At 73.3% G+C, this 57,671-nt stretch carries 47 protein-coding genes (2 of these 47 cut by a window edge); 27 read left to right on the plus strand and 20 right to left on the minus strand.

All coding sequences use genetic code 11. The features are described 5' to 3' along the window. Positions 1–349: the 5' portion of an adenosylcobinamide amidohydrolase gene (locus tag AC0693_RS14845; RefSeq protein WP_478802004.1), read on the minus strand. It extends 326 nt beyond the left edge of the window; only the first 349 of its 675 coding nucleotides appear in the window; its start codon is at positions 347–349; its stop codon lies beyond the left edge, outside the window. A 401-nt stretch (positions 350–750) separates the two neighbouring features. Between AC0693_RS14845 and AC0693_RS14850 the strand changes: the two genes are divergently transcribed. Continuing rightward, a complete protein-coding gene (locus tag AC0693_RS14850; protein ID WP_356413539.1) occupies positions 751–1,533 on the plus strand; it encodes a polysaccharide deacetylase family protein in 783 nt (260 codons plus the stop codon). Positions 1,534–1,556: 23 nt separating this feature from the next. Here the strand turns inward: AC0693_RS14850 and AC0693_RS14855 are convergent, their stop codons facing one another. The 4 genes from AC0693_RS14855 to AC0693_RS14870 form a co-directional block, all read right to left on the minus strand. Then, positions 1,557–2,672, minus strand: coding sequence for a glycoside hydrolase family 26 protein (locus tag AC0693_RS14855; RefSeq protein ID WP_469333523.1), 1,116 nt, complete (start codon positions 2,670–2,672; stop codon positions 1,557–1,559). A gap of 168 nt (positions 2,673–2,840) precedes the next feature. Further along, a complete protein-coding gene (locus AC0693_RS14860) occupies positions 2,841–3,824 on the minus strand; it encodes a deaminase domain-containing protein (protein ID WP_356413535.1) in 984 nt (327 codons plus the stop codon). Positions 3,825–3,985: 161 nt separating this feature from the next. Beyond that, complete coding sequence (locus tag AC0693_RS14865) at positions 3,986–5,188, minus strand: aromatic amino acid transaminase (RefSeq protein ID WP_478802005.1); 1,203 nt, start codon at positions 5,186–5,188, stop codon at positions 3,986–3,988. Continuing rightward, positions 5,181–6,161, minus strand: a complete 981-nt coding sequence (locus AC0693_RS14870; RefSeq protein WP_478802006.1) for a DMT family transporter — start codon at positions 6,159–6,161, stop codon at positions 5,181–5,183. The genes AC0693_RS14865 and AC0693_RS14870 overlap by 8 nt, the downstream gene beginning before the upstream one ends. 217 nt (positions 6,162–6,378) lie before the next feature. Between AC0693_RS14870 and AC0693_RS14875 the strand changes: the two genes are divergently transcribed. The 3 genes from AC0693_RS14875 (at position 6,379) to AC0693_RS14885 (ending at position 9,828) form a co-directional block, all read left to right on the plus strand. Continuing rightward, positions 6,379–6,861, plus strand: a complete 483-nt coding sequence (locus AC0693_RS14875) for an Lrp/AsnC family transcriptional regulator (RefSeq protein ID WP_469317188.1) — start codon at positions 6,379–6,381, stop codon at positions 6,859–6,861. 119 nt (positions 6,862–6,980) lie between these two features. Then, a complete protein-coding gene (locus AC0693_RS14880) occupies positions 6,981–9,350 on the plus strand; it encodes a macro domain-containing protein (protein WP_478802007.1) in 2,370 nt (789 codons plus the stop codon). A gap of 58 nt (positions 9,351–9,408) precedes the next feature. Next, on the plus strand, positions 9,409–9,828 hold the full coding sequence (locus AC0693_RS14885; RefSeq protein ID WP_478802008.1) for a hypothetical protein: 420 nt from the start codon (positions 9,409–9,411) through the stop codon (positions 9,826–9,828). Between the two features lie 10 nt (positions 9,829–9,838). Here AC0693_RS14885 and AC0693_RS14890 read toward each other — a convergent pair whose 3' ends face one another. Then, complete coding sequence (locus tag AC0693_RS14890; protein ID WP_478802009.1) at positions 9,839–10,624, minus strand: MerR family transcriptional regulator; 786 nt, start codon at positions 10,622–10,624, stop codon at positions 9,839–9,841. A 58-nt stretch (positions 10,625–10,682) separates the two neighbouring features. Between AC0693_RS14890 and AC0693_RS14895 the strand changes: the two genes are divergently transcribed. Next, complete coding sequence (locus tag AC0693_RS14895; RefSeq protein ID WP_478802010.1) at positions 10,683–11,900, plus strand: erythromycin esterase family protein; 1,218 nt, start codon at positions 10,683–10,685, stop codon at positions 11,898–11,900. Between the two features lie 28 nt (positions 11,901–11,928). Here the strand turns inward: AC0693_RS14895 and AC0693_RS14900 are convergent, their stop codons facing one another. After that, positions 11,929–12,465, minus strand: coding sequence for a hypothetical protein (locus AC0693_RS14900; RefSeq protein WP_469333531.1), 537 nt, complete (start codon positions 12,463–12,465; stop codon positions 11,929–11,931). 393 nt (positions 12,466–12,858) lie between these two features. Further along, the gene (locus AC0693_RS14905) at positions 12,859–13,794 is read right to left on the minus strand and encodes a LysR family transcriptional regulator (protein ID WP_478802011.1); all 936 of its coding nucleotides are present in this window, start codon (positions 13,792–13,794) and stop codon (positions 12,859–12,861) included. 137 nt (positions 13,795–13,931) lie between these two features. Between AC0693_RS14905 and AC0693_RS14910 the strand changes: the two genes are divergently transcribed. Continuing rightward, positions 13,932–15,182: an MFS transporter gene (locus tag AC0693_RS14910; RefSeq protein WP_478802012.1), complete on the plus strand. Its 1,251-nt coding sequence runs from the start codon at positions 13,932–13,934 to the stop codon at positions 15,180–15,182. A gap of 54 nt (positions 15,183–15,236) precedes the next feature. Here AC0693_RS14910 and AC0693_RS14915 read toward each other — a convergent pair whose 3' ends face one another. Continuing rightward, positions 15,237–15,911: a GbsR/MarR family transcriptional regulator gene (locus tag AC0693_RS14915; RefSeq protein ID WP_478802013.1), complete on the minus strand. Its 675-nt coding sequence runs from the start codon at positions 15,909–15,911 to the stop codon at positions 15,237–15,239. Positions 15,912–16,094: 183 nt separating this feature from the next. Between AC0693_RS14915 and AC0693_RS14920 the strand changes: the two genes are divergently transcribed. The 5 genes from AC0693_RS14920 (at position 16,095) to AC0693_RS14940 (ending at position 22,313) form a co-directional block, all read left to right on the plus strand. Further along, positions 16,095–17,294, plus strand: a complete 1,200-nt coding sequence (locus AC0693_RS14920) for a cytochrome P450 (RefSeq protein WP_478802014.1) — start codon at positions 16,095–16,097, stop codon at positions 17,292–17,294. A 176-nt stretch (positions 17,295–17,470) separates the two neighbouring features. Then, entirely contained in the window at positions 17,471–17,689 is a 219-nt protein-coding gene (locus AC0693_RS14925) for a hypothetical protein (RefSeq protein ID WP_356413511.1), read from the plus strand. A gap of 451 nt (positions 17,690–18,140) precedes the next feature. Beyond that, on the plus strand, positions 18,141–18,968 hold the full coding sequence (locus tag AC0693_RS14930; RefSeq protein WP_478802015.1) for a hypothetical protein: 828 nt from the start codon (positions 18,141–18,143) through the stop codon (positions 18,966–18,968). Between the two features lie 253 nt (positions 18,969–19,221). Beyond that, on the plus strand, positions 19,222–20,796 hold the full coding sequence (locus tag AC0693_RS14935) for an alpha/beta hydrolase (protein ID WP_478802016.1): 1,575 nt from the start codon (positions 19,222–19,224) through the stop codon (positions 20,794–20,796). A gap of 140 nt (positions 20,797–20,936) precedes the next feature. After that, positions 20,937–22,313, plus strand: coding sequence for an erythromycin esterase family protein (locus tag AC0693_RS14940; RefSeq protein WP_478802017.1), 1,377 nt, complete (start codon positions 20,937–20,939; stop codon positions 22,311–22,313). A 6-nt stretch (positions 22,314–22,319) separates the two neighbouring features. Here the strand turns inward: AC0693_RS14940 and AC0693_RS14945 are convergent, their stop codons facing one another. Further along, complete coding sequence (locus AC0693_RS14945) at positions 22,320–23,516, minus strand: serine hydrolase domain-containing protein (protein WP_478802018.1); 1,197 nt, start codon at positions 23,514–23,516, stop codon at positions 22,320–22,322. A gap of 125 nt (positions 23,517–23,641) precedes the next feature. On the opposite strand from AC0693_RS14945, the gene AC0693_RS14950 reads away from it, so the two are divergent. Continuing rightward, positions 23,642–24,361, plus strand: coding sequence for an ASCH domain-containing protein (locus AC0693_RS14950; RefSeq protein ID WP_478802019.1), 720 nt, complete (start codon positions 23,642–23,644; stop codon positions 24,359–24,361). A 42-nt stretch (positions 24,362–24,403) separates the two neighbouring features. Here AC0693_RS14950 and AC0693_RS14955 read toward each other — a convergent pair whose 3' ends face one another. Continuing rightward, a complete protein-coding gene (locus tag AC0693_RS14955) occupies positions 24,404–25,132 on the minus strand; it encodes a hypothetical protein (protein WP_478802239.1) in 729 nt (242 codons plus the stop codon). Positions 25,133–25,236: 104 nt separating this feature from the next. On the opposite strand from AC0693_RS14955, the gene AC0693_RS14960 reads away from it, so the two are divergent. Beyond that, positions 25,237–25,869, plus strand: a complete 633-nt coding sequence (locus AC0693_RS14960) for a TetR/AcrR family transcriptional regulator (RefSeq protein ID WP_469333542.1) — start codon at positions 25,237–25,239, stop codon at positions 25,867–25,869. Between the two features lie 87 nt (positions 25,870–25,956). Here AC0693_RS14960 and AC0693_RS14965 read toward each other — a convergent pair whose 3' ends face one another. From AC0693_RS14965 to AC0693_RS14975, 3 genes are all read right to left on the minus strand, one after another. Next, complete coding sequence (locus tag AC0693_RS14965) at positions 25,957–26,226, minus strand: hypothetical protein (RefSeq protein ID WP_356413499.1); 270 nt, start codon at positions 26,224–26,226, stop codon at positions 25,957–25,959. Positions 26,227–26,341: 115 nt separating this feature from the next. After that, positions 26,342–28,048, minus strand: a complete 1,707-nt coding sequence (locus AC0693_RS14970; protein WP_478802020.1) for a PP2C family protein-serine/threonine phosphatase — start codon at positions 28,046–28,048, stop codon at positions 26,342–26,344. A gap of 145 nt (positions 28,049–28,193) precedes the next feature. Continuing rightward, entirely contained in the window at positions 28,194–28,562 is a 369-nt protein-coding gene (locus AC0693_RS14975) for a PRC-barrel domain containing protein (RefSeq protein WP_468465475.1), read from the minus strand. Positions 28,563–28,806: 244 nt separating this feature from the next. On the opposite strand from AC0693_RS14975, the gene AC0693_RS14980 reads away from it, so the two are divergent. Continuing rightward, a complete protein-coding gene (locus tag AC0693_RS14980) occupies positions 28,807–28,980 on the plus strand; it encodes a CsbD family protein (protein WP_356413494.1) in 174 nt (57 codons plus the stop codon). Between the two features lie 189 nt (positions 28,981–29,169). Further along, positions 29,170–30,534 carry an NAD(P)/FAD-dependent oxidoreductase gene (locus AC0693_RS14985; RefSeq protein WP_469317205.1) on the plus strand — a complete coding sequence of 455 codons (1,365 nt, stop codon included), beginning with the start codon at positions 29,170–29,172 and terminating at the stop codon, positions 30,532–30,534. A 161-nt stretch (positions 30,535–30,695) separates the two neighbouring features. Here the strand turns inward: AC0693_RS14985 and AC0693_RS14990 are convergent, their stop codons facing one another. Continuing rightward, a complete protein-coding gene (locus AC0693_RS14990) occupies positions 30,696–30,941 on the minus strand; it encodes a protealysin inhibitor emfourin (RefSeq protein ID WP_356413491.1) in 246 nt (81 codons plus the stop codon). A gap of 791 nt (positions 30,942–31,732) precedes the next feature. Between AC0693_RS14990 and AC0693_RS14995 the strand changes: the two genes are divergently transcribed. The 4 genes from AC0693_RS14995 (at position 31,733) to AC0693_RS15010 (ending at position 39,121) form a co-directional block, all read left to right on the plus strand. Then, the gene (locus AC0693_RS14995; protein ID WP_478802021.1) at positions 31,733–33,226 is read left to right on the plus strand and encodes a DUF11 domain-containing protein; all 1,494 of its coding nucleotides are present in this window, start codon (positions 31,733–31,735) and stop codon (positions 33,224–33,226) included. A gap of 137 nt (positions 33,227–33,363) precedes the next feature. Next, complete coding sequence (locus tag AC0693_RS15000; protein WP_478802022.1) at positions 33,364–35,511, plus strand: hypothetical protein; 2,148 nt, start codon at positions 33,364–33,366, stop codon at positions 35,509–35,511. 107 nt (positions 35,512–35,618) lie between these two features. Then, positions 35,619–37,709: a DUF11 domain-containing protein gene (locus tag AC0693_RS15005; protein WP_478802023.1), complete on the plus strand. Its 2,091-nt coding sequence runs from the start codon at positions 35,619–35,621 to the stop codon at positions 37,707–37,709. A 158-nt stretch (positions 37,710–37,867) separates the two neighbouring features. Beyond that, on the plus strand, positions 37,868–39,121 hold the full coding sequence (locus tag AC0693_RS15010) for a serine hydrolase domain-containing protein (protein ID WP_478802024.1): 1,254 nt from the start codon (positions 37,868–37,870) through the stop codon (positions 39,119–39,121). Between the two features lie 35 nt (positions 39,122–39,156). Here the strand turns inward: AC0693_RS15010 and AC0693_RS15015 are convergent, their stop codons facing one another. From AC0693_RS15015 to AC0693_RS15025, 3 genes are all read right to left on the minus strand, one after another. Then, on the minus strand, positions 39,157–40,161 hold the full coding sequence (locus tag AC0693_RS15015) for a BtrH N-terminal domain-containing protein (RefSeq protein ID WP_478802025.1): 1,005 nt from the start codon (positions 40,159–40,161) through the stop codon (positions 39,157–39,159). Positions 40,162–40,236: 75 nt separating this feature from the next. Then, entirely contained in the window at positions 40,237–41,367 is a 1,131-nt protein-coding gene (locus AC0693_RS15020; protein ID WP_478802026.1) for a glycoside hydrolase family 12 protein, read from the minus strand. 116 nt (positions 41,368–41,483) lie between these two features. After that, complete coding sequence (locus tag AC0693_RS15025) at positions 41,484–44,411, minus strand: glycoside hydrolase family 48 protein (RefSeq protein ID WP_478802027.1); 2,928 nt, start codon at positions 44,409–44,411, stop codon at positions 41,484–41,486. A gap of 628 nt (positions 44,412–45,039) precedes the next feature. On the opposite strand from AC0693_RS15025, the gene AC0693_RS15030 reads away from it, so the two are divergent. Next, positions 45,040–46,776, plus strand: a complete 1,737-nt coding sequence (locus AC0693_RS15030; RefSeq protein ID WP_478802028.1) for a glycoside hydrolase family 6 protein — start codon at positions 45,040–45,042, stop codon at positions 46,774–46,776. A 155-nt stretch (positions 46,777–46,931) separates the two neighbouring features. On the opposite strand, the gene AC0693_RS15035 is transcribed toward AC0693_RS15030, so the two are convergent. Further along, positions 46,932–47,975: a LacI family DNA-binding transcriptional regulator gene (locus AC0693_RS15035; protein WP_469317214.1), complete on the minus strand. Its 1,044-nt coding sequence runs from the start codon at positions 47,973–47,975 to the stop codon at positions 46,932–46,934. A 382-nt stretch (positions 47,976–48,357) separates the two neighbouring features. Between AC0693_RS15035 and AC0693_RS15040 the strand changes: the two genes are divergently transcribed. From AC0693_RS15040 to AC0693_RS15070, 7 genes are all read left to right on the plus strand, one after another. Beyond that, positions 48,358–49,707 (plus strand): ABC transporter substrate-binding protein, encoded by a 1,350-nt coding sequence (locus AC0693_RS15040; protein WP_478802029.1) that lies wholly within the window; start codon positions 48,358–48,360, stop codon positions 49,705–49,707. A 169-nt stretch (positions 49,708–49,876) separates the two neighbouring features. After that, entirely contained in the window at positions 49,877–50,941 is a 1,065-nt protein-coding gene (locus AC0693_RS15045; protein ID WP_356413470.1) for a carbohydrate ABC transporter permease, read from the plus strand. 4 nt (positions 50,942–50,945) lie between these two features. Beyond that, on the plus strand, positions 50,946–51,839 hold the full coding sequence (locus AC0693_RS15050; RefSeq protein ID WP_478802030.1) for a carbohydrate ABC transporter permease: 894 nt from the start codon (positions 50,946–50,948) through the stop codon (positions 51,837–51,839). Between the two features lie 67 nt (positions 51,840–51,906). Next, positions 51,907–53,349 carry a GH1 family beta-glucosidase gene (locus AC0693_RS15055; protein WP_356413466.1) on the plus strand — a complete coding sequence of 481 codons (1,443 nt, stop codon included), beginning with the start codon at positions 51,907–51,909 and terminating at the stop codon, positions 53,347–53,349. 166 nt (positions 53,350–53,515) lie between these two features. Next, positions 53,516–55,651, plus strand: coding sequence for an FUSC family protein (locus AC0693_RS15060; protein WP_478802031.1), 2,136 nt, complete (start codon positions 53,516–53,518; stop codon positions 55,649–55,651). A gap of 119 nt (positions 55,652–55,770) precedes the next feature. Further along, positions 55,771–56,598, plus strand: a complete 828-nt coding sequence (locus AC0693_RS15065; RefSeq protein ID WP_478802032.1) for a S1 family peptidase — start codon at positions 55,771–55,773, stop codon at positions 56,596–56,598. A gap of 176 nt (positions 56,599–56,774) precedes the next feature. Then, complete coding sequence (locus AC0693_RS15070; protein ID WP_478802033.1) at positions 56,775–57,164, plus strand: hypothetical protein; 390 nt, start codon at positions 56,775–56,777, stop codon at positions 57,162–57,164. A 28-nt stretch (positions 57,165–57,192) separates the two neighbouring features. Here AC0693_RS15070 and AC0693_RS15075 read toward each other — a convergent pair whose 3' ends face one another. Continuing rightward, positions 57,193–57,671, minus strand: partial view of a phosphatase PAP2 family protein gene (locus AC0693_RS15075; RefSeq protein ID WP_478802034.1) — the 3' portion only. 208 nt of this gene lie beyond the right edge of the window; only the last 479 of its 687 coding nucleotides appear in the window; the start codon falls outside the window, past its right edge; the stop codon is at positions 57,193–57,195.

A 57,671-nucleotide genomic window follows, 5' to 3' on the forward strand; every position in this document is an offset into this window, starting at 1 on the left:
CGAGCCCCGCCGTCACGACGGCCTCGCTGCCGCCGTCCTCGGCCCGGCCGTGCGCCCGCACGTCGGCGGCCGTCATCAGCCCCACTCCCCCGCCCGTGGCGCCCGCCGCCCCGGCGAGCGCGGCCAGGTGCCGGGCCGGGTCCGTGCGCGCGTAACCGTGGGCGACCTGGGCGTTGAGCACCCAGGCCCGCTCTCCGATGCCGCCGCCGAGCACCGCGCTGCTGATCATGCGCCAGCCGGGGCCCGCGGACCACAGCAGGGCGTGCAGCCGTTCGCCGTCCTCGGTACGGCTGAACTCCCGTACGCGGAGCAGGCCCGCCGTCCGGGGTGCGGGAAGGGCGGCGGTCACGGGAAGTCGACTCCTCGGGGCGGGGGCACGGCCCGGCTGATGGTACGCAGGCGGTCCACGGACGCGCGCCGCCGGTCCCGTGCGGCTTGCGCCCCCGGGGCGGCGAGGCCGCCGAGGCCCCCGGAAGCGCCGACCGTGACACATTTCACTCGCAGCCCCCTCCTCGTCCGCACGCGCCGCGACTGCGCCCCGCCCAGCGCCCGTTCGGGGCCCTACCGGGCCGTTCGGCCCGTCCGAACGGCCCCCTTCCCCGGCCGCTCGGAGGAGGAAGGGGCCGAGGGCGATGACCTAGCCTGGACCGGCAGCCGCGCGAGCCGGGCACGGGACCGGAGGGCCGGACGGCCGGGCCCCCGGAGGGGCCGAACGCGCGGCACCACGCACGCACAGGGAAAGGCGGGTCCATGGGCACCACCAGCAGTTCCGTACGTCGTCGGTGGGCCGGGTCCGCCCTGGCGGCAGCCGTCGCCGGACTCCTGGGCGCGGCGGTCGCACCGGCCGTCGCGGCCCCGGACGCCTCCGCCGACCGGCCTCCGCGCGCCCCTCGGACTCAGCCGCAGCACGGCGCACCGCGGATCCCGCTGGGCATCTCCCGGCTGGCCCAGGGCCCGGGCCGGGGCGTCGCCATCACCATCGACGACGGGCCGGATCCGCGGTGGACGCCCCAGGTGCTCCGGGTGCTGCGGGAGAACCACGTCAAGGCCACCTTCTGCATGATCGGCGCGCAGGCGCAGAAGTATCCGGCGCTCGTGCGTGCGGTCGCCTCGGACGGCCACCGGCTGTGCGACCACTCCGTCGACCACGACGTGGCGATGGACCACAAGCCCGTCGACTACCAGGAGCGGCAGATACTCGACGGCAAGGCCATGATCGAGGCGGCCGCCCCGGGCGTCGCCGTCGACTACTACCGGGCGCCGGGCGGCGCCTTCACCCCCGACAGCCGCGCGATCGCCGCGGCGAACGGCATGCGGCCCCTCGGCTGGAGCGTCGACCCCAAGGACTGGAGCCGTCCGGGTCTGCCGGCCATCGTCGCCGCCGTGGAGGGTCCGCTTCCGCAGCAGCCGACGGTCCTCTTCCACGACGGGGGCGGCGACCGCAGCCAGACCGTGGCGGCGCTGGAGCAGTACCTGCCCTGGCTCACCGCACGGGGGTACTCCTTCACCTTCCCGGCGGTCACCACCCCGTAGGGCCGCTCACCGGCGGGATCTTCTCACCTCCGCGGAGGGAAGGCCGACCCGCCGCGGACCGCGGGAAGCCACCACGGGCGCGCCCGCGCCGTGCTCCCGGGGCCGCCGGCGCCGGTCCTGTCCCCTGCTCCGGCCCAGCGCTCGCCGTCTGCGCCGCCGCTGGACAGGATTTCCTGGAACACGCGTGCCGAGCGCGGGTTCTCGCCGCACTGCCACACGCCGTGCGGGCAGTAGTCCGTGATGCTGTGGTAGAGCGGCCTGTGCTCGCCGATCCATCCCAGCATGTCCCGCACGTACTCCGGGTTGTCGCCGTTGCGGAACAGCCCCCATTCGGGATAGGAGATCCGCTTGCGGTGCGCCCTGGCGAAATCGACCTGCTGCCGCAGTCCGTACGGCTGCTCGACGTGTTCGCGGAAGCTGTTGCCGGGCGGCTGGTCGTAGGAGTCCATCCCGATGATGTCGACCACGTCGTCGCCGGGGTAGCACCTGGTCCAGGCGATCGCGTCACCGCCGCGGTTGGGCGCGAAGTCGAAGCGGAAGTGCTGCCCGCGCACGGAGCGCATGGCCGTCACGATGTGGCGCCAGTACTTCTTCCAGCTCGCGGGGTCGGGCCGGCACCGGTGGGTGTAGTTGAAGCCGTTCATCTCCCAGCCGAGCACGATCACCGTGTCCGGCACCCGGAGCCCCACCAGCCGCTTGGCCAGCCGCTGGAAGTGCTGGTCGTACGCGCCCCTCGCGCCCGAGCGCAGCAGTGCCGCGACCCGGCCGTCGGGCACCCCCGATTCGTTGCCCGCCAGCATCGGGACGTTCAGCACGAACAGCCGGTCGGCCTTCTCCTGGCGCCAGCGCGCCCAGCTGCGCAGGGAATCGGGCGCTCCCTCGATGTTCGCCCAGGTGTCTCCGGGCAGGTACGTGTGGCCGGCCCGCAGCTCGGTGCCGCCGAGCCAGTCGGAGAGTTCCTCCATCCGGTCGACGCCGGGCGAGCCGTAGTGGAGGTAGGCGCCCACCGCGACCTCGTTCCCCGCGTCGCGCGCGGGCCCCTCCCGCTGCGGCAGGGCGCGTGCTCCTCCGGTGAGGAGCAGGCCGACAGCGACCGTACTGAGACAGGCACCCGCCAGCAGGCGGCGTCGACGGGACATCACGGCCGGCATCTCCTCGGGCTCGGTGTCCGATGGGTGTGCCAGCGACGTTAGACACCTCCTCCGGCTTCGGCCCGTCCGGTCACCCCGCGGCTGGGCCATTCGCCGCAGTGCCCCGCGCCGACGCGGAGGTCCGTGCCGGGCGCGGGGCCCCGCCCGGGGCGGTGGTCAGCGGGCGGCCGGGAAGACCTTCAGCCAGGTGCCGTCCGGGCGCGCGGTGGCGTCGGCGTACCCGAGGCCCGCGGCCTGGGCGGCCGCGGCCCGGTAGGACACCTCGGTCCGCACCTTCGGGAAGTCCGCGACGAAGGCCGCCACCGCCGTACGGCCGGCCTGGCTCGGGCCCCGTTCGCAGACGAGCCGGACGGTCCCCTGGTCGATGCCGCGGATCCACTGCCGGAAGGACTGCGGGCGCATCTGCTGCCCGGGGGCCATCGTGTCGCGGATGTCGGCGGCGACCCGGTCCAGGACGGCGGCCACCTCGTCCAGCGGCGCCGCGGTCGCCCGGGGCGCGGGGTACAGGAACGAGGCGTGGGGCTGCTGGTCGATCGCCGTGAACGTGCCCTGGAAGCGGTAGCCCTCGGGCCCGGCCACCTTCGCATCGTAGGTCGCGGTGGCCGCGTTGAGCGGGTCGCCGGGGTACGTCTTGACCCACAGGCCGCCGTCGCCCTCCTCCGCGTCGCCGACGCCGTAGCTCCCGTAGAGGCCGTCACCGGCCTCCAGCAGCTTCGCGGTGCCGCCGGTGAAGAGGGTGTTGCGGTAGCGGATCCGGAAGTCGAGGGCCGGGAAGTCCGTCCGGAAGTCCTTGATCACCGACCGGCAGGAGTGGCAGGGGCCCATGTCGGAGAACAGGTCGACCGTGCCCCTGCGGACCTCGGCGATCCGCGTCTTGTACTCCTTGGTGCTCCGGCAGCCCAGGTGGCGGTAGACCGCGTCGGCGAGGAGGTTCACGACCTGCCGCTCGGCGTCCTTGCCGTGCTGGTTGCCCTGGAGGGCGCCTTTCCAGTCGGAGGGTTCGGGCAGGTCCTTGTAGTAGTTGTCCCCGCGCAGCTGCTGGTGCGAGAGGCTTTCGAACTCGCCTTCCAGGTCCGCGCGGCCGATGAAGGCGATCGAGTACGTCAGTCGGGCCTTGTTCCGGAATGCCGCCGTGCTCATGGAACCCCCACTCGATGGCGTACGCCGCGACCCGGCCGGCCGGCCGGATCCCCCTCGCCGTGCGCCTGCCGCCCAGCATGGCGCAGGGAGCCGACGGAGGGATAAACGAATGCTCAACACGCCCTGTGTAAAACGGAGTTACGATCCCACGCGCCCCCCGACTACGGCGCGGCCGGGGTCTCCGCGACCGCCGCGACGCCCCGCACCAGACACGGGATGCGGTGCTCCGGGATGCCCGCGATGTTGACGCGGCCCGCGGCGGTGCCGTAGATGGCGAACTCCGTCCGCAGGCGCAGCATCTGAGTGGCCGTCATGGGCAGCATGGAGAACATTCCCTTCTGTCGGACCAGGGTTCGCGCCTCACCGGCCCGGCCCAGCGCGCTCAAGCCCGCGGCCAGTGCGGCCCGGTGGCCGGCGATCCGGGTCCGCATCAGCTCCAGTTCCGCGCGCCAGGAGGCCCGTAGCCCGTCGTCCTCCAGGATGGCCGTGACGACCGCGGCGCCGTGCTCGGGGGGCATCGAGTACTGGGTCCGGGCGGCGTTCTGCAGGGCCGTCTCGGCGTGCCGCGCGGCCAGGGCGGAGGCGCCCAGGACGATGGCGCCGCCGACGCGGTCGCTGTAGAGGCCGAAGTTCTTCGAGCAGCTGACCGCGATCAGCATCTCGGGGACGCGTGCGGCCAGCATGCGCGTGGGCGCCAGGTCGGCTTCCAGGCCGTCGCCCAGGCCGTGGTAGGCGAGGTCGACGAAGGGGATCCAGCCGCCGCGGACGGCCGAGTCGGCGAGGGCCCGCCAGTCCTCCGGCAGCGGGTCGACCCCGCTCGGGTTGTGGCAGCAGCCCTGGAGCAGGACGACGTCGTCGCGTCCGGCGCCGGCCAGTTCACGCAGGACGCCCTCCGTGTCGAAGCCGCCCGCGGCGTCGCGCCAGCCGTAGTCGCGCACCGTCAGGCCGGCGGCTTCCAGGATGGGGCGGTGGTTGACGTAGGCCGGTTCGCTGATCCAGACGGTCGCGCCGGGGCGGGTGCGGTGGATCAGGTCGGCCAGCAGGCGCAGGGCCCCCGAGCCGGCGACGGTCTGGACGGCGGCGGCCCGCTCGGCCGGCCCGCCGTGCTCGCCGCCCAGCACCATCGCGAGGAGGGCGCGGTTGAAGGCGGTGTTGCCGGACAGGCCCCGGTACTCCTTGGACGCGGAGCGCTCCGCGAGGCGGATCTCTGCCTCGCGCACGGCGGCCATGACCGGGGTGCGGCCGGTGTCGTCGCGGTAGACGCCGAGGACGAGGTCGAGCCGTTCGGGCCGTACGTCGGCTCCGAACGCGTCGGTCAGCACCCACAGCGGGTCTGCGGGCGGCGGCGGGAGCAGCTCAAGCATCAGCGGGAACCTCGGCGTCGGTGCGGGGGCGGGTACGGGGGCGGCGGTTGGCCAGGACGACACCGGCGGTGATCAGCGGTACGCCGACCAGGACCGCGGGGGTGGGCGATTCCCCCAGGACCGGTACGGCGAGCAGCACGACGGCGACCGGGCTGAGGCTGCCGACGACCGAGCTGCGCTCGGCGCCCAGCCTGCGGATGGCGAAGGCGTACAGCAGACCCGCGCAGAGCCCGACCCCGAGCCCCTGCACGACGAAGAACAGCGCGATGTCGGAGCCGGCGGCGTGCGCGAGGCCGGTGGGGAGCGCTCCGGTCGCCACGAGGAGGGCGATGACGGCGAAGGAGGGCAGGCAGAGCAGGCCGATCGAGCCGACGGGGTCGAGGTCGACCTCCTTCAATCCGACCGTGTACAGCGCCCACAGGCCGCTGGCGACCAGCAGCGTGCCCGCGCCCTCCAGCACGTCCGCGTCCACGGGGACCACGTGGTCGCGGACGAGGGCGGCCACTCCCACGGCGATCAGCGCGAGCCCGGCGGCCTGCAGGCCGCGGGGGGCGCGGTGGCCGCGGCCGACCATGAGCGCGGAGACGAACAGCGGGACCATGCCGGGCACGATCGAGCCGACGAAGGCCGCCGAGGTGAGGGATCCGCCGTGCATCGCCGCGAGGAAGAAGGGCACCCCGGCCCCGCAGACGATCTTCGCGGCGGCTCCCGGCTTCACCGCGGCGATCCGGCGGCGGCGCCGCCACAGGGCGGGGGCCAGCAGCAGGAGCGGGACGCCGAAGCGGAGCAGCGCGGCGTCGGCGGGCAGCAGGGTGGACGCGCTCAGGGCGCGGGCGCTCAGCGCGAAGGCGGCCCAGATCGCCACGGTCACCGCCAGCGCCGCCATGCCCGCGGTCTGCGGGGAGAAGCGGCGCGCGGGCGCGCGGCCGGCGCCCCGGGGAGGGGACGCGGCCGGGGTGTCGATGGCGACCAAGGAGGGTGCTCCAGCTTCTGGGGGCCGGGAAGGGCCGGGGGCTGCGGCGCCGGGGGCGTCGGATGGCGGGGGTGCGGCGGGGGCGTGCGGGCGGCGCACGGGCGGTGCGGGCGCGGGATTCCGTACACCGGCAACGCTAGGGCTTCGGGCGGGGCAGTCGATTGCCAGTTCTGCCTCCCGGACCTACGTTTGGGGCAGGATCTGCCAAGGAGGGGCCGTGGACGCAGTCGATCTGCAGATCATCCGGGAATTGCAGGCGGACGGGCGGCTGTCGAACCAGGACCTCGCCGACCGCATCCGGCTCTCGCCCTCCCCCTGCCTGCGGCGGGTGCGGCGGCTGGAGGAGGCCGGCCTGATCCGCGGCTACACGGCCGTGGTCGACCAGGTGGCCTTCGGCCTGCCGATCACCGTCTTCGTGCGGATCCGCCTGGAGCGCCACACGGCGCCGGCGGTCCGGCTCTTCGAGGAACACGTCGCGCTCATCGAGCACATCCAGGACTGCTACCTGATGGCGGGCAGCAGCGACTACCTGCTCCGCGTCGTCATCGAGGACCTGGAGGCCTACGAGTCTCTCGTGCGTGACCGCGTCCACGCCATCCCCGGCATCGCCTCGATCGAGTCGAGCTTCGCCTACGGCAGCGTCAAGCAGTCGCGGACCTACCCCCGGCCCACGCCGGGGGCCTCCGCGCGCCGCCTCTGACACGGAGTCATGAGGGCAGGTCATCAGCCCTTTTGCCCCGGCCGGGGTGCCGACGGCGTTGTCAGTGGCGGGGGTTATGTTCGGGGAGTCGCAAGGGCGTTTCCGGACAGGAGTGGACGATGACCGAGAGCAGTGCGCAGCCCGCGCTCAGGGTGGTGCTGACCGATGTGAACGAGCACGTGGTGCAGGCGTGGCGGGCGGCGTTCGCGGACACCCCCGGCGTCGAGATCCGCGCAGGCTCCATCCTCGACGAGGACGTCGACGCCTGGGTCACCCCGACCAACTCCCGGGGCCGGATGGACGGCGGGGTCGACGCCGTCATCAAGCGGTACCTCGGGTCCGGCATCCAGGTGCGGGTGCAGCGGGCGATCCGCGACCGGTTCGCCGGACCCCTGCCGGTGGGCAGCGCGGTCTGCGTCCCGTCGGGGGCGGCCGTCCCGCGCTACCTGATATCGACGCCGACCATGGTGCGGTCCGCGCAGAACGTGAGTGCCACGGTGAACGTGGCCCTGGCGTGCGCCGCCGCCTTCCAGGCCGTCCACCGGCAGAACCGGAAGGCTCCGGGCAGCATCCGCTCGGTGGCGCTCGTCGGCATGGGCGCGCAGACCGGCCGGGTCCCGGCGAGGGTGTGCGCCAACCTGATGTGGACCGGCTACACGCTCTTCCACGACCACTGGTTCGAGGACGACGACGAGTTGCGCACCACGGTCATCGCGCAGCTCCAGGGCATCGAGAACGCGCCGGTCGAGGAGCGGGTGCGGATCGTGCCGCCGCAGGCGGCCGGGCCGGCGCCGACCGGGCCGGTTGCGCCGGAGCCGGTCGCGCCCGCGCCTGCGCCGAGTGAGCCTGCGGCTGCCGAGCCCGCGCCGACCGGGCCCGTAACCGCGCCGCCAACGGCGCCCGCCGCGGACGATCCCCTCGCTCTCGCCGGGCTGTTCGACGGGGGCGGTGAGCCCTGGCTTCCGCTCCTGAAGCCGGTGATCGAGGCGCGGCCGGACGCCGCCCGCTTCATCGGACCGGGCCGCAGCCCCGAGGTCGTACCGGTCCGCGAGCTGACCTTCCAGGCGCTCAAGCCCCACCCTCCGCACAAGTGGAAGGTCGTCGTCTTCGGCCAGAACCCGTACCCGCGCCCGGAGAGCGCGACCGGCATAGCCATGTTCGACAACACCTTCAACGACTGGAAGGACAGCCAGTTCGGCCGGGTCGTCAGCATCCGGTGCCTGATCAAGGCGGCGGCGATGTGGAAGTACGGCATCGCCAAGAAGACGCCGATCGCCGAGGTCCGCGCGCTGCTGAAGGAGCGGGACACGGTCCAGCCGCCGGAGTGGTTCCAGGCGATGCTCACGCAGGGCGTGCTCCTGCTGAACGCCTCGCTCACCGCCAGCGGCGACGGAGCGATGGGCGCCGACCAGCACACGGCCTTCTGGCGGCCCGTCGCCGAACGCATCGTCGAGGAGATCCTCAAGGCCAAGCAGGACGGCGCCGAGGAGGACCGCGGGGTCGTGTTCGCCTGGTGGGGCGCGCACGCCCGCAGCCTGAAGAAGGTCGTCCTGCGGCTCCAGGAGAAGTACCCGGACGTGGAGGTCCGGCACATCGACCACGCGAACCCGGCGGCGCAGGGCGACCTCTTCTGCGAGGGCGATCACTTCACCCTGGTGAACGAGGCCCTCGCGTCACTGGGGTGCGACGGGATCGACTGGCTGCCGAGCACGGGATGGAACGCGGGAGCGGCCGGCGGGGGCGGCGCCGACGGGGGTGTCGCGGCCCGGATGGGCGCCTTCATCGAGTCGACCATGAACCTGCACCAGCTGTACCTGGAGCGGCTCACCAGCGTCAAGGACGAGGGGCTGGTCCTCCCCTCGATCACGGGTGTGTTCGCCACCCCGCTGATGGACTTCCAGGAGGCCCTCGCCCCGGTCGCGCAGGTGCTCCCCGGGCTCGGCGGCCACCTCGACCGGTCGCGCGACTTCGGCAAACGGCGGGTCGACGAGACGGCGGCCGGGTTGTCCGCCGACGCGATCGCCGCGCTGTACCTCTACACCTGCGAGTCGGCCTTCTACCGCGAGATCAACGCCGTCCTGCGCTCTCCCGACCGCACCAGGGTCACGCCCTACCTGCCGTACCTGCGGCTGCTGTTCTCGGCGGTGTCGGGGCTGCCCGCCCACACGCAGCCCTTGTGGCGCGGAGTCTCGCTGGACATGCGGGCGCAGTACCCGGTGGGGCGGACGGTGACCTGGTGGGGCGTCTCCTCGTGCACCTCCGAACTGAACGTGGCCCGGTCCTTCCTGGGCAGCCGCGGCAAGCGGACGCTCTTCGAGGTGACGCCCGCGCAGGCCGTCGGGATCAGGAACTTCTCCGCCTTCACCGGGGAGGAGGAGTACATCCTCGCGCCGGGTACGCAGCTCAAGGTCACGGACGTGACGTCCGAGCGCGGCGGCCTGTGCACGGTCCGGCTGACCCAGGCCGACGCCGCTCCGGTGGTGTCGTAACCGCCGCGCGGTCCCCCGCGCCCTGTCGGGCGGCCGCCGGAGCCGGGAGACTGGGGTCATGGCCCAAGGACTGCGGAGACCTCTTTCCCACCTGCTCGCGACCGTGGTGCTGGCCGCGGGGGCGATGGCGGCCTGGGCCGCCTGGCTGGGCTGGGACCAGCACCGCGACGTGCACCCCGACGGTTCGACCACCGGCCCCTACGAGGCCTGGCAGGTGATCGGTCTCGTGCTGACGCTGCTGGTGGCGGTGTACTGGGCGGCCTCGCGCGGGTACGTCGTCGCCGCGGCGCTCGGCCCCGGCATCGGGCTGACCGCGGCCGCCGCCTACGACTGGTCGGACGACGGGAGCGGGCTCTTCGTGATCGGCGCGGGCCTGGTCATGGTGGGGACCCTGGTCGTGGCCGGCGGGCTCGCGCTCCTCATCGCCGCGCGGACGCGGAACGGCGCCGCCGGCCGGGTCGGGCGGCGATCGCGGTAGGCCGTCCGGCTCATCCGCGCGCGCGGAGGTACGCCTCCAGCTCCGCGGCCCCCGCCAGCAGGGCCCGCCCCCGGGCGGACAGCCTTCCGTTCCAGTCGGCCAGTGCGCTCTGAAGCGGCTCCAGCCCGCCGGCCGACCGGACGTGGGCGATGAGCGGGGCGATCTGCTCCAGCGGGTAGCCGCCGCGCCGGAGCTGGTGGGTCAGGCGAGCGTCCCGTGCGGCGGCCGCGTCGTAGACGCGGTATCCGGTCCGCGGGTCGCGGCGGGGGTGCACCAGTGCGGCGCGTTCCCACGTACGCAGCGTCGCGGGCCGGATGCCCAGCTGGTGCGCCAGCGGGCCGATGAACGAGTCCCCCGGCGGGGGCGCCGTGGACGTCCTGGGCATCGAGGACCCCGGGGAGCCCGTCGACCCCGGAGACGCCTCGCGCGGCTCGGTCGCCGCGGGTGCCTCCAGGTCGCGGAGGGCTTTCTCCACGGCCCGCAACGTGCTGCGGTCCTCCAGGAGTTGGGCGTGGCTCTCGTCGACGAGCCGGAACGCCTCGTCGTCCGCGCCCTCGTTGACCGCCCGCATGACCGACGCCGCCGTCCGGTGGCCGTGACCGGGGAGCAGGGCGAGGAACGCGCGCAACGCGCCGGCGTGCAGTGCGGTGTAGGTGCGGTAACCGTGCGGGGTGCGACCGGCGGCGGGCAGGATGCCCGCTTCCTCGTAGTTCCTGACCGCCTGCGTGGACAGGCCGTGAGGACGCGCCAGATCGACCGGCCGCAGCCGGTCACGCCTTTGAAGGTTTCGCCCCATGAAGTCGACGATAGCGCGCCAAAGTCTCCACCGTGGCTTCACCGATAGCGTTGAAGGTATGGCTACTGACATCGAGAACACCGCCGGCGCCGTCGACGCCGCCGGCGTCATGAGGCTGCTCCCGGCCCGGCCGCGGCTGCTCGCCCTGGGCGAGCCCACCCACGGCGAGGACGCGCTGCTCGTCCTGCGCAACGAGCTGTTCCGGCAGCTGGTCGAGGAGGAGGGCTACCGGACGATCGCGATCGAGAGCGACTGCATGGCCGGGCTGGCCGTGGACGAGTACGTCACCTCCGGCACGGGCCGCCTCGACGAGGTCGTGGAGCGGGGCATCAGCCACGGCTGGGGGACCTCCGACGCCAACCGCGAGCTCGTGCGCTGGATGCGGGCCTACAACGCCCGGGCCGACCGCGACGGTCGGCCCGCCTCCGACCGGCTCCGCTTCGCCGGTTTCGACGGCCCGCTGGAAATCACCCACGCCGCCAGCCCCCGGCAGGCCCTCACCGCGCTCCACGGCCACCTCGCCGCCCGGGTGGACGCGACCCTGCTCCCCTGCACCCCGGAGGAACTCGACCGCCTGCTCGGCGCCGACGACCGGTGGACCGAGCCCGCCGCGATGCTGGACGCCGCACGCTCCGCGGGCCGGTCGGCCGAAGCGGACCGACTGCGCCTGCTCACCGACGAGTTGATCGCCCTGCTCGACGCGCAGGCGCCGCACCTGCTGGTGACGGCCTCGCGGGACGACGTGGACCGGGCGCGCCTGTACGGTCGTACCGCTGCCGGCCTGCTGCGCTACCACCACGCGATGGCCGACCTCTCACCGGCCCGCATGACGCGGCTGTGCGCACTCCGGGACCTGATGATGGCCGACAACCTCCTCGCCCTCGCCGCCCGCGGCCCCGTACTCGCCCACGCCCACAACTCCCATCTGCAGCGGGAGAAGAGCTCGATGCGGATGTGGGAGGGGACGGTGGAGTGGTGGAGCGCCGGCGCGCTGGTGAGCGCCCGCCTGGGCGCGGAGTACGCCTTCGTGGCGACGGCCCTCGGCACGATCCGGCACCAGGGGGTGGACACCCCGCCGCCGGACACCGTGGAGGGGCACCTCTACGCGCTTCCCGAGGACGCCTACGTCATCGATTCCCGCCGACTGGCCACGGCCCTCGGCGGTCCCCTGCCCGAGCCCCGCGTGTCCCCCTGGTACGGCTACGCCCCGCTCGACCCGGCCCACTTGGCGGCGGGCGACGGCCTCGTCTTCGTCAGGGACGTTCTCCAAAGCTAGTGCGCTGGTCGGACCGCTGGGACATGCCTCAGGTCTCCTCCACCCGCGACAGGGCGTCGGTGATCAGGCGGGTGGCGAAGTCGGGGTCGCCGGCGATGCGGTTGATGTGTTCCGCGAGCAGGAAGGCGGTGGCCTCCAGGGGGTTCATCTCCTCCCTCTTCCACGCCCCGTACCCCTTGCGCCACAAGCTGGGGCTCAGCCCGGTACCCGCGGCGATGACCAGGCCGGCCATGGTGGGAACGGCTTCGGGCCGGACGCTCTTGGGCATCATGCCCAGCGAGGCCACGAGGTGGGGCACCACGTACTCGATGACGTCCTTGCCGTGCTCCTCGTGAGCCTTGCGCAGCCACGTCGTGAACATGTAGATGAGGGTGCACGCCCCGTCCAGCACGTCACCGGCCCCCTCGGGGCCCAGGGACGCGGCGTACTGCTCGATCAGCAGCTGCTGTTCGGGGTCGACCTCGGGCTTGCCGTCGTGGACGGCCTTGAGCCGGGAGTCGATCATCATCAGCGCTGTGCCCACATCACCGATGGGGGCGTACTGGGCGTCGTAGGGCGATGACACGGAACTCCTCCTCGGCTGCCTGGTGCGGATGCGTACCCAGGGGCGGCGCGTTCGATGCACCGGCGCGCGGAAGAGGGTGCGGGGCAAGGGCGGGGGCGGGGGCGGGGGCGGGACACGGAAAAGGCCCCGGTCTCCTTGCGGAGGCCGGGGCCTTGATCGAGCGCTGGGCAGGCCTTGCACCTGCATCCCCCCACGGGAAGTGGGGTGTCTTTCCTTGGACCACCAACGCGAGCCCACCACCGGAAACCCGGCTGCGAGAACGAGATCAGCTTAGCGCATCCCCGCCCGGGATCCGGCCCAGGGGAAGTCGTGTCGCGGGACGGGTCGCCGATCGCCGACCGCCCGTCAGGGGCCAGGGGCCGGGGACCAGATGGTCAGCACGGGGTCAGACGGTCAGCGCGGGGTCACCCAGTCCGGGACCCAGGTGCCCGGGTCGCCCGGGCCGGTCGCCGTCGTGGCGAGGTGGGCGCGGAGGGTGGCCAGCGCGGGGTGCGGGTTGTCGCGGTGCCAGAGGAGCGAGTGCGGGTAGACGGGCGTGGGGTCGGTCACCGGGATGCGGCGCAGGCCGTGGCCGGTGGGCCAGACGAGGCGGGTGTGCTCGCCCATGAAGGTGGCCAGGGCGGGGGTGTCGGCGACGGTGTCGAGGAGGGCGTCGGAGCCGAAGTTGGGGCCCGTCGCCTCGATGGTGAGGCCGAACTCGGTGACGAGGTCGTCGTAGTAGGCGGCCCATTCGGTGCCGGGCACGATGCCGGGCATCCAGATCCGGTGCCCGACGAGCTGCTGGAGGGTCACGGACCGGGCGTCCGCCAGCGCGTGGCCGGGGCCGGTGAGGAGCTGGAGCGGTTCGTCGAGCACCCGGACGGACTCGATGTCCTCGGGGAGGGGCAGGCCGGGCGCGGCCACGGCGCGGAAGGACGCGTCGATCGCGCCGGACCGGATGGCACTGACGGCCGTCTCGAAGCCGAAGAGCATCACCACGTCGAGGTCGATCTCGGGGTGTGCGCGGTGGAAGCCGCGCATCAGGCCCGACTGCGCGACGCGCGAGGCGATCACGTCGACGCGCAGGGGACGGCGGCCGGTGCGCACCGAGGCGACCGCGCGCTCGGCGACGCGCAGCAGCTCGCGCGCGTGCGGCAGGAACGCCTGTCCGTCGATGGTGAGCTCGGCGCCGCGCGGGGTGCGGGTGAACAGCCGGACGCCCATGCCGCGCTCCAGTGCGGCGATGCGCTTGGAGACGGCCTGCTGGGTGATCCCCAGCTCGGCGGCGGCCACCTGGAACTGCCGGGCGTCGGCGGCGGCGACGAAGGTGCGGACGGTTTCGAGGTCCATGGCGCTGCACCCTACGCCCTCACAACCACTGGTTGTGCCGCTGGCCGCTTCGGTTGTTTGATCCCCCGGCAGTGGGCCCGCTTGGATGGATCCGATCGCGGATCGGTTGTACGAATGACGGGCGAGGGGCAGCGGGCATGGGGGACGGCCACCGACTGGGACGGCGGTTCGGGTGGCTCTGGGGAGCGTACGGGACCAGCGCGCTGGGCACCTGGCTCGCCTTCGGGGCCTTCCCGCTGATCGCCGTCCAGGTGCTGCACTCCGGACCGGCCGCGGTCGCCGCCCTCTCCGCGGTCGGATCCGCGGTGGGCGCCGCGGTGGCCGTGCCGCTCGGGCCGTGGGTGGACTTCCGGCGCAAGCGGCCGGTGCTGATCGCGATGGACCTGGTGCGGTGCGCGGCGCTGCTGACGGTCCCCGCCGCGTTCGCGCTCGGCGCCCTCACCTTCCTCCAGCTCCTGCTGGTCTCGGTCGTGGTCGCGGCGGCCGACATCACCTTCCGTGCCGCCTCCGGCGCGTACCTGAAAACGCTGCTCGCGGCCGAGGACCTGCTCGTCGCCAACGCGCGCTTCGAGTCCACCGCCTGGACGACCACGATCATCGGGCCACCGCTGGGCGGCGCGATGATCGGGCTCCTCGGTCCGGTGGTCACCGTGGTGGCGGACGTGGTCAGCTACCTGCTCTCGGCGCTGGGCATCCACGCGTCGCGGGGCCACGAGCCGCGGCCCGAGCGCCGGGAGGGCGCGCGCATGCGGGCCGGCGACCTGCTCGACGGCTGGCGGTACATCCTCGGCGACGCGATGCTGCGCCCGCTGTTCTTCAACACCGCGGCGTTCAACGCCCTGGTGATGGCGACGCAGCCGCTGCTCGCCGTCCTCATGCTCGGACCGCTCCGGTACGCGCCCTGGCAGTACGGCCTCGCCTTCGCCGCACCCGCGATCGGCGGACTGTTCGGCTCCCGGCTGGCCCGGCCGCTCGTCACCCGGTTCGGGCAGCACCGGGTGCTCCTCGCGGCCGGGACGCTGCGCGCGCTCTGGCCCGTCGGGCTGGCCTTCGTGGGGCCGGGAACCGGGGGCCTGCTGCTGGTGGTCGCCGTCGAACTGGGGCTCATCTTCTGCTGCGGGGTCTTCAACCCCGTCAGCGCGACCTACCGCCTGGAACGCACCGCGACGGGCCGGGTCGCCCGTACCCTCTCCGCCTGGGCGGTGACGACCAAAGCCACCACCGCCCTCCTGACCGCCGTCTGGGGCGTCCTGGGCAGCCTGCTCGGCCCCCGCCCGGCCATCGCCCTGGCCGGCCTGCTCCTCCTGGCGACCCCGCTCCTCCTCCCCCGTCACGGCACCGGCACCACGCCCCGACCGGAAGCGGAACCGGCTCGCGACCGCACCTGATACGCCCGCACGCGCCGCCACCGGGCGTCGAAACGACGCCGGGGCCGCCCGCCGTTACGTCAGGAGGGGGCGCCAGCGGTTGGCGGAGGTCAGCATGTCCTCGATGACGTGTTCCAGGAACGTTCCGGCTCTGGTCAGGCGTTGTCCCACCGGTGTGTCCGGGCCGAGTTCCTCGGCCGCCGTCAGGGCGGCGCGGGCCGAGGCGAGGGTGTGCCGCGAGCTGATCAGGACCGACTGGTACCAGGCGTCGTCGTCGAGCACGTAGACGTCCCTGCGGCCGCGCGGATCGCGTTCGCGCCGGACGTAGCCCTGCTGGACCAGGAAGTTCACGGCCACCGAGACCGAGGCCGGGCTGACGTTCAGTCTGCGGGTCAGTTCGGCGGCGGTGCGCCTGCCGTCCTCGGACAGCAGCAGATCGACGTGCACGCGCGCCGTCATCCTCGGCAGGCCCGAGCCGACGGCCAGTTCGATGATCCGCTCTTCCGCCGTGGTGGTCGGCGCTCCCGCCGCGCGCGGGGGCGCCGGTGTGCCGCGCTGCGCCCGTCGGCCCGCGGCGCGCTGGGCTTCCTGGGGCCGGTAGCCGCGGGGACCGCCGTTGCGCGCGACCTCCCGGCTGATCGTCGAAGTCGGCCGGTCGAGCCGCCTCGCGATCTCGGCATAGGAAAGCCGGTCGGCGAGACCGGCGGCGATGCGCTGACGTTCCTGCTGGGTCAAGCGTCCTCCTGGCATGCCGCAAGTATTGCCTTCGCCTTCATTCATTGCAACGTCGCATTGCATTCGGATTCAGCGTCATTGCATCAATTTCCCTGTTGTGACGTGCAGTTATGGATTCTCGTTGATTGACGCTCCAACGAACGCAACGTAGCTTTCGGCATACGTAAAACACGCAATGCCGCGAGATGAGGAATGGTCATGAGCGAAACGAGCGCATCACTGCACACCGTCGCGGCGCTGCCGACGGAGCGTCCGCCCGGGTGCCCCTTCGACCCGCCGACCGAGCTGATCGACGCGCGGCGGCACGGTCCGATCAGCCGCTACACCCACCCGGGCGGGAAGCCCGGCTGGCTGATCACCGGCTACGACGCCGTCCGGTCGGTCCTGGCCGATCCGCGGTTCAGCTCGCGCAAGGATCTCCTGAACGTCGTCGACTTCGAGCTCCCGCCGGCGCCGCCCGGCGAGTTCCTGCTCATGGACGAGCCCCAGCACGGGCGTTACCGCAAACCCCTGGTGGGCAAGTTCACCGCCCGGCGGATGCGGCTGCTCACCGAGCGCATCGAGCAGATCACCACCACCTGCCTTGACGCCATGGAGGCGGCCGGGCCGCCGTCGGACCTGGTGACCGCCTTCGCCAAGCCCATCCCCACGATCGTCATCTGCGAGCTGCTGGGGGTTCCGTACGAGGACCGGGACTCCTTCCAGGAGCAGATCGACACGTTCATGAACGGGGAGACGAACGACGAGGACCTGCTGGCGGCCTACACCGCGACGCAGGAGTACCTCGCCCGGCTGGTGGCCGCCAAGCGCGCGCACCCCACGGACGACGTGCTCAGCGAGCTGACCGACGGCGACCTGACCGACGAGGAGCTCCAGGGCATCGCTCTGATCCTGCTGGCGGCCGGCTTCGACACCACCGCGAACATGCTGTCCCTGGGGGCCTTCGCGCTGCTGCGCAACCCGGCGCAGCTGGCGGCGCTGCGCGCCGATCCCTCGCTCACCGACCAGGCGGTGGAGGAGCTGCTGCGGTACCTGAGCGTTGCCAAGTCGTTCATGCGGACGGCGCTGGTGGACGTCGAGGTGGGGGGCCGGCTGATCGAGGCCGGCACGACGGTCGTCCTGTCCTACAACACGGCGAACCGCGACCCGGAGCGCTTCGCCGATCCGCACGCGCTCGACCTCCGGCGGGCGGCCGGCGGCCACCTGGCCTTCGGCCACGGCATCCACCTGTGCCTGGGGCAGCAGCTGGCCCGCGTCGAGATGCGGGTCGCGTTCTCGGCGCTGCTGAGCCGCTTCCCCACGCTGCGCCTGGCCGTACCGGCCGAGGAGGTCGCCGTGCGACCGGAGGCCGCGGACATCCACGGCGTGAAGAGCCTCCCGGTCGCCTGGGACGCGTGAATGCGGGGCGGGGTTCGGGGCTACGGGGGCCGGGGGCCACGGGGCCCGAGGGGGCCCGTACTCCGGCGGCCGCGCGGGCCCGCGTACCGGCGGCGCGGGCGTCCGCCGACCCGTCCGCCGACCCGTCCGGCCTCCTGCGGCGTGCCGGTGGCCGTCGGCTCCCCGACACTGGAGCCATGTCTGCCCGCCTCGTCATCTATCCGCCCGACGACAACGGCTGGCGGCGTGTCCGCTGGGACGGAACGGCCATCGGCGTCGCGCACAAGCCGTCCGACATCGCCGTCTTCCTGGCCGCGGCGGGGATGGAGAACGCCGAGAGCCTGGACTTCGCCGACTCCGACCTCGTCGAATGGCGGGGCGGCGGCCCCGAGACCTGGGCGGAGTCGCCCCCGTAGACACGGATACCGGGCCCCTTCGGGTGGCGTATCCCGACGGAACCGTCACGGCCGCTTGCGAGGGCTGTAAACCGTCCCCTTCACCCGCCGTCCCCGGTGACGGCGGGGCGGCGGGGCGGGAAGGTGCTTACGCTGGAGGGGCTCGCACGGAACGGCGCGGGCAGCATGTCGCGGACCTCGCGGATGGGGTGGAGCCATGGCCCTCGCACACGCGAAGCACGGAGCGGGAGCGCGCCCACGCGGCCGGCGCCGGGTCCCTGCCGTGGCGGCGGTATCGGCTCTCGCCGCGACGTTCCTGGTGGCCGGGTGCACGGTGTCCGGCCAGAGCGCGGGGGCGACAACCGTCACGGCGCCCCACCACTCGGCCGGCTCCGCTTCCGCTTTCGGCTCCGCTTCGGCGCCCCGGGAGCCGTGCCGGCCGTCGCTGCCGGACAGTTTCTGGCGCGCGCCCGTGGACACGCTTCCCGTCCACTCGAAATCCGACCGGTACGTCGCCTCCATCGGTTCGGCGGCGTCCCTGCACCCTGACTTCGGGTCGGGGCTCATCGACGGCCGGCCCTTCGGCATCCCCGTCACCGTCTCGGATACGGCGGTGCCCGAATCAACGGTCTCACTGGACTACGCCGAGGAAAGCGACGCCTCCGGCTACCGGATCCCCCATAACGCCAGGATCGAGAACGGTCCGGCGAGCGACGGGGACCGGCACGTCATCGTCTGGGACCGCACCCGGTGCGCGTCCTACGAACTCTGGGACGCCCATCCGCAGGGAGGCAACGCCTGGCACGCCGGCTCGGGCGCGGTCTTCGACCTGCGCTCGCACGCGCTGCGGCCCGACGGGTGGACGTCGGCCGACGCCGCGGGTCTGGCCGTCCTGCCCGGTCTGGTGCGCTACGAGGAGGCGGCGGCCGGATCGGTCGACCACGCGATCCGCATCACCGTGCCCCGGTCCGACCGGAGCCACCTCTGGCCCGCGCGACACCACGCGGGCACCGCCGCGGACACCTCGCTGCCTCCCATGGGGCTGCGGCTGCGGCTGAAGAGCGCGGTGGACACGTCCCAACTCGCCCCGCAGGCGAAGGCGGTGGCGGAAGCGCTCAAGAAGTACGGTGTCATCGTCGCGGACAACGGATCGCCCTGGTACATCTCCGGGGCGGAGGACTCCCGCTGGGACAACGCCCAGCTCGACGGGCTCAAAGCGTTCAAGGGGTCGGACTTCGAGGCGGTCGACGCATCGGGGCTCCGGCAGGCGCCGGACTCGGGAGCCGTCGCGCCGAGGTAGGCCCGCTCGTCCGGCGGCGGCGCCGCTCCCCCTGACACGCGGCTGCCGAGGCCCCGGGGGGTGCAGCGGGGCGTCCCCCCTGAGGAGGAGGCGCGACCGGGGCGCGGGTCCCCGCCGGGGGGCGAGGGGGACCAGGGTCCTCGTGCCCGTGGGCGATGTGGCGGGCGGGGGCGGGTCCCTAGCGTCGGGGCATGCGATCGCACCGGTCAGGAGCGCCCGCACGACGCCCGTACCCACCAGTCCGAGGAGCCCCGTGACCACCCTCAGCCCCGCCGCGCGCCGCGCCTGCGCCCTCAGTCTCGCGCTCGCCGCCTGCCTCGCCGCCTCCCCCGCGGTGACCTCGGCCGCCGCGGCCCCCGCCAAGGGCGGTCCCGGAGGCGGGCTCGACCGGTACTACCAGCAGCGCCTCGGCTGGGGCAGCTGCGCCAAGGGCGCCGACGACGCGGCGGGGCGCGACCTCGACCGGGCCGGCGTCCAGTGCGCCGACGCGACCGCACCCCTGGACTACGGCGACCCGCGGGGCCGGACGATCACGGTCGCGGTGTCCCGGCTGAAGGCGACCGACACCCGTCAGCGCATCGGCGCGCTCCTGCTGAACAACGGCGGCCCCGGCGGCCCCTCCGTCCAGTCGCCGCCGGACGTCCGCAAGGCGATGAAGGACGTCGGCGCGCGCTACGACATCATCGGCTTCGACCCGCGCTTCGTCGGCCGCAGCACTCCCCTGGACTGCGGCTGGCCGGTGGGCAGTTCGTGGTTCTCGGCGGGCGCCGGCCGGGCCGGTTTCGAGAAGCAGGTGACCCTGCAGAAGGGCCTCGCCGACAAGTGCCGCGCCGCCGACGCCGCCGTCCTGCCGTACATCAGCACCCGGAACACGGCCCGCGACATGGACGTCATCCGCGGCGCCCTCGGCGAACGCCGGATCTCCTACCTCGGCTACTCCTACGGCACCTACCTCGGCACCGTCTACACCCAGATGTTCCCCGGCCGCTACGACCGCGTCGTCCTCGACGGGGCGATCAACCCCGCCGACTACGGCCCCCGGCTGCTGAAGGGATCCGAGCCCGAGAACGAGAAGGCGCTCGCCGACTGGGCGCACTGGGCGGCGCAGCGCCACGGCGCGTACGGTCTCGGGCGCACCCGCGCCGAGGTGCTCGCCACCGTCGACCGGATCGTCGCGGCCGCCGCGCGCGGCCCGTTGACGGTCGGCGCGGGCGCCGACGTGTTCCGGCTCGACGACAGCCAGGTGCCGGTCCTGCTCCTGACGGCCACCGGGGACGACAGCGACGCGACGCGGGCCTTCCTCGGCGAGCAGCTGTCCGTACTGGACGCGGCGGCGCGGGGCGCGGCGCCGACCGCGCTGTCGCCCGGGTTCGCCGCGACGCTCCGCTATCTGCTGCACGGCGGGTCCGAACCATCGGGCGTGCAGGCCGCCGTCCTGTGCGGGGACGTGGCCGCGCCGCGCGATCCGCGGACGTACTGGCGGGACATCGAGCGCAGCCGCTCCGCACACCCTCTCTTCGGGCCGCTCACCGCCACCATAGGGCCGTGCGCCTTCTGGGACCGCCCGCGCGAGGAACCCACCCGGGTGCGGCGGGACGCGCCGGTCCTGATCGTGGCCGCCACCGGTGACCCGCGCACCACGTACAAGGGCAGCGTCGCGCTGCACCGCCTGCTGCCGGCTTCCCGGCTGCTCACCCTCGACGGCGCCAACCGGCACGCCCTCTACGGCCGTTACGGCAACACCTGCGTGGACGACGGGGTCAACCGCTACCTGGCCACCGGCATCCTGCCGGCCAAGGACCAGACGTGCGTCAAGCCGGCCGGGTAGCGCGGGCGGCGGGGTGGCCACCGTGCCGGGCGGGGGTTTTCCCCCACCGATCCGGAGGAAAGCCCCAGGGCGCCGCTCCCGCGCCCGCGACATGATCGTTTTCACGGCCCAGTGGAACACCGAACCGAGGAGCGACCGGCATGAGCGCGTACCAACAGACGATGGGGCGGCGCAGACTGCTCGCCACCACGGCAGGCATCGCGGCCGCCACCGTCCTGGCCGCCCCTCGGGCCTCCGCCGCGCCGGCGGCGCGTACCGCCCCGGCCGGACCCGCGGCGGCGGCGAACGGCGGGGAAGCCGCCGCGCTCCGCGCCCTGGAGCGCGCTGCCCAGCCCCTGCGGACGACGGAACCCGGCGGACGCACCACCGATCTGCGCGCCCTCGGCTCCATGATCGGCGGGGCCGTGATCGTCGGGCTGGGAGAGGCGACCCACGGCTCGCACGAGTTCTTCACCATGAAGGAACGCGTCTTCCGCCACCTCGTCGAGGAGAAGGGCTTCACCACCTTCGCCCTGGAGATGAGCTGGACGGCGGGTCTGCGCATCGACGAGTACCTCCAGGGCGGCGCCGGGGAGCTGAGGCGGATCGCCAAGGAGACGCTGGGCGGATCCCCCTGGGAGCGCGAGGAGTTCGTCAGCCTCATCGCCTGGATGCGGTGGTACAACGACCGCCACCCCGGCCGGAAGGTCCACTTCATGGGCAACGACGTGGGAGCGCCCCGGCTCGGCGACGCCGCCTTCGAACGGGTCCTGTCCCACGTCCGCGGCGACCACCCGCAGGACCTTGCGCGCCTTACGGAGCTGTACGCGGGACTGCGCCCCTTCGACGACGTCTTCGCCTACCTGCAGAAGCCCGTGGCCGAGCGACGCGCGGACGCCGCCACCGCGCAGCGGGCACTGGACCTGGTCGCGGCCCACCCTGCCGGCGGCGAGGCCTGCGCGTGGACCCTGCAGCACGCCCGCAACATCGCCCAGACCTTCGCCTTCGCCTCCCTGGACCTCTCCGATCCGGAGTCGGTGTCCGCGGCGGAGCACCTGCGCGACCGGGTCATGGCCGACAACACCGTCTGGTGGCATCGCCGCACGGGCGACAAGATGCTGCTCTCCGCGCACAACGGGCACGTGGGCTACCTGAGCACGGATCCCGTGATGTACCCGACGACGCAGGGTGCCTTCCTTCGCAACACGCTCGGCAGCGACTACGCCGCCATCGGTTTCACCTTCGCCCGCGGGTCGTTCCTCACCGCGACCACCCTCGGCAGTGCCTGGAACAAGGTCACGGTCCCGGCGGCCGCCCCCGGGTCGCAGGAGCACACCCTCGACCGGGTCCGCCACCGCGACTACTACCTCGACCTGCGCACACTGGCGACGGCGGGGCGCAGTTGGCTCGACATGCCCCGCCCCGTGTACGAGGCGGGTTCGTCCTTCAGGAACGACCCGCCGCCCACGCTCGCGATCGGCCCGGCGTACGACGTGCTCGTCCATGTGAGCCGGGTGCGCGAGGCCACCGCTCTCTGAGCGGGCTCAGCGCTGCTTGAGGGCGTGGTCCGGGGCCAGGGCCTGGGAGATGCGTTCGGCGATGGTCTCGGCCGAGTTGCCCTGGGGGCTCTTGGGGCCCTCCGTCACGGTGACGGAGATCGCGAGCTCGGCGGCCGGCAGGTAGGCCTGGATGGCCGCGTAGCCGGAGAACGACGGGTTCGTCAGGATCCAGTCGTTGACGACGAGCACGCCCAGGCCGAAGTGGTGGGCCGCCGTGTTGTTCAGCAGGCACACGGTGGCGGGGCAGGTGGACGTCGCGTGGCCGAGGCCCGTGGTGCCCGGGTCGAGCTGGGTCTTGAAGGACTTCGCGGACACCAGCTCGCCGGTCCCGATGGCCCGCGCGGAGCGGTCCAGGTCGCAGATGTTCTGCACGAGGACGGCTCCCGGAGCGGTCGTCCACGAGGGGTTCCAGAAGGTGGACTCCTCGTAGGTGCCGCGCTCGGAGGTGAAGGCGTGCAGGACGGGCTCCGGGATCTGCGGCGTGGACTGGTTGCTGGTCTCGCTCAGCCCGAGCGGCTCGATCACGGTCTGCGACAGGAGCCGGTCCAGCGGGAGTCCGCTGATCTTCTCCAGCGCGGCGCCGAGGAAGGCGAAGTTGGCGTGCGAATAACTCCAGTTGGTTCCCGGTTCGTACAGCAGCGGCTGCCGCGTCGCGTAGCCGGTGATCTCGGCCGGGGTCCACTGGCGGAAGGGCGCCGCCTCCAACTCCTTGAGGAACGCGGGATCCGTGACGTAGTCGTGCAGCCCGGACGTGGAGTCGGCCAGCATCCGCAGGGTGATCTCCGAGCCGTGCGGCACGTCCGGCAGCCAGCGCGACACGGGGTCGTCGAGGGAGGCCTTGCCCTGCTCGACGAGCCGCAACAGCGCGGTGCCCATGTAGACGATGGCCACGGAGCCGGTCCGGAAGTGCATGGCGGGTTCGGCCGGTACGCCGGTCATCGACTCTCCGCGGGCCGTGGTCAGCACCTCTTTGCCGCCCGAGGAGACCCGCAGGATCACCGAGTTCAGGCCCAACTCCCGCTGCGCCTGCTGCGCGATGGTGAGCACCTTGCGCGCGTCGCCCTGCGCCGGACCGGGCGAGCCGACGCAGGTCTGCGGCGCCGCCGCGGTCGCGGCCGACGCCGGGCCCGCGGCGGTGCCGGCGGGGAGGGCCGCGCCCAACAGGGCGGATATGCAGAGCAAGACTGTCCGAGTACGCCTCACCCTCACAGTATGGGCAGGCCCTCCGCGAGGCGCATTCCGGGCGCCGAGGTCGCCCGAGGCGGCCGCCGTTCGCCTCCCGCCCGGGTGATCGTTAAGGTGCTCCGATGGACAGGACGATGCGGGAACTGACGGCGGCGGAACGGGAGCTGGTCGATTTCGCCCGGGAGGTGGTGGACGCCCACGGCGACGGTGAGCGGCACACGGTGGGGGCGGCGGTACGGGACGCGACGGGCCGGATGTTCCGCGGCCTGAACCTCTACCACTTCACCGGCGGCCCCTGTGCGGAGCTGGTGGCCCTCGGCCACGCGCGCGCCGAGGGAGCACGCGAGCTGACCACCATCGTGGCGGTGGGCGACGCGGGGCGCGGTGTGCTCGCGCCGTGCGGGCGGGACCGGCAGGTCCTCTTCGAGCACCACCCCGGCATCCGCGTCCTGGTGGCGACGGCGGACGGGCTGCGGAGCGTGCCGGTCGCCGAGCTGCTCCCGTGGGCCTACTCCCCGCCCGCGCCCGCCGTACGTCCCTTGCGTTTCCACCCCGACTACCTCGACGCCGTCCGCGCGGGCGAGAAGACCACGACGGTGCGGTTCCGTGACCCGGTGGAGACCGGGCCCGTGAGCCTGCTGTTCGAGTCCGACGAGGAGGTGGTCCTGCCGGGGAGGGTCACGCGGGTGGTGGCCAAGCGGGTGGCCGAGCTGACGGAAGAGGACGCGCAGGCGGACGGCTTCCGCGACCTCGCGGAACTCGGAGCCAAGCTGCGGTTCCACTATCCCGGGATCGCTCCGCAGGACGCGGTCACCGTCGTCCACTTCGAGGTGACCGGCTGACCGGCTGACCGGAACCGGGTCGGCCCCTGCCCGGGCCCTCTCTCAGGCCTCCCGGACGGCCTCCCGCTCCCCCTCGACGGCGCCGCTGCGGCGGTCGGCGTCGGGGCGGAGCGCTGCCGGGCGGGCCACGAGGCACGTCACGGCGCCGAGTGCGAAGCCGTAGGCGGCCACCAGGCCGTGGCCGTTGGACTGGGCGAACCAGAGGGCCAGGCCCAGCACCGGCACACCGAGCGCGAGCAGGGCGTCCTTCGTGTGCGCCCCGATCCCACCGGTCCGCAGGACGCGGAGCAGGAGGGGCGCGGCGAGGGTCGCGGCGAGGAAGTACGTCGCCCCCGAACTCCCGGCGAAATTGCGCGGATCGGCGCTGCGCTCGCTCTGGCCGAACAGCATGTCGACGTACGTCGGCAGCAGGATGCCCGCCGCGAACAGGCCCAGCATCAGGGGGCCGCCCCAGAACCACTCGGCGAGCGCGGCGATGACGGCGATGGTGGCGATGTTCCACACGTCACCGGCGGGGCCGCCGTTCTGCATGAAGACCGAGGTGACGATGCGCCACCAGCCCGTCCGGGCCGGGTCGCTGTCGAAGGTGTCCATGGCCGCCGACCAGGTCAGCTGCGTCACGAGTCCGGCGATGACGAGGGTGGTCAGCCCGATCGCCGCCCAGGGGGTGCGCCGCTGCCGGAGGGTGCCCTCGCCCAGCAGGGACAGCCCTCCTTTGAACATCAGGACCATCAGTGCCGCCGTGGTCACGTTGAACACCAGCGCGCCCATCGTCACCACCCCCCTTCGCTCCCCGTCACGTGCTGTCGAGAAGGACAGTAACGCTCCGGCGCGAGAAATTCAAACAATGTTAGAAAACAGGGTAGGCTGCTGCCATGAAGCTGACAACGGAGCGGATCATCGACGCCGGGATGGCGGTGTTCGCCGAGTCGGGGTACCACGGCCTGTCCATGCGCAAGGTCGCGCAGCGGCTCGACGCGCAGGCCGGAAGCCTCTACTACCACGTGGCCAACAAGGAGGTCCTGGTCCGGCTGATGGCCGACCGGGTCGCCCGGCAGGCGTACGACGCGGGGAGCGCCGCCCTGGCCGGGCTGGGACCCGGCGCGAGCTGGCAGGAACGGGTCGAGGCCCAGCTCGTCGCCCTGCGGGAGGTCATCCGGCGCCACCCCGGCGGGGCGGTGATGCTGGCCGACAGCCCGAAGGTGCTCAGCACAGGGGCCCTGGCCCTGATGGAACGGCTGCTCGACACGCTGGCCGGGGCCGGTGTGCCGGCGGCGCACCGCGGCGTGGGCGCGGACACGCTGCTCAGCCACGTCACCGGCTTCGTCCTGCAGGAGCAGAGCGCGTCACCGTCGGTGGCGATCGGCGCCGAGGAGGCCGCCGCGCTGCGCGAGCGGTACCCCGGGACGGTGGCCGCGGCGGCCCTCGGGGAGGACGAGGCGTACGTCCGCAGCGTGCGGCTGGTGTGCGCCGGCCTCGGCACGCTCCTGGAGGCGCCTGCGCCGTAACGGCGGGGCCAGCGGGAAGGGTGTGATGCGCACGACCGGCCGCCGGGGACGGGGCGCCCGTACCCGGCGGCCGTACGGCTCTGCTGCCTACGGGGCCGGCCGGGTCTGTTCCTCGCGGCCGAGGCCCGGGCGCTGCTGCTTGGCTTCGTGGCCCTCGGCGTCCGCGTCGGCGTCCTTGGCCCGCCCCGCGACGGCGTCGTCCGCCTGCTGCCGGGCCTCGTCGTCGCCGCTCTCGCCCTCCGCCTGCGAGGGGGTGGTGCGCGCGTTCTCCTGGGGCATCTCTTGCTCCGTCCTCTCGCCCTCCGCCTGGGAAGGGGTGGTGACCAGGTCGTCCTGGGACTTCTCGGAGTCCGTCATCCGGGCCTCCTTCGGTGGTGCCGGTTTTCCGCCACTACCCCGCCCCGCCGATCTCATACGGCGCACACGGGTGCAGCGTGCGGCCCCGCGCGCGGGGGCCGCCGGGGTGGCCGCGTCAGTCGAGGCGCAGCGCCACCAGGCAGGTGTCGTCCTCGTGTTCCCCCGCGGCGAAATCGCCCATGATGCGGTCGAGCGTCTCCTGCGCGGTGAGGCCGCCGCACGACGCGAGGGCGGTCCCCAGCGCCTGGATGCCCTCGATGATGTCCTCGCCCCGCCGCTCGACCATTCCGTCGGTGTAGAGCAGCAGCAGGTCCCCGGGTTCGAGCCGCACGGTCGCGGTGGCGTAGGCGTGACCCGGCACCAGGCCGAAGAGGGGACCGCGGTGTCCGGTGGGGAGCGCGGAGGCCCGGCCACCGCGCAGCAGCAGGGGGGCCGGGTGGCCCGCACACGCCCAGGTCAGCGTGCGGTCGGCGGCGATGTGGCCGATGACCGCGGTCGCCGTCTCCGCCGCCGGGTCGGCGCACAGCAGTTCGTTGAGCCAGGTGGTGAGCTGCCCCGCGTCGGTTCGGGGGGCGTGGGCGAGGCCTGCGAGGGCGTGCCGCTGCTGTGCCATGCGGGCCACGGCGCCCAGGCCGTGCCCGCAGGCGTCGCCGACGGCCAGCAGGATCCGGCCGTCGGGCAGCCGCCGGCATTTGTACCAGTCCCCGCCGACGGCCTCCGATTCGGCGGGGAGGTACGCGGTGGCGAGGGAGAGCCCGAGGGCGGCCAGTTCCGCGGAGTGCGTGGGGAGCAGGGCCTCCCGGAGCACCGCGGCCACCCGGCGCTCGGCGGCGGCCTCCTCCTCCAGCAGTTCGCTGTGCCGACGGCTGGACGCCAGCCGCTGGCGGCTGCGCACCTGGGCGGTCAGGTCGCGGGCGATGAGGTGGATGGCCCAGGGAAGCCCGTCCATGGCGACGACGGGGTGCCCCACGAGGCGCAGGGTGCGGATCTCGCCCAGCACGTTGAAGCGGACCTCACCGCCCGAGGGCTCCTCCCCTTCGAGCAGCGCGGTCAGCAGCCGGCCGAAGCGCCATACGTCCTCCAGCAGGACCGCGTCGCACAGTTCGGCCAGGGTGAGGGTCTGCCCGGCTTCCAGCCGGAAGAGGGCGGACAGCCCCTCCGACCAGGTGACCTCGCCCGACAGCAGGTCCCAGGTGCCCCACCCCATCGAGGCGATGTACTGCGCGTCCAGCGAGAGCAGTTCCGTGCGGTTGCGGGCCGGGCGCCACGTGGCGAGCACGTTGCCGCCGCACGATGCCGCGTCGTAGAGGAGCTGCGTGCGGTGCAGCCCGTCCCTGCGGTGCTCGGTGTAGTCCACCGCGTGGGCCTTCAGCGCGCGCCCGCTGCCGAGCACCTCCGTGAGGGCGCCGATCAGGCCGCCCGCCGCGGCGCCGGGCTGGACCTCCCGCAGGCGGCGCCCGGTGTACCGGTCGGGGGCGTCGAGCCACTCGGCGGCGCGGACGTGGTTCCCGGCCCGGACGGTGAAGTCGACGACGGTCCCCGCCTCGTCCCGCACGGGCACGAGCAGGGCCGCGGACACCGGGATCGCGGGCAGCGTCGCGCAGACGCAGGCCCAGGGGTCGTGGGCGTCGTCCGCTCCGGGGCACGAGTGCGCCCGGTCGGGGCTCCCCCCGCACGCGCAGGCCGCCCCCGCCTCCGGAGCGGCCTCGGCACCCTCCGCGGTCCGCACCCCCGCCTGGCGCCGTGCGGCGCTGCGCAGACCCTCCACCTCGCGGGCGATCAGCTGCTTGAGCACTGCGGGGTCCCGCGGGGTGAAGGGCATCGTCCGTCCTCGGCGTCGGAGCGCACGGGCGTGCCGGGGGAGGTCCGGCACGGCCACGCGTGGTCCTGCCAGGATGGCCCGTCGACGCGCGCACGGCCCGTTGGCGCGCGCCGCACGCGCAGGGGCCGTCAGGCACAGGAGGCCGTCAGGCGGTGCGGCGGGCGAACGACGCGCCGAAGCCGTAGTACGTGCTGAGTGCGGAGCGGTAGTCGGCGGTGCCGAGGTGCTTGTCCCGGTCGAACTGGGGAGCGCCCTTGATCTCGGACTTGGTGAGGTCGACGTAGATCCGCTGCTCCTCCTCGTCCACCTTCGTGATGGCCCGGACGGGAAGGAGCACTTCCTTGCCGAAGACCCACACGCCGGTGTCCACCACGAGGTAGGACGAGCCCACGTCGGCGGAGTGCTTGTCGACCTTGCCGATGGGTCCCTCGGTCGCCTCGACCTTGTAGCCGGTCAGGTCCATGCCCGGCCGGAAGCCCGACGTCTTCCGGTACGCCCACACGTTTCCGTTCACGAAAAGCAACTCCCTCATCGAGCTCGTCACAGCCTGCGATCCACTGCTGGCCCGGTTGCCCGGTCCTTTCGCCCCGAAACCCTTGATGGACCAAGCATCTTGAAGGACACGTTCCTCAAAACGCACCGTTTAGCGTCCGGCGGACGGGTCACAAGCGGTTGCGTAAGACGTTTCCTCACGCACAGCGCGCCAGGCGCCGCCGCACCTGCGGGGCGCTCGCAGCGCGCATAGGGAGTGATGAGCAGTGTCGGGTGAGCAGAAGTCCGAAGCCAAGACCGAGCAGGCCAAGGGCAAGATCAAGGAAGTCGCCGGACGCACCGTCGGGAACGAACGGCTGGAGGCGGAGGGCCGCGGCGAGCAGGCCAAGGGTGACGCCCGGGAGGCCAAGGAGAAGATCAAGGACGTCTTCAAGGACTGAACGACCTCACGCGCCGGCGGGGCGGGGGCCGAACCGCATGACGGTTCGGCCCCCGCCCCGTCCGCGTGCGCGGAGGGTTCCCCGATGACGGAAGGGCGCGATCCGGCCGCCGTTCCCGCCGGAGGTGCACACGCCGTCTCAGCGGGCAGGCGTCAGGTGACCGGACGGCCCAGAGAAAGGACGGAAACCGTGGCGCGACCGAGGATCCTCGTGGTGGGCGCAGGCTTCGCAGGCGTGGAGTGCGTCCGGCGCCTGGAACGCAGGCTGTCCCCCGACGAAGCCGACATCTCCGTGATCACACCGAACTCCTACCAGCTCTACCTCCCCCTGCTCCCCCAGGTCGCCTCGGGCGTCCTGACGCCGCAGTCCGTCGCCGTCTCGCTGCGCCGCAGCAGCCGCCACCGCACCCGGATCATCCCCGGGACGGCGATCGGCGTGGACACGCGGGCCAAGGTCTGCATCGTTCGCAAGATCACGGGCGAGGTGACCGACGAGGCGTACGACCACCTCGTACTGGCGCCCGGCAGCGTCACCCGCACCTTCGACATCCCGGGCCTCCTGGAACACGGGCGGGGCATGAAGACCCTGGCCGAGGCCGCGTACCTGCGGGACCACGTCATCGCGCAGCTCGACCTCGCGGACGCCAGCCAGGACGAGGCGGAACGGGCCGCGCGGCTGTGCTTCATCGTGGTCGGCGGCGGCTACGCGGGCACCGAGACGGCGGCCTGCCTCCAGCGGCTCACCGACCACGCCGTCAAGCGCTACCCCCGGCTGGACCGCCGGCAGATCAGCTGGCACCTGCTGGACATGGCGCCCAAGCTGATGCCCGAGCTGGGTGACTCGCTGGGGCGCACGGCCCTCGACATCCTGCGCCGCCGCGGCATCCAGGTGTCGCTGGGCGTGAGCGTCGCCAAGGCGGGACCGGACGAGGTGACGCTGACCGACGGCCGCGTCCTGCCGAGCCGGACCCTCATCTGGACGGCGGGGGTCGCCGCGAGCCCGCTCATCGCCACGATGGACGCCGAGACCGAGCGGGGGCGCCTGGTGGTGACCCCGCAGATGACGGTGCCGGACGCTCCGGGCGTCTTCGCGCTGGGGGACGCGGCGGCCGTGCCCGACCTCGCCAAGGGCGGCGACGGCGCGATCTGCCCGCCGACCGCCCAGCACGCCCTGCGCCAGGGGCGCACGCTGGCCGAGAACGTGATCGCATCGCTGCGCGGGGCGCCGCTGCGGCCCTACGTGCACAAGGACCTCGGTCTGGTGGTCGACCTCGGAGGCACCGACGCCGTGTCCAAGCCGCTGGGCATCCCCCTGCGCGGGCTGCCCGCCCAGGCGGTGGCCCGCGGGTACCACTGGTCGGCCCTGCGCACGAACGTGGCCAAGACCCGGGTCATGACCAACTGGCTGCTCAACGCCGCCGCCGGGGACGACTTCGTGCGGACGGGCTTCCAGTCGTCGAGGCCGCCGACGCTGCGGGAGTTCGAGGACACCGACGCCTACCTGACCCCCGAGCAGGTGCGCGAGCACACGCGGGCCTTGCGCGCCGTGGGGTGAGCCGGCCGGTATCCGGGGCGAGCGCACGTACGCGACGGGGCCCGGCCGGGGGTGCATCACCCGGCCGGGCCCCGTCGCGTACGGATTCCGTGGACGGTCGAGCGGTGACCGACGGTTGACCGGCGGAGTCGCGCCCGGTGCGGATCGGGCGCGGGCCGCTGTCAGGCCTCTTCGGCGAGGACCGCGCGGATCAGCTTGCGCTGGTCGGCGGTCAGACCGTTCTCGTCGACGTCGAGCACCTGCCCGTCGACCGTGATGCGGTAGTGGAACCCGTCCGCCACCGGCTGCGGAAGGACGCGCCGGGCGAGCCCTTCCCACTCGGCGGCGTCGGGCCGGGCGGAGGTGTCGACCGCCCGCTCCTTCTTCACGGCGGCGAAACCCCCTGAGCGAGTGACCGTTATCAGCATGATCGTTCCCTTCGCGGGCTGGATCTTCTTCCCCCGCGGACCCGGTGCGGGACCGCCTTTCGGCGGCGGTCGGGCGCCGCGCGGCCGTGGATCCGCCTGCCCCGGAACCGGCGGCCCTCCCCGCCGGGTGGACCGGTGGCGCACAAGAGGGCCTGAATCCGTCCGTGCCTGGCCGACGGGCGACGGGTGGACGGCGGCGGGCGCGAGCGCGGTGCGGGCGCGGGTCGGGTGTCCGTGCATGGGGACGTCGGCGCCGGGTATCCGCAGCGTGCCTGCCGGGCGGGGTGCGCGGGGGCGCCGTCCCCGGCGGCCGGGCACCGGCCACGACCGCCCCCGCCCGCACACGAGCAGCAGAGGAGCAGTCGCCATGGGCACACCTCCCACCGACCCGGTTCCGCCCCAGCCCACGCCCTCCCCGGGGCCGGGTCCCGGCCCCGCACCCGGGCCGCTTCCCGGTCCGGTCCCCGCGCCGGGTCCCGATCCCGTACCTCCCGCCCCGCCGCAGCCGGAGCCCGACCCGCCCGCCCCGGTCCCCGTACCGGAGCCGGGGCCGCACCCCGGCCCGCTGCCCGGCCCGGTACCGGCGCCTGCCCCGGTCACGTAGCGCCGTGACGGGCCCGCGGATCCGGACAGCGGTGGGCCCGCCAGGCGGGACCTACGACCGAGGGGCTGAATTCGATCACCCATTGGCCACAAATGATCACGAAGGGTGCTCCATTTTCCGTATTTGTGTGAATAGCTGACCGCAACCGCTCCACCCCTGGGGAGTCGGCATCTCCGGAGGGCGAGCGATGCGACGTGTCTGCGACAACCGGCCCGGCCGCGGCCCGTACGGACGGGCCGCGGCCGCGGTCTGCACGGCGGCCGCCGTCTGGTTCCTGCCCGTGACGCCCGCGCTCGCGGCCGCGACCCCGGCCGCGACCGAGCCGTCCCCGGCGGCGCCGCCCGCGCCGACCGCCGCACCGGCACCGGTGGAGCAGGCGGCCCCCGCGCCCGCTCCCGCCGCCGTCCCCGCGGACCCGTCCGCCCGGCCCGCCCCGGGCGCACGGCACTCCGCAGGCCGGGGCGGGGCCCGTACGCCCGCCGGTCCGGCCGCCGCCGTCCCCGCGACGGACGCGGACCCCGCCCCCGCGACGGAGCGGGGTCCTGGCCTCACGACGGAGCCGGGAGCCGACCTCGCCGTGTCGGGTGTCCTGCGGCCAGCCGTCTCCGGCCCCCGGGACCGCCGGGAGGGCGCCGGCCCGGCGGGGCGGGAGACGTTCGACTACATCGTGACGGTGACCAACCGCGGCCCTTCCACCGCCCGGCAGGTCCGCGTGACCGACCGGCTGCCCGCCTCCCTGGAGTTCGTCTCCTCCCGCGACGGCTGCACCGCGAGCGGTACGACGGCCGTGTGCGGGCCGCTGGCGACGCTGGCGCCGGGCGGGACCCACGCGTGGATGATCACCGTACGGCTGGCCCCCGGCTACGAGGGGGACGGCTCCGACATCGTCAACGAGGCGGTCGTCGACGCGGCGACCCCGGACCCCGACGCCCGCAACAACACGGCTTCGCTGACGGGCCTGGACGTTCCGCCCGACGTCCGCACCGCCGACCTGTCGCTCCGCAAGACGGCGGTGCTCGCACGGGGACGGGAACACGTCAGGCCGGGCGAGACCTTCTCGTACCTCATCTCCGTGCACAACCACGGCCCCGGCACCGCGCGTCAGGTCGAGGTCACCGACCGGCTGCCCGCCTCGCTGACCCTGCTCTCCTCGCCCGACGGCTGCGCGACCGCGCCGGGGGCGGACCGGATGGTGGTGTGCCCGCCCCGGGAGCGCCTGGCGGCCGGCGCGACGGCGGAGTTCCGGATCACGGTGCGCGCCTCCGCCGCGGACCGGGCCAACCCCCCGGCCAGGATGTGCACACCCATCGAGAACGTCGCCCGGGTCACCAGCGCCACCTTCGACCCCGACCTGTCGGACAACGCCAACGCACCGGACACGACCGGTCCGGACGGCGGCCGGCTGTGCCTGGTCTCCGACGGGGACGAGGGGCACCACGGCGGGGACGACGGCGACGGCGACCACGGCCGCGACGACCAGCACGGCGACCACGACGACCACGGCCGCGACGACCAGCAGGGCAACCACGACCACCAGGGCCGTGAGGACCACCACGGCGGCCCCGGCGACCTCGCCGACTCCGGCGCGAAGGTCCCGCCGGGACTGCTCTGGGCCGCCGCCGCACTGGTGGCGGGCGGGGCGGGGCTGCGGACGGCCTTCCGCGCACGGCCGCGCGCCTGAGCACGGGTGCCGCCGGCACCCGTGACACACACCCGCGACACACACCCGTGGCAGCACATGCAGAGGCACCCGTAGAGGCACCCGTGGCGGCTGCCTCCGGGGGCGTCGCCGAGCGAGCAGATGAGGAACGCCCAGGTATGACACTGCCCCGCAACCGGAGCAACGGGTGGCGGCGGGCCGCCGTGGCGCTGCTGTGCGCGGCCGCCCTGGCGCCGGCCCTCGCACCCCCGGCCGCGGCCGTCCCCGCGGCGGCGGCCACGAGCACGGTGGACCCGCAGCGCTCCCCCGCGGCAGGACGCGGACCCCGGGCCCTCGCCTTCCCCGTGAACGAGACGTTCGACAGCTCCACCACCCTGGGCACCACCAGCGGCAACGCGAGCGCCACCGGCACCGGCTGGCTGCGGCTGACGTCCGCCGGCACCGGTCAGGCGGGCACCTGGAAGCTGAAGGACTCCTTCCCCTCCACCCTCGGCTTCATTGCCGAGTTCAGCTACGCCACCTACGGCGGAACCGCCTTCGAGGGCAAGCGGGGTGACGGGCTGTCGTTCTACCTGACCGACGGCGCCGCGGCCGACGGGGCCGGCCCCTCCGGGGGCAGCCTCGGGTACGCCTGCACGGGTCCGCTGGCCTCCCGGTGCTCGGCCTCGGGCGTCCCCGGTGCCTACCTCGGCATCGGGCTGGACGAGTTCGGCAACTTCTCCTCGAACGTGGTCGGCAACGGCGGCCCGGGCGGCCAGCCCAACAAGGTGGTGGTGCGCGGCGGCGGCAGCGGGACGACGGGGTACCGCTACGCCACGTACGCGGACGGGCCGGGCGGCACCGTGGAGACCGGCAGCCGCGCCAAGGAGCGCACGGTCCGCGTCTCGCTGCTGCCCAGCGGTACGAAGATGCTCTTGTCCGTGTGGTCCGACAGCGGCCCGGGGACCGCCCTGACCCGGCTCATCAGCGACTACGACATCACCGGCATCGCCAACCAGCCGAAGCTGCCCGCCACCCTCAAGGTCGGGTTCTCCGCGAGCACCGGCGGCGCCACCAACGTGCACGAGATCGACGACCTCAAGATCAACGTGCCGGCCGACCTGAGCATCACCAAATCGGGTTCCCCCGCGAGCGTGCCCGCGGGCGGCGGACCGGTGACGTACACCCTCGTCGTCTCCAACAGCCAGGCCAACGAGGTCACCGGCGCCCTCGTGCGCGACACCGTCCCCGGCCTGACCGACGTGACCTGGAGCTGCGCCGCCGGGACCGGCGGGACCTGCGGGCGGGCCTTTGGCAGTGGCAGCACGCTGGACACGACGGCCGACTTCCAGCGGGGCGGCTCCGTGACCTACACGGTCACCGGTACCGCCCCCGCCCAGCCCGCGATCCTGGCCAACACGGCGACCGTCACCGCCCCGGCCGACCGGACGGACACCAACCCCGCCGACAACAGCGCCACCGCGGCCGACACGGTGGTGACCGCGCGCGCCGACGTGGCGGTGGAGAAGGAGGGGCTCGGGCCGGGGCCGGTGGTCCCGGGCCAGGAGTTCGAGTACCGGATCACCGCGCGCAACCTGGGTCCCTCCCACACCACGTCCGTGCGGGTCGCCGACACGCTCCCCGGCCCGCTCCGGTTCGTCTCCTCCTCCGACGGGTGCACGGCGTCGGGGCAGGAGCTGTCCTGTCCGGTCCGCGCCGCGCTCAACGCCGGTACGAGCACCTCGTGGACCGTGCGCGTACGGCTGGACCCGGCCTACCAGGGCGACGGCGCCGACCTCGGGAACGTCGCGACGGTCCAGCACGCGGTCACCGACCCGAAGCCCGCCAACAACACGAGCGCGGCCGCCGCCCCGCCCGGCGGCACCGCGGCGGCCCGGGCCGACCTCTCGCTGGTCAAGGCCGCCGGGAGCGGTGCTCCCGTCGCGCCCGGCGAGAGCTTCACCTACACGGTGACCGTGTCCAACGCCGGTCCCTCCGTGGCCCGTCAGGTCTCCGTCGGCGACCCGCTCCCGGCGGCGCTCGCGTTCGTCTCCTCGGCCGGGGGCTGCTCCGCCGTCGGCCGGAGCGTCACCTGCGGCACGGTGGCGGCGCTGGCCCCGGGCGCGACCCGCTCGTGGACCTTCACCGTGCGCCTCGACGCCGCGTACAGCGGTGACGGCACGACCCTGCGGAACACCGCGACCGCCCGCGCGGACACCGCCGACCCCGACCCGCTCGACAACAGCGGCTCCGACGGCGTGCCCGGCGGGCGGACCCGCCCGCCGAGCGCCGACATCGAGCTGTCCAAGCGGGCCACGGCCGGCTGACGGGCTCCCGGGGCCCGCTCCGCCTCAGCCCGTCCCACCCGGCACCCCCCTCACTCCCGTACAGCGCTCTGTACGGTCCTCTCCGCACGAAACGGAAACGATGCGCGATGACGACGACACCAGGCCGGCGGCCCGCGGTGTGGGCCCCGGCCCTGCTGCTCTGCGCCGCGGCCCTGTGGACCGGACCGGTCCCCACGGCCGCCGCCCTGCCCGGCACAGGGCACACGGTCGAGGTGACGACACAGCGTGCCAAGGCCCCCGGTGATCTGATCACCTACACGCTGACCGCGAAGAACAAGGGCCCGTCGGTGGCCCGCAACGTCACCGCGACGGACCGGCTCCCCGCCGGGATCTCGTTCGTGGACTCCTCGGACGGCTGCACCGCCGTGGGCCAGACCGTCACCTGCGGTCCCGAGCCCCAGCTGGCGGCCAACCAGACCAAGAGCTGGAGCTTCCAGGCCCGGTTGAGTCCCTCGTACCAGGGCGACGGTTCGGACCTCGGGAACAGCGCCACGGGCACCTCGGACGCCACCGACCCCGATCCCGGGAACAACAAGCCGGACCCGGTGCTGCCCCCGGGGCCGTTCGGCCCCGTCTCGGACCTGGCCACCGTCAAGACCCCGCTGGGCACCGGGCCGACCGTGCCGGGCCAGGAGTACGAGTACGAGGTCCGTACGACCAACAAGGGTCCCTCCGACGCGCGCAACGTCAAGGTGACGGACACCCTGCCCGCCGGACTGACCTTCGTCTCCTCGGCGGACCCCTGCACGGTGTCCGGCCGGACCGTCACCTGCGGTCCGCTGGCCCGGCTCGTCCCCGGCGCCGAAGTGGTGTGGACCTTCAAGGTGAAGCTGGACGCCGCCTACGCCGACGACGGCAGCGACCTGCGCAACACCGCGACCTCCTCCTCCGCCTCGAAGGACCCGGAGCCCGCCGACAACACCTCCCACGCGGTGCTGCCCCCGGGCGGCGTCACCGCCCCGCAGGCCGACGTGTGGACGACGAAGCGGCCGGCCACCGACACCCCGATCGCCCCCGGGCAGACCTTCGCGTACGTGGTGAGCGCCCACAACGACGGCCCGTCCCGTGCGGTCGGCACCAGCATCACCGACAAACTGCCCGCGCACCTCGCCTTCGTCTCCTCGCCCGACGGCTGCTCGGCCAGCGACGGTACGGTCACCTGCGGGCCCGCGGCCGTCCTGGAACCGGCGGCGTCGCGGACCTGGCGGTTCACCGTCCGCCTGGACAGCGGCTACACCGGCGACGGCTCCGACATCCGCAACACGGCGACCGCCACCTCCCGCACCAAGGACCCCCGGCCGGAGAACAACACGAGCAGCGCGGCGGGCCTGCCCGGCAGCACCGTCAACAAGCCGACCGCGGACCTGGCGGTGACGAAGGAGGCCCTCGGCACCAGGCCGCCGGTGCCGGGTGAGAGCTTCTCCTACCGGATCCGGGTCACCAACAACGGCCCCTCGGCCGACGCGTTCAACGTCAAGCTCGGCGACGACCTCCCCGAGGGCCTGTCGTACGTGTCGTCCTCCCCCGCCGGATGCACCGTCGCCGGGCACCTGGTGTCCTGCAAGCGCACCAGCCCGCTCAAGGTCGGCGAGACGGTCGAGTACCTGCTCACCGTCAAGGTGGATCCCGCCTACAGCGGCGACGGCAGCGACCTGAAGAACACCGCCCGGGTGACGGCCGACAACATCGACCCCGCGAGCGAGAACGACTCGAGCACCGCGACCGTCCCCGGCGGTCACGTCGCCGATCCGGCCGCCGATCTCGCCCTCACCAAGAGGCCCGTCCAGAACTCCCCCGTGGCGCCGGGCGAAACCTTCGACTACGCCCTGACCGTCACCAACAACGGCCCCTCACAGGCCGAGCAGATCACGGTCTCCGACACGCTGCCGACGGCACTGAGCTTCGTCTCGGGCGACGCCACCTGCACCTCCGGACGGACCGTCACCTGCGGCGCGCTGCCACGGCTCGCGCCCGGTGCGTCGATGACCTGGGTGATCAAGGTGAAGCTGGATCCGGAGTACACCGGTGACGGCTCGGACATCCGCAACACCGCCACCGTCGACGCCCTGACGCACGACCCGCACACCGGCAACAACACGAGCACCGCCGCCGGCCCGCCCGGAGGCAGGGTCAAGGACCCGACCGCGGACCTGGAGGTGGGCAAGACGACCCCCTGACCCGCCCGCGCACCCGTCCCGCACCGCAACCGCACGGCGACTCGCCGCGCGGCCGGTGCGGGGCGGGCCTACGGTGGTGGAGCCGGCTCTTCACCCGGGCCACCGCTCGTGCCCGGATCACCGGACGCAACGGGTCCTCGAACGAAGGAGACCATGCGGTGAAGCCAACCCACCTCCGGCTGCGCCGGGCCTGCACGGCCGCCGCCGTGACCGGCGCACTCGTCCTCCCGGCGGCCGCCGGGACGGCGTACGGCGCGACCGCCCCGCCGCCTTCCCCTTCGGCCACCGCCCCCTCGGACTCCACCGCCCCGCCCTCCCCCGACGCGGGCGGCCACTTCCCGCAGCTCACCCCGGCCGTCGCCGCGCGACTGGACGCGGCCGTGCGCGAGGTCATGCGCGAAACCGGCGTACCGGGCGCGACGGTGGGGCTGTGGGCCCCCGGCAAGGGCGCGTACGTACGGACCTTCGGCGTGGCGGACAAGGCGACCGGCGCACCGATGAAGAGCGACCTCCACGTGCGCCTCGGCAGCGAGACCAAGACGTTCACGGTCACCGCCCTCCTCCAGCTGGTCGACCAGAAGAAGATCGGCCTGGACGATCCCATCGGCGACTACGTCACCGGCGTTCCGAACGGCGACCGCATCACCTTGCGCGAACTCGCGGGCATGCGCAGCGGGTTGTTCAACTACACCCTGGACCCGGACTTCCTCAAGAAGCTCGAGGGGGATCCGGGGCAGTCGTTCGTCCCGCAGCAGCTGCTCGACTACTCCTTCAGACACCCCGTGCAGTTCGCGCCGGACCAGAAGTTCGACTACTGCAACACGAACCTGATCCTGCTCGGCCTGGTGGTGGAGAAGGTCACCGGCAGACCGCTCCACGACGTCATCGCGCGGGACGTCATCGCGCCCGCCGGTCTGCGCGGCACGTTCTTCCCCACCGGTGCGCAGCTCCCGGATCCGCACGCGCACGGGTACACGGACCAGACCGCCTCGGGGCGGCTCGAGGACGCGACCGACTGGAACCCCAGCTGGGGGTGGGCGGCCGGAGCGATGACCTCCGACCTCCAGGACCTGCGCAGGTGGGCCCCGATCCTCGCCACCGGCACCCTGCTGACGCCGGCGACCCAGGCCGAGCGCCTGAAGACGACCCCGATGGACCTGCCGGGCACGGGGTACGGGCTGGGAATCTTCAACGTGCAAGGCTGGCTCGGCCACAACGGCTCGCTGCCAGGCTACGAGAGCCTGACCGTCTACCTGCCGCAGGAGCGGGCGACGATGGTCATCCTGCTCAACACCGATGTCGTCCACGACGGCCAGGAGCCGAGCACGCTCTTCGGCCAGGCGGTCACCGAGATCGTGACCCCGGGCCACGTGTACCCCATCCACAGACCGCTGGTCCCCCGGCCCGGCTGAGGCCGTGGCCGAACCGGGGCGGGACCCCCGGGACGCTACTTCTGCAGCGCGTCGACCGCCCGGCCCTCCAGCTCCAGGCAGCGGTCCACGCGCTGCGCGCACGCCTCGAAGAGCGCGCGGCGCCCCTCGGCGCCGGCGTCCGCGTCGGCGTCCCGGGCCAGAGCGGCCAGCTCCGACCAGTGGCGGCCGGATTCACGGAAGAGTCCGGCCGCCTCGGAGCGCCCGACCAGGTCGAGGAAGTCCGCGTACAGCGGCCGGGTCGCGCCCGGCGCGGTCCACTCCTCCTCCAGGCAGCGGTACAGCCGCCCGGTCGCGGTGCGGAAGGCCTCGGGGGAGCCGCCGAAGCGCTGCTCCCAGCCCGCCGCGGTGGTCCCGTCGCGCAGCTCCGCGGCGAACTTCTGCATGCCGGTGAAACCGAAGTTCACGTCGAACTGGTTGCCCAGCACCAGGCCGGTGAGGTGGGTGACGGTGGAGACGATCGCCCCTTCGACGTCCGGTTCGCCCTCGGGCGGACCGGTGGGCACGACCAGCTGGTGGCGGCCGCCCCGGTGGGCCGTCCAAGCCGCGCCGAACTCCTCGCGGTCGATCCGGTACGGGGTTTCGGCGCCGTCCTCGATCAGCAGGTCGTCGCCGTCGTACCCGGCGATGACCACGGTGTACGGGTCGGCGCCGGTCTTCTCGGCGTCGGGGTCGCTCTCGTGCCACGGCAGGGAGGAGCGGTCGACGACGCAGAAGGCGGGCTGCCCCTCGTCGAGCGCGGCGCGGACCCGGCCCCAGCGGGGCTTCATCGCGCGCGTGGCGTCGTACGGCACTCCCAGCCGGCCGAGCGCGACCTGTACCCAGGGCTCGGGGTAGGCCTGGGCGACGAGGGTGGGCAGGGGCGCACGGCCCTCGTACGCGAAGACGAAGTACATGAAGCCGATCCCCCCGGCGAGGCCCGCGACGAGTTCCTCGTCGTGGGCGCTGCCCAGGGCGTGCCGGATCAGGGAGGCTTCCCGATGGCGTCCGGTACCGAAGTCTTCGTACACGAGCACAGTCATGCGACCAGCCTAGCCGCGTCCCGGGGCGGGCCCGACCGGCCGTCGTTGGCCGGGCCGCGGGCGGGACCGGCGGGGTCACGCGGTGGTGCAGGCGGTCCCGTTCAGGCTGAAGCCGACGGGCTTGGCGAAGGCGCCGGCGTAGGTGCCCTGGAACCCGAAGGACGTCCGCCCGCCGGCGGGGATCTCCGCGTTGTGGCCCGCGGGGGTGGCGGTGAGGGCTCCCGAGGAGGGCGAGACGCCCGCGTTCCAGGCCTGGGTGATCTGCTGCCCGGAGGGGAGGGTGAAGGCGAGCTTCCAGTCGCGGACTGCGGCGGAGCCGGTGTTGGTGACGGTGACGTCGGCGGTGAAACCGCCCGGCCAGACGTTGGTCCCGTACGCCACCGTGCAGGCCGCGCCGCCCCCGGGGCCGCCCGGGTCACCGGGGGAACCCGTGGTGACCGTCGAGGAGAAAGAGGTGACGGCGAGGCCCGCGCCGTTCTGCCACGGCTCGAAACCCGCCTGGACGCTCGTCAGGTACCAGCTGTTCTGTGCCAGCCCCCGGGAGACGGCCTGGCGGACGAAGTCCATGACGTCGAAGTTCCAGCTCGTGATCGCCGATGGCGCGACGAAGGACAGCACGTCGTTGGTCCCGTTGTTGCCGGACCACACCTCCCACTGGCGGCCCGACACGGTGGCGGAGCCGGCCCGTGAGCCGACGGGCTGGACCGGTCCTACCCGGTTGAACCACACCATGATCTCGGTGCGGTTCACCCCGTCGGTGCGGGGCGCGGGGTCGAGCCAGATGTCGTAGGCCGCGTCGTAGGCCCCCTCGTTCACATAGCCGTACGAGATGGCGGTGGGCGCGGCCGCGATGCCGTCGAGCCGGGCGGGGAGGCGGGTGCCGGGCGAACAGGTGGTGTAGTGGCAGCCGTTGAAGACGGACGGGTAGGACTTCGGGGCGCCGTTCGTCGGGACCGATCCGTCGGCCCGGGTGATCCGGAAACCGGTGTCGGTGACGGCGACGCACTGGCTCTCGCCGGTGCCCCAGCGGTTGTTCTGGACGACGTAGCGGCCCTGGATCGTCGTCGTTGCGTAGGCCTCGCAGAGCGTCGTGTCGGCCTGCGCGGCCGACGTGGCGCTCAGCAGCGCGGCCAGTGAGAGGAGTGCGGTGAGCAGGGCGCCCAGCAGGGCCGGTGTTCTGCGGGCACGGCGGGGATGAGGCGGCATGGCGATCCTCTTCGGGGTGGGGGGAGTGGTCCTCGCCGACGCGCGGGGGCCGGGCAGGACTCGCGGCCTGCCCGGCCCCCTTCGTACGCGTCGCTGTCTCAGGGCGGGGCGGGCTGTTATTCGAGCAGTTCCGCGTACGAGCCCATGGCCAGGGCGATGTCCGCCTGGGCCCAGAACCGGTGGTAGCTGAAGACGGGCGCGGCGCCGCCCGCGAGGTAGGCCTCGACCTTCGGCCAGGCCGGGTCGTTCTTGTAGAAGCCGCGGATCGAGGCGAAGGTGGACGAGGAGTTCACCGCGTCGCCGTTCGGCATCTTTCCGGTCCACGTGCTCGGCACGTACACCGGGTCGTTGAAGCGCTTGTAGTCGGTCCGGGTCTCCGGGACGGAGAGGCCCAGCGGGTCCTGGTGGTGCGCCCACATGCCGTCGAGCAGGGCCTTGGCGACCCGCTTGGCCTCGGCGTTGCCGGACTTGGCGGCGTAGTAGGTCAGGGTCTTGGCGTAGGCGGCGGCCACGCCCACGTCGTCGGTGTAGTCGGCCACCGTGACGTGCAGGCCCGCGTTGGCGCCGGGAGCCGAGGCGTTCCAGGTGTCGGGCGCGCCGGACCACTGGAGGGTGGAGGGGATGCGGTAGGTGCCGTCCGGGTTGATCGTGGTCTTCGACAGGGCCCAGCCGACCCACTTGTCGAGCACGGTCTTGGCGGCCGGGTCGCCGGTCTGCCGGTAGAGCTCGGCGACCCGCTCCATCGACCAGGCCTGGAAGCCGAACCACTGGTTCGACGGCGGGTCCTGGTAGACCGGCTTCTCGTCGTAGAAGAGGCCGTGGAAGGTGGGGGTCCCGGCCGGGGGCTGCGCGTAGCGGCCCTGCCAGCTGTTGGTGGCGCCGCCCGCGATGGCGCCCTCGTCGGACTGGAGCCAGCGGTAGAACTCCAGCTGCCGGTCGAGGCTGGTCGCCCAGTCCGCGGCGCCCGTCGTCGACTTGGGCTTCAGCGGGGCGTACTCACTGAGCGCGTAGGCCGCGAGGGGGTTCTGGTAGCCGCTGTGCGCGTGGCTGGAGCCGATGCGCCAGGACCAGCCGGCCGAGGTGTCGGTGGCGCCGCCCCAGGCGTAGTACCAGGACATCAGGTAGTGCGCGCTGTCCTTGCCGCTGCCCGCGGGGCACACGGTCGGGCCGACGCAGTTGCCGGCCTTCTTGAAGTACTTGTCGAACATGGAGTACCGCAGGTAGTCGCCCATCTTGGCCGCCTTGGAGACGGTCGCGGTGACCTGGGTCCCCTTGCCCTGCTCCTTGGCCCAGACGTCGGCCCAGTAGGCGGCCTGGATGGCCCGCGCGTCGGCGTCGGGGGCGTCGGTGAACTTCCACTGCTTGGCGTAGGAGGCGTCCCCGGTGAAGAGGTCGAGGTAGCCGTTCTTGCCGCCGTAGGAGAAGTTGTCGCAGGTGGGGTGCGGGACGGTCTCCCAGACCGATTCCTGCGGGCCGCGCTGGAAGGTGTTGATGTAGGAGGGTCCGGTCGCGGTGGGTCCGGCGGAGCACTTGCCGGGCTCGTTGCCGTAGCCGTATACGTTGTCGACGTCCTGGAGCCAGTGCATGCCGTAGATGTCGTCCGTGCCGTACGCGCCCTTCAGCTCACCGGCGATCGGGTCGGCGCCGGCGGCGACTCCCCCGTCGAGCTTGGCCGGGTACTGCGAGGGAAGGTCGTGCTCGGGGGCGTAGGTGGCGGGCTTGGAGGCGTTGTAGGAGCCGGTCGTGGGCTGGTCGGCGTGGGTGGGGATCATGAATTTCTCCATGGTCTCCCAGGCACCGTTGAACTTGGTCCAGTCGCCGGTGACCTTTCCGTACATCGCCTGGAGCCAGATCAGGTAGCTGTACGCCTCCGAGGTCGTCTCGTGCCCCTGGTCGGGGGCCTCCACGATCAGTGTCTCCACGGAGTGGTACGGGATGCCCTCGGGCGAGAAGTAGCCGTTGGCCGGGTTGGTGATCTTCCCGTGGAGGTCCAGGAAGCGGGCTTCGTAGGTGGAGTCGGCGGCCAGCTCGGCCACCGTCACCTCGGCCTTCGCGTGGCCGGGGGCGGTCACGGTGAAGACGGCCGAGCCGCTCCCGGTCGTCCCGGCGGTGACGGTCACCTTCTGGGCCGTGTTCCAGTTCGCCGGGGTGAAGGTGAGCGCGGCGGGCGCGGCGGCGAGGTCGGTGTTGCCCGAGGTGCGGGCGACGCCCACCGCGACGTTCGCGGCCGGCTGCTTGGAGAGCTTCACGTCGAAGGTGCCCGTCGCCCCGCGCCGTACGGAGAGCTGAACGGGCGCGGCGATGATCGCGGGGCCGGCGGCGACGGTGATGCCCACGGGCGCCGACTCGGCGGAGGCCCCGAGGGTGTCGTAGGCCTTGGCGTAGAGGGAGTGGGCACCGGCGGCCAGACCGGCGGCGTCCAGGGTGAAGGGGGCGGCGGTGTCGGTGCCCAGGAGCGTGGTGCCGCTGTAGAACTCGACCTTCCCGACGGTGGCGCCGTCGGCCGCCGCGGCGGTGGCGGCGAGCGGCACGGGCGTGCCCGCCGTGTAGACGGCGCCGGGTGCGGGGCTGGTCAGGACGGCGACCGGGGGCTGGTGGGCGCCGGTGCAGGGGGTGCCGTTGACGGCGAAGGCGGTCGGGGCGGCATTGGTCCCGCTGTAGTTGAACTGCGCTCCGGCGGTGACGGCCGCGCCGGCGGCCACCGTCCTGTTCCAGTCCGCCGCCGTGACGCTGACCCTCTTGCCGGACTGGGACCAGGTTCCGTTCCAGCCGTTGGTGAGCTGCTGGTTGCCCGCGTAGTCGTAGGTCAGCGTCCAGCCGTTCAGCGCGGTGGCGGAACGGTTGGTGAGGGTGAGCTCGGCGGTGAAGCCCGAGCCCCAGTCGTTGATCGGCTTGTAGTCGACGCTGCACTGCACGGCGGCGGCCGCGGCGGGGGTGGCACCGATGGCGGTGAAGCCGAGGGGGAGGCAGAGGGCGATGGCGGCGGCCGACGCGGTCAGCAGCCTGCGCCGTGCGTGACGAGGGGGTGGGGGAGGTGCAGACATGCGGATGGTTCTCCTCGCGGCTCGGGGAGACGGGGGGGTGAAGAACGTGTACGCACAAGCTCTGAACCAGTGGGAGCGCTCCCACTCTGACGACGTGTCGGGATGGCGTCAAGACGCGTGAAGAGTCGAAAGCATTTCGCGCGGAATTTGCTCAACCCCTCTTTTGCTTGGCGTCAGTTGACGCTACGGTCTGGCCCCAACCAGTGGGAGCGGTTCCACGGGTCGGCGCGCCAGTCAGCGCGCGACCCTGTCGCAAGGACCCGCCCATGTGACGTCCCGCGTCGTGTGGGCACACCACCCCCGCCCCCGGCCGCGCCCCGGGTTCCTCCGGTCGCGGGCGACCGGCGGGACCACCCGCGGACACGCGTTCCCGGAACGTCACGGCCGGGCCGACCCCGCGCCGCATCCGCTGCGTACGACGGCACCTCCCCGGTACGGCCGCACCGCTGCGTACGACCGCACCCTCCGCGTACGACCGCACCGCCTCCGTACGACAGACCGCACCACTGCGTACGACCGCACCGCCTCCGTACGGCCGCACCCCCGCGGCACGACGCACACCCACCGCATCCGGCACCGGGCCGCGCGACCGCCTGCGCGCGCCCTGACCTGAAAGGCACCCCCCGACATGAGCCGCACGATCCCCCGCACCGCCCTGCTGGCGGCCCTCAGTCTCGTCACGGCGGCCAGCGCCACGGCCACCGTGTTCGGTACCACCGCCGGCGCCGCCACCGCCGGCTGCAAGGTCGAGTACCAGATCGGCAACCAGTGGAACACCGGCTTCGGCGCCAACGTGATCGTCACCAACACCGGTGACCCGGTCGCCTCCTGGACCCTGGAGTGGTCCTACGCGAACGGCCAGCAGGTCACCCAGGGCTGGAACGCCGCCATCACCCAGTCCGGCGCCGCCGTGACCGCGAAGAACCTGTCCTACAACGGGTCGCTGGCCACCGGCGGTTCGACCTCCTTCGGCTTCAACGGTTCGCACACCGGCACCAACTCCGTGCCCGCGACGTTCAAGCTCAACGGGGTCACCTGCAACGGCGCCACCGACCCGACCCAGCCGCCGACCACTCCGCCCACCACGCCTCCGACGACCCCGCCGCCGACGGGCGGCAAGGCCGACAACCCGTACGCCGGTGCCAAGGTCTACGTGAACCCCGAATGGTCCGCCAACGCGGCGGCCGAGCCGGGCGGCGCCAAGGTCTCCAACCAGCCCACCGGCGTCTGGCTCGACCGCATCGCCTCCCTCCAGAGCGCACCCGGCCGCATGGGCCTGCGCGACCACCTGGACGCGGCCCTGAAGCAGAAGGGCAGCGGCGAACTCGTCGTCCAGCTGGTCGTCTACAACCTGCCCGGCCGCGACTGCGCCGCCCTCGCCTCCAACGGCGAGCTGGGCCCCACCGAGATCGACAAGTACAAGACCCAGTACATCGACCCGCTCGCCGCGATCCTCGCCGACTCCAAGTACGCCGGCCTGCGGATCGTCACCACCGTCGAGATCGACTCGCTGCCGAACCTGGTCACCAATGTCTCCGGCCGCCCCACCGTCACGCCCAACTGCGACGTCATGAAGGCCAACGGCAACTACATCAAGGGCGTCGGCTACGCGCTGAAGAAGCTCGGCGCGATCCCCAACGTCTACAACTACGTCGACGCCGGCCACCACGGCTGGCTCGGCTGGGACGACAACATGGGCGCCTCCGCGGAGATGTTCAAGCAGGCGGCCACCGCCGAGGGCTCCACGCTCGCCAACGTGCACGGCTTCATCGTGAACACCGCCAACTACAGCGCCCTGAAGGAGGACCACTTCACGATCGACGACTCCGTCAACGGCACCTCCGTGCGCCAGTCGAAGTGGGTCGACTGGAACCGCTACACGGACGAGTTGTCCTACGCCCAGGCCATGCGGTCCAAGCTGGTCTCGCTGGGCTTCGACACCAACATCGGCATGCTGATCGACACCTCCCGCAACGGCTGGGGCGGCGCCGCCCGGCCGACCGGACCCGGCGCGCTCACCAACGTGGACACCTACGTCAACGGCGGCCGCTACGACCGGCGCATCCACCTCGGCAACTGGTGCAACCAGTCGGGCGCCGGACTCGGCGAGCGGCCCAAGGCGGCTCCGGCGGCCGGCATCGACGCCTACGTGTGGATGAAGCCGCCGGGCGAGTCCGACGGGGCGAGCAAGGAGATCCCCAACAACGAGGGCAAGGGCTTCGACCGCATGTGCGACCCCACCTACACGGGCAACGCGCGCAACGGGAACAGCATGTCGGGAGCCCTCCCGAACGCCCCGCTCGCCGGGCAGTGGTTCTCCGCCCAGTTCCAGGAGCTCGTGAAGAACGCCTACCCGGCGCTCTGACCCAGCGCGGGTGAAGCACCCGGAGCCGTACGGAGCCGCCCGGCTGCGTACGGCTCCGGGCCGCGTCCCGGCCGGGGCCGCGGTCCCGTGAGGGGCTGCGGCCCGCTCGGGCCGCCGGGGTCAGGACCGGGATCAGGACCCGGGTCAGGACGGGATCAGGAGGAGTCCCGCACGATCAGTTCCGTCGGGAGGACCCGCGGCCCCTCCCCGGCCCCGGAGCCGCTCCCGGCACCGGGGGTCTCCCCGATCTGCGCGAGCAGCAGCCGGGTCATCGTGCGGCCCATCTCCTCGATCGGCTGGCGCACGCTCGTCAGCGGCGGATCCATCAGCCGGGCCACGGCCGAATCGTCGACCCCGACGAGCGCGACGTCCTCGGGCACCTTCCGCCCGGCCTCGCGCAGCACACCGCGCGCGCCGGCGGCCATCACGTCGGAGGCGGCGAAGACCGCGTCCAGGTCCGGGGCGCGCTCCAGCAGCTCGCGCATCGCCACCCGGCCGCCCTCCTCGGTGAAGTCCCCGGTCGCCACGAGCGACTCGTCGGGCGCGATGCCCGCCTCGGTGAGCCCCGCGCGGTAGCCGCCGAGGCGCGCGCGGGCCACGTACATGTCGAGCGGGCCGCTGATGGTCGCGATCCGCCCTCTCCCCCGCCCCACGAGGTGGGCGACGGCCGCGCGGCCCGCGCCGATGTTGTCGGAGTCCACGTAGTCGACGGGCTCGGCCTCGGAACGCCGGCCGTTCATGACCACCGGCAGCCCGAGCTGTCTGATCCGGTCGGGCAGCGGGTCGTCCCCGTGGACGGACGCCAGCAGGACGCCGTCGACCCGCTGGGCGGCCAGGTAGTGCTCGAAGCGCTGCCGCTCCGCCTCGGTCCGGACCAGGGTGAGGAACAGCTGCTTGTCGGCCTTGCCGAGTTCGGCGCTCACGCCGCGGATCAGGTCGAGGAAGTACGGTTCCGCGAAGAGCCGCGCCTCGGTCTCCGGGATGACGAGGGCGACCGCGTCGGTCCGGCTCCCGGCCAGGGCCCGGGCCGCCTGATTGGGTACGTAGCCCAGCTCGGCGATGGCGCGGGCGACGGCGTCCCTGGCCTGCTCGCTCACGCGCGGCGAGCCGTTGATGACCCGGGAGACCGTGCCCCGGCCGACGCCGGCCAGGGCCGCGACCTCTTCCAGGGTGGGTCTGCCGTTCTGCCGTCCGCTCACGATCCTCGAACTCCCCTCAGGCGCCGTCGCACTCCGCCCCGCCGCCGTCGCACACGTTACGCCGACCCAATCTGTGGGAGCGCTCCCACACTACCCTCGTTACGCAGGTGATGTCACGACGCGCGTTCACTACCTGACGGGTGCTTCATCCGAACACGACGGAGGGCCGGGCGCCCAGGGCCACTCTGTAATGAATTCGCGTTCATCTCTTGACACCCGCACGCGCCAGGCAGCAACCTTCCGGCAGCGATGTGGGAGCGCTCCCATTCAAGGGTGCGACAACGGCCTTCACATCGGGTCCGGGCGCGCCCTCGCCGAGCCGCGAACAGCCCGCCCGACCCCCAGGCGCACAACGAGCACCACCTTGGACGAGGAGAGTGGAATGCGCACTTCCAGCAGCAGACGCGGCCGCGGCCGCCGCACGGCGATCACCGCGGCCGTCGCCGTCGTGACCGGTGCGGCCTTGCTCACCGGTTGCGCCGACGACGGCGGCAGCAGCGACGACAGCGCGGCCGGCGGCGAGAAGATCACGCTGCGGATCGGGACCTTCGGTTCTTTCGGCTATGACAACACCACCGGGGCGAAGCTCTACGCCGAGTACGAGAAGTCCCACCCCAACATCAAGATCGAAGAGTCGAACGTCGCCGACGCCCAGAAGTACTGGGACACGCTCAAGCTGCGCCTCTCCCGAGACAGCGGTCTCGCGGACATCCAGGCCGTGGAGGTCGGCTACATAGCGGAGGCCACCGGCCCCGCCCTGGGCGGCAAGTGGACCGACCTGGCCACCACGGGCGGCGCGAACCTCGGCGCGTTCCTGGACTGGAAGGTCAAGCAGGCCACGACGGGCGACGGCAAGGTCATCGGGCTCGGCACGGACATCGGCCCCATGGCCATCTGCTACAACAAGGACCTGTTCGCCAAGGCCGGACTGCCGACCGACCGCACCGAGGTCGCCAAGCTCTGGGCGGGCGACTGGGCCAAGTTCATCGCGACCGGCGAGACGTACAAGAAGAGCGCCCCGGCGGGGACCTCCTTCCACGACTCCGCGAGCGGTCTGTTCAACGCGGTGGTCTCCAGCGAACCGGTGCAGTACGCGAACGCCAAGGGCGAGCTGGACTACGAGAACAGCCCCGGCGTGAAGAAGGCCTGGGACGCCGCCGTCGCGGCGTCGAAGGGCGAACTCACCGCGAAGCTGCGCCAGTTCGACGAGAAGGGCACCTGGAACGCGGCCTTCAAGAACTCGAAGTTCGCCACCGTGGCCTGCCCGAGCTGGATGACGGGCATCATCAAGGAGCAGGCGGGTCCGGAGAACCAGGGGAAGTGGGACATCGCCTCGCCGCCCGTACCGGGCAACTGGGGCGGCTCGTTCCTCGCCGTTCCGAAGTCCGGCAAGCACGCCAAGGAGGCGGCCGAGCTGGCCGCGTGGCTGACCGCTCCGGCGCAGCACGCCAAGGTGTTCGCCGTGAACGGCAACATCCCGTCCTCCAAGGACACGCTCAGCTCCCCGGCGGTGCAGGACGCCAAGATGCCGTACTTCGGTGACACGCCGCTCGGCCGGATCTACTCGCAGGCCGCGGTCGGCGTCACGCCCGCGCCGATCAGCCGGTGGGACGGCCAGGTGAAGACCTTCATCACGGACAACGGCCTCCTGGACATCGAGCAGCGCGGCACCGACCCGGCGAAGGCCTGGGAGAACGTGAAGAAGCTGGTCAACGACAAGATCGAGAAGTAGCGGGACCGCGCGACGGCCCGCCGCCACCGCCGCCTCCCCGCGGGTGGCGGCGGCCGCCGCGCCGTACACGGCACCCGACCACGGCAGCCCGTCGGCGCCGCAGCTCCGCGACTCCGCACCCCCCGCAGCACCGCAGCACCCGCACGCATCGACCTGGAAGGACGCCCCCGTGGCCACCTCCGTACGGGCGACCAGTGGCGGCTCCCCGCCGCCGGCCGCACCACCCCCGGGCCCCGGCGCCGGTCCCGGCTCCGGCCCGGGTTCCGCACCCGGCTCCCGCAAGCGTTCCTCCGGCCCGGGCGGCTGGCGCAGCACGCTCTACCGCCTCGATCTGAAGGCGGTCCCCTACCTCTTCGTCGCCCCCTTCTTCCTCACCTTCGCCGCCTTCGGCCTCTTCCCGCTGATCTACACGGGATGGCTCTCGCTGCACCGGGTCGAACTCGGCGGCAGCGCGACGTGGAAGGGGCTGGACAACTACAGCTCCCTGGCGGGCAGTGAGTTCTTCTGGAACGCGCTCGCCAACACCTTCACCATCGGTGTGATCTCCACCGTTCCGCAGCTGCTGATGGCCCTCGGCCTGGCACACCTGCTCAACTACAAGCTGCGCGGCCGCGGGTTCTTCCGCGTCGCGATCCTGGCCCCGTACGCCACCTCGATCGCCGCGGCGACCCTCGTCTTCGCCCAGCTGTTCAACACCGACTACGGCCTGATCAACACCGGGCTCGGCCTGCTGGGCATCGATCCGGTGGCCTGGGAATCCTCCAAGTGGCCCGCGCAGATCGCCATTTCGACGATCGTGACCTGGCGCTGGACCGGGTACAACGCGCTCATCTACCTGGCGGCGATGCAGGCCGTACCGCAGGACCTCTACGAGGCCGCGGCGTTGGACGGTGCCTCGCGCTGGCGCCAGTTCCTCAGCGTCACCATCCCGTCCATCCGGCCGACCATCCTCTTCACCGTCATCGTCTCCACCATCGGCGCGACCCAGCTCTTCGGCGAGCCGATGCTCTTCGGCGGCAGCGTCGGCATCAGCGGCGGCAGCGGCAACCAGTTCCAGACGCTCAGCCTGCTCATGTACGAGAAGGGCTGGGTGACCGGCGCGCTGGGCCAGGCCTCCGCCATCGCCTGGGTCATGCTGCTGCTCCTGCTGCTCGTCGGCGGCCTCCAGGCGCTGCTCTCCCGCTCGAACCGCAAGCGACACGACGCCCGCACGCGCAGGAAGGCGGGGAGCTGACCTCATGGCCCGCACACTCGACACGATCACCGTCCCGGCGCCGCGCACCAGGCGGCTGCGGCCGGCGGCGGGCCGCCAGCACCACGCGGGACCGCTGACCTACGTCCTGCTGGGGCTGGCCGCCCTGATCTCCCTCTTCCCGCTGTACTGGAACCTCGTCGCCGCCTCCCACACGGGCGAGCGCGTGGTGGAGGCCCCGGCCCCGCTCCTGCCCGGCCCGCGGCTCTTCGACAACCTCACCTTCGCCTGGAACCAGGTGGACATGGGCGAGGCGCTGGTCAACACGACCGTCGTGGCGGGGCTCGTGGCCCTGTCCACCGTCCTGTTCTCCACCCTGGCCGGCTTCGCCTTCGCCAAGCTGCCCTTCAGGGGCCGGAGCGCGATGCTGGCTCTCGTGGTGGCGACCATGACCATCCCGCCGCAGCTGAGCGTGATCCCGCTCTACCAGATCATCACCGACCTCGGCTGGGTGGACCAGCTCCAGTCCGTCGTCCTGCCCTCGCTGGTCGCCGCCTTCGGCGTGTTCTTCATGCGCCAGTACCTGATCGAGGCCCTGCCGGTGGAGCTGGTGGAAGCGGCGCGGGTGGACGGCGCGCACAGCATGCGCATCATCTGGCACGTCGTGTTCCCGGTGGCCCGGCCCGCGATGGCGGTCCTCGGGATGCTCGTCTTCGTCCAGGCCTGGAACGACTTCTTCTGGCCGTTCATCGCCCTCACGCCCGACGGGAACCCGACGCTCCAGGTGGCGCTGGCCGGCCTCGGTTCGGGCAACCACACCGTCGACCAGGCCGTCGTCCTGACCGGCGCCCTCATCTCCACGCTGCCGCTGCTGCTGGTCTTCGCCGTGCTCGGCAAGCACATCGTGGGCGGGATCACCGCCGGCGCCGTCAAGAACTGACGGCGGCCGCCCGCACCGCCCCGTACGGCACCCCCTTCATCCACCCCTGCGTTGGGAGCGCTCCTCCATGACCGCGTCCGAGACCCGGCCACTCACCTCCGCCCGCACCTTCCCGCCCGACTTCCTGTGGGGCACGGCCACCGCCGCCTACCAGATCGAGGGCGCCGCCCGCGAGGACGGCCGGACCCCGTCCATCTGGGACACCTTCTCCCACACCCCCGGCAAGGTCTTCGAGGGCCACACCGGTGACGTGGCGGTGGACCACTACCACCGGTTCCGCGAGGACGTCCGCCTGATGTCCGAACTGGGCCTGAACTCCTACCGGTTCTCGGTGTCCTGGTCGCGGGTCCAGCCGACCGGCCGGGGCCCCGCCGTCCAGCGGGGGCTGGACTTCTACCGCCGGCTGGTCGACGAGCTGCTCGCCGCCGGGATCGAGCCCAACCTCACCCTCTACCACTGGGACCTGCCCCAGGAGCTGGAGGACGCGGGCGGCTGGCCGGAGCGCGCGACCGCGGAGCGGTTCGCCGAGTACGCGGGCATCGTCGGCGACGCCCTCGGGGACCGGGTGCAACGCTGGATCACGCTGAACGAGCCCTGGTGCAGCGCGTTCCTCGGCTACGGCTCCGGGGTGCACGCCCCGGGCCGCACCGACCCCGTCGACGCCCTGCGCGCGGCCCACCACCTCAACCTCGGTCACGGCCTGGCCGTCCAGGCGCTGCGGGCCGCGGTGCCCGGGGGCGGCCGGATCGCGGTCTCCCTCAACCTGCACGAGCTGCGCCCGCTGACCCCCTCGGCCGAGGACCTGGAGGCCGTCCGCCGGATCGACGCCGTGGGCAACCGGATCTGGCTGGGCCCCATGCTGGAGGGCGCCTACCCGGCCGACCTGTTCGAGGACACGGCCCGGCTGACGGACTGGTCCTTCGTCCGGGACGGCGACACGGCCACGAGCCACCAGCCACTGGACCTGCTCGCCATCAACTACTACACGCCCACGGTCGTCGCGCACGTCGCGCAGGGCGAGGAGAAGCCGCAGGACGACGGGCACGGCGACAGCGGGCACTCCCCCTGGCCCGGCGCGGACGACGTGGCCTTCCACCGGGCACCGGGCGAGCGCACGGCGATGGGGTGGCCGGTCGATCCGAGCGCGCTCCACGACCTGCTGACCCGGACCGCCGCCCGGTATCCCGGGCTGCCGCTCGTCATCAGCGAGAACGGAGCGGCGTACGAGGACGTGGTCGGCCCGGACGGCACGGTCCACGACCCGGAGCGCGCCGCGTACGTCCACGCCCACCTCGACGCCGTGCACCGGGCGATCGACTCCGGGGTGGACGTGCGCGGTTACTTCCTCTGGTCGCTGCTCGACAACTTCGAGTGGGCGTACGGGTACGCGAAGCGGTTCGGCGCCGTGCACGTCGATTACGACACCCTCAAGCGCACACCCAAGTCCAGCGCGCACTGGTACGCGGGGGTGGCGCGCACGGGCGAGCTGCGCGCTCCCGGCGAGGCGTGAGCGCAGGGGCCCGCGCGGCGCGGGACGGCTGAGCGCCGGCTCCGGGGGGAGCGGCGGGGTGGCCCGGGCGGACACCGCCCGGGCCACCGGCCGGTCGGGGCGCGCACGGCCGGGGCGTGCACCGGCCGGTGTGGTGGGAGCCGGGGAACGGTCCGATGCTGGAGTCATGGGCGTCCACCGTGAGGACGGCGCGGGCCGCGGGCCGGCCCGGGCGGCCCGGCTCGCGGTCCGCACGACGCTCGCCGCGTGCGCCGGGTTCTTCGTGTGCCTGTACGGGCTGGACCGGCCCGTCGCGGCGACGTACGCGCTGTTCGGGGTGGTCTCCATGGCCGCCCTCTCGCACATTCCCGGCACCGGGCGCCGTCGGGCGGCCGTCCTGGTCAGGACGGTGCCCGTGGCCTGGGCGCTGGTGAGCGCGGGCACCTGCCTCGCGGTGCGGACCTGGAGCGCCGTGGCCGGCATGCTGCTGATCGGCTTCGTCCTGGCCTTCGCGGCGGCGGCCGGGCCGCGCGCGGCGGGGGCGGCTCCCGGGTTGCAACTGCTCTACATCCTGCCGTGCTTCCCGCCCTACGCGCCGGACACGCTGGCCGAGCGGCTCGCGGGGGTGAGCTTCGGGCTCGCGCTGCTGGTTCTCGCCGAGGTCTTCGTCCTGCCCGAACCGGCCGCGCCGACCTACCGGGAGCTGGCCGCCGGGGCGGCCGGTACCGCGGCCCGCTGCGCGGCCGAGCTGGCCCGCGGACCGTATCCGCTGTCCGGTGCCTCGGCGGGGGCGGCGCGGGCGTCCGGGGAGGCGCTGCGGCCCCTGCGGGTGGCCGAGGCCGAACGGCCCGCCGGGCCGGGTCTGCGCGACCGCGCCCTCGGCCACGCCGGACTGGCCGCCCGTACCCTGCTCGGCCGCCTGGTGGGCCTCCCCGCTCCTCCCCCGGGCGGGCCGCCGGGCGAGGGAGCGGAGCTGCTGGACGCGGTCGCCGTATCCGCCGCCGGGACCGCGGGCCTGCTGGGGGGCGCGGAGCGCGGGAGCCGTGCGGACGGCCCCGCCGCTCCGGACGCGGCCGCCGACGCCCTGCGGTGCGTACGGGCGCGCACCCTGGCGGCGGCCGCGGACGAGCGGCCCACGACCGCGGCCCGGGGCCTGCGCCGGGCGGCCCTGCTGGAGGTCGCGGACGCCGCCATGGCCTTCTCCACGGCGGCCCGGCTGGCGGTGGAGGGCCGCCGGGCGCGGGCGCCCGCCGTGACCGATCCCGGCCGCTTCTGGTACGCCGGGCAGAGCGCCCCCCGCCTGTGGTGGCACCGGCTGGCCGCGCACGCGGGCCCCCGGTCCGTGTACTTCCAGAACGCCGTCCGCATCAGCCTCGCGCTCGCGGCGGCCCGTACGATCGCGGGCCTGGAGTCGCTGCCGCACGGCTTCTGGGCGATGCTCGCCGTCCTCAGCCTGACCCGGACCACGGCCTCCCAGACCCGTGCGACGGTGCGCCGGGCGCTCCTGGGCACCCTGGTCGGCGCGGTGGTGACCGCCGCCGTGCTGGCGCTGGTCGGCGGCCGCACCACCGTCTACGCCGTGTCCCTGCCGTTCGTCATGCTCGTCGCCTTCCGGGTGGGACCGGTGCGGGGTGTGGGGTGGGCGCAGGGCATGTTCACCCTCGTCGTGGCCTTCGTCTTCGCCCAACTGGCGCCGGTCACCTGGCGGCTGGCCGAGATCAGGATCATGGACGTGGTCGTCGGCAGCCTGATCGGCGTCGTGTTCGGGCTGCTCGCCTGGCCGCGGGGGGCGCGGGAGGAACTGCGGCGGGCGGTGGCCCTGATGCTCGCGCGGGCGGCCGAGACGGTCGAAGGGGCCACGGCCGCCGCGGCGCTGGGCGGCCCGGGAGCCGTCCCCGACGACCGCCCGCTCCAACTCGCCCTGTCGCTCGCGGAGTCGGCGTACGCGCAGTACCAGAGCGAGCCGGCGGGCACCGCGGAGGGTGCCGGGTCCGCCGGGGCGGTGGGAGCCGCCGGGGGCCCGCCGGACTGGCAGGCGCGCATGATGACCGGCCACCACGTGCTGTGGGGTTCGAGGCGGCTGCTGGGACCCGGTGGGCCGGCCCTCGGTGCGCAGGAGGGCGCGTGGCTGTGCGGACGTGCGGCCGAGGTGGCCGGTCTGCTGCGGGGGATGACGCCGGGCGCGCCCGGCCCGGGCCCCGTGGCGTGCCCGCCGGGCGGGCCACCGGAGGTGGCCCCGCCGCGCTTCTTCACCGTGCTCGCCTGGCTCGACTCGCTCACCGCGGACGTCCGGCGCACGGCCCCACCTGCGGCGACGGGGTGAGAGCCCGCCCCCGGGAGTGGGGTTGTCCCCACCCGTCGGGGGCCCGTTGGCCGGATGGTTCGATGGATCACGGGCCCGCAGGCTGGACACGTACCAGTTTCCGCCGGAAGGAACTTTTTGTGATCAGCGTGAAGGCGGTGCGCCGTCGTGGTGCACGCGCCGCTGCCGTCGTCGCCCTCGCCACCGCGGCCTGCGCCACCGCCATGAGCGGGAGCGCCGGGGCCATCGTCAACGGCGGCGATTCCACCGAGCGGTACCCGTTCATGGTCTCGATCCCGATGAAGGCCCCGAGCCTGCAGCTGGACGACGGCGTCTGCGGAGGGACGCTCATCGCCCCCCGGTGGGTGCTCACGGCCGCCCACTGCGTGGCGGAACCCGAGGTCGTGCTCGACGGCACCGTCCGCATCGGCAGCAAGCAGCGGCAGTCCGGCGGCACCGTCCGCACGATCGACAAGACGATCGTCCATCCGGGCTACGTGAACGGCCAGGGGAACGCCAACAAGGACGACATGGCCCTGATCCGGCTGGACCGGCCGGTCGACGAGAAGCCCATCCGCATCGCGGACCGGGCCGGCAAGCCGGGCACGCCGACCCGGCTGCTCGGCTTCGGTACGGTCATCGACATCACCCGGCTCTCCGACGCCCGCTTCGCGGACCGGCTGCAGGAGCTGCCCGCCCGCCGGGGCGCGGACAGCGAGTGCGCGCCCGGATTCGCGGCGGACACCCGGTTGTGCACGATCAGCCGGGTGCCGGACGCCATGGCGTGCTTCGGGGATTCGGGCGGCCCGCAGATCCAGCGGGGCAAGGGCGGCCGGTGGGAGCTCGTCGGCACCACCTCCGGTCCCGGCGCCCCTGGCGTGCCCTGCTCGCAGGGGCCGGGGCTGTACGGCAACGTGCCCGCCTACGCGGACTGGATCCGCAGGACCATCGGCGGCGGCGGCCGGTAGGCGCTCGCGCCGCGGCCCGTGTGACGGATCGCGCCGCTCACCCGTCCGGCGCGGCCCGCCGCCCGCGCGGCGCCGTGGGGCGAAGGCCCCCCGCGGCGCCGCGTTGCCGCGTCCGGGCCGATAATGGGCGCGGCCCGCCGGACGCCGGCGCGCTCGATCGACGGGATGAAGGTTCCATGACCCTCCATGAAGGCCAGCGGGTACGGCTCGCGGCGGACACCAGGCTCACCGAGTGGGTCGCGACGACGGACGGCTGCGGCGGGGCGGCAGCCGTCGCCGGGTCCCTGTCCCTGGCGGCGGGCACGCCCGGGGTCGTGGAGCGCGTGGTCACCCATGACGAGCAGAGCCCCGAGGCCGCCGAGTACCTCCGGCTGAAGTCCCTGCTGGACGCGTTCGGCCACACGATGCCCCCGGCCAGCGGGAAGCAGCTCGAAGAGAAGGTCGCGGCGCTGGAGCCCGACTGGGCCGCCTACCAGGCGCAGCGGCTGCGCGCGACGGTCCGCGTCCGCTTCGACAACGGTTTCATCCTCGACGACGCACGCGAAGACCTCTTCACCGGCGCCTGACCGGCCCTCCCGGTTGTCCGGTCTTCCGTCAGGCGACCGGGTTCCGGGCTCCGGTGCGCCACAGGAAGGCGCGGGCGAGGAGGGAGAGCCACGCGGTCGCGAAGAGCCAGCCGCCGAGCACGTCGGTGGGCCAGTGCACGCCCAGGTAGATCCGCGAAAGACCCACCGCCGCGCCCCAGCAGGCGATGAGCACGACGGGGAAGCGGGGCACCGGGGGGCCGCGCAGGACCAGCGCGGCGATCAGGAGCCCGGCGGTCATCGCGGCGGTGGCGCTGTGACCCGAGGGAAAGGACCACCCCGAAGCGTGCACCGCCCAGTCGGCGGCGGCGGGGCGCGGACGGGCGATCCCCACCATGGCCGCGTAGCGCAGGGCCTGTCCCGCACCGAGGCACAGCAGCAGCGCGGCCGCCGTACGGGCCCGCCCCCGGGTGGTGCGGCCCGCGTACCACCCGGCCGCCAGCAGCAGGGCGTACGGGATGAACCCGGTACCGGTGTCGGTGACCGCCC

It is taken from the genome of Streptomyces sp. NPDC043876, from assembly GCF_056435825.1.

What these genes read in the sequence shown, in the direction of transcription:
- AC0693_RS14865 (WP_478802005.1), bottom strand. Translation starts at nt 5,188, where the DNA reads ATGCTTGAGCTGCTCCCGCCGCCGCCCGCAGACCCGCTGTGGGTGCTG.
- AC0693_RS14940 (WP_478802017.1), top strand. Translation starts at nt 20,937, where the DNA reads ATGAGCGCGTACCAACAGACGATGGGGCGGCGCAGACTGCTCGCCACC.
- AC0693_RS15070 (WP_478802033.1), top strand. Translation starts at nt 56,775, where the DNA reads ATGACCCTCCATGAAGGCCAGCGGGTACGGCTCGCGGCGGACACCAGG.
- AC0693_RS15005 (WP_478802023.1), top strand. Translation starts at nt 35,619, where the DNA reads ATGACGACGACACCAGGCCGGCGGCCCGCGGTGTGGGCCCCGGCCCTG.
- AC0693_RS14860 (WP_356413535.1), bottom strand. Translation starts at nt 3,824, where the DNA reads ATGAGCACGGCGGCATTCCGGAACAAGGCCCGACTGACGTACTCGATC.
- AC0693_RS14890 (WP_478802009.1), bottom strand. Translation starts at nt 10,624, where the DNA reads ATGGGGCGAAACCTTCAAAGGCGTGACCGGCTGCGGCCGGTCGATCTG.
- AC0693_RS15025 (WP_478802027.1), bottom strand. Translation starts at nt 44,411, where the DNA reads ATGTCTGCACCTCCCCCACCCCCTCGTCACGCACGGCGCAGGCTGCTG.
- AC0693_RS14885 (WP_478802008.1), top strand. Translation starts at nt 9,409, where the DNA reads ATGGCCCAAGGACTGCGGAGACCTCTTTCCCACCTGCTCGCGACCGTG.
- AC0693_RS14880 (WP_478802007.1), top strand. Translation starts at nt 6,981, where the DNA reads ATGACCGAGAGCAGTGCGCAGCCCGCGCTCAGGGTGGTGCTGACCGAT.
- AC0693_RS14910 (WP_478802012.1), top strand. Translation starts at nt 13,932, where the DNA reads ATGGGGGACGGCCACCGACTGGGACGGCGGTTCGGGTGGCTCTGGGGA.
- AC0693_RS14905 (WP_478802011.1), bottom strand. Translation starts at nt 13,794, where the DNA reads ATGGACCTCGAAACCGTCCGCACCTTCGTCGCCGCCGCCGACGCCCGG.
- AC0693_RS15050 (WP_478802030.1), top strand. Translation starts at nt 50,946, where the DNA reads ATGGCCCGCACACTCGACACGATCACCGTCCCGGCGCCGCGCACCAGG.
- AC0693_RS14955 (WP_478802239.1), bottom strand. Translation starts at nt 25,132, where the DNA reads ATGGGCGCGCTGGTGTTCAACGTGACCACGGCGGCACTGATGGTCCTG.
- AC0693_RS15020 (WP_478802026.1), bottom strand. Translation starts at nt 41,367, where the DNA reads ATGCCGCCTCATCCCCGCCGTGCCCGCAGAACACCGGCCCTGCTGGGC.
- AC0693_RS14895 (WP_478802010.1), top strand. Translation starts at nt 10,683, where the DNA reads ATGGCTACTGACATCGAGAACACCGCCGGCGCCGTCGACGCCGCCGGC.
- AC0693_RS15055 (WP_356413466.1), top strand. Translation starts at nt 51,907, where the DNA reads ATGACCGCGTCCGAGACCCGGCCACTCACCTCCGCCCGCACCTTCCCG.
- AC0693_RS14950 (WP_478802019.1), top strand. Translation starts at nt 23,642, where the DNA reads ATGGACAGGACGATGCGGGAACTGACGGCGGCGGAACGGGAGCTGGTC.
- AC0693_RS14990 (WP_356413491.1), bottom strand. Translation starts at nt 30,941, where the DNA reads ATGCTGATAACGGTCACTCGCTCAGGGGGTTTCGCCGCCGTGAAGAAG.
- AC0693_RS14915 (WP_478802013.1), bottom strand. Translation starts at nt 15,911, where the DNA reads ATGCCAGGAGGACGCTTGACCCAGCAGGAACGTCAGCGCATCGCCGCC.
- AC0693_RS14850 (WP_356413539.1), top strand. Translation starts at nt 751, where the DNA reads ATGGGCACCACCAGCAGTTCCGTACGTCGTCGGTGGGCCGGGTCCGCC.
- AC0693_RS14920 (WP_478802014.1), top strand. Translation starts at nt 16,095, where the DNA reads ATGAGCGAAACGAGCGCATCACTGCACACCGTCGCGGCGCTGCCGACG.
- AC0693_RS14970 (WP_478802020.1), bottom strand. Translation starts at nt 28,048, where the DNA reads ATGCCCTTCACCCCGCGGGACCCCGCAGTGCTCAAGCAGCTGATCGCC.
- AC0693_RS14995 (WP_478802021.1), top strand. Translation starts at nt 31,733, where the DNA reads ATGCGACGTGTCTGCGACAACCGGCCCGGCCGCGGCCCGTACGGACGG.
- AC0693_RS15060 (WP_478802031.1), top strand. Translation starts at nt 53,516, where the DNA reads ATGGGCGTCCACCGTGAGGACGGCGCGGGCCGCGGGCCGGCCCGGGCG.
- AC0693_RS15000 (WP_478802022.1), top strand. Translation starts at nt 33,364, where the DNA reads ATGACACTGCCCCGCAACCGGAGCAACGGGTGGCGGCGGGCCGCCGTG.
- AC0693_RS15015 (WP_478802025.1), bottom strand. Translation starts at nt 40,161, where the DNA reads ATGACTGTGCTCGTGTACGAAGACTTCGGTACCGGACGCCATCGGGAA.
- AC0693_RS15030 (WP_478802028.1), top strand. Translation starts at nt 45,040, where the DNA reads ATGAGCCGCACGATCCCCCGCACCGCCCTGCTGGCGGCCCTCAGTCTC.
- AC0693_RS15040 (WP_478802029.1), top strand. Translation starts at nt 48,358, where the DNA reads ATGCGCACTTCCAGCAGCAGACGCGGCCGCGGCCGCCGCACGGCGATC.
- AC0693_RS14960 (WP_469333542.1), top strand. Translation starts at nt 25,237, where the DNA reads ATGAAGCTGACAACGGAGCGGATCATCGACGCCGGGATGGCGGTGTTC.
- AC0693_RS14925 (WP_356413511.1), top strand. Translation starts at nt 17,471, where the DNA reads ATGTCTGCCCGCCTCGTCATCTATCCGCCCGACGACAACGGCTGGCGG.
- AC0693_RS14965 (WP_356413499.1), bottom strand. Translation starts at nt 26,226, where the DNA reads ATGACGGACTCCGAGAAGTCCCAGGACGACCTGGTCACCACCCCTTCC.
- AC0693_RS14855 (WP_469333523.1), bottom strand. Translation starts at nt 2,672, where the DNA reads ATGTCCCGTCGACGCCGCCTGCTGGCGGGTGCCTGTCTCAGTACGGTC.